Below are 57671 nucleotides of genomic sequence, written 5' to 3'. Positions count from 1 at the left end.
CCTTACCATCTTCCGCAGTTTTCCCAAAATTGAAATATTGAATACTGGAGGAGTCTATTATTGCTATAACTATACTTGGATTAACACCCTCCTCTATACGTTTTTCAATAGTCTTTACTACTTCAGTAGGAAGACCTTTCTGATTTGTGTTTCTATGACTATTCTGACATTGAATGGTGATAAAAGATATCAGAAGAAATATAAGGGTGATTCTATACTGTTTCATCTGTTTATGGTTTTTTTATGGCTATTTCATCTGTGCTTTGGCTTTATGTTTATTCTTCTACTATTTTGCATATAACATCGTCTCCTCCATCCGGATGCATAGTCATACTTTCTACTTCTTCAGCCTCATTTATATTAAATGTAAATTCAATCACCGATCCATTTATAAAAAAATCAATTTGGGATCTTGGGAATATGAGATGTTCTCCTTGTTCAGGTACTTGCAATATCAACTGATTTTCTTTTTTGATAATAGTCAGTGCAAAACCAGGACTTAGTTCATATTTACCTACATAAGTTTCCAGTATAGCATCAGCAACAGTCACATCTTTGTACAATTCTTCCTTCGTCGGTTTTGGAATAGCGTTTAGCAACAATCGCCCTACCATTGCATAAGACGGCGGCTCAGTGGCATCTTTAGTTACCGGAAAGCCTGTTATTCCTGCTTCTGATTTCTTTCCTGCTTCACCAACAAAACTGATGTTTCCGTATTGATCAGGGTAAAATCTAAATAAATGACTGGAACCAAAGTAGCTTGAGTAAAGGAGTTTGCTGTTTTTAATATCGATAACAGAAACGAATGATTTTTTGAGGCCAAGAAATGAGGAGTTAAAGGCCTTCTCACAAGTTGGATATTCTGAATACAAGGCATTTTCAGTAAGTGGCAAATCAGCAGAATTTGTTAATCCGCCAACAACAATGGTATCTTTATTAATAAAATTTGCTGACATAATGCGATCTTCATCACTTCCTCCAAACAGGCTGGCATATTCTAAGCTCATGGTTTCAGAATTAAATACAGATACAAAGCAATCCAGCTTACCTTTCCCTATTTTACTTATTGCATTTTCCGTTACCGGGAAGCTTTCTCCAGTAGTGCTGCCACAAACTATCAGTCTATTTGGCTTAGTCCATTGTACAGATGACATAGTATATGCATTGGTTGCGAAATAGCTTAAATAGGAAGTTTTGTGATTCCTGGCATTTATTTTGGCTATAAAATGATCCATTAAATATCCGGATTCAGGTATCATGATCTCTTTTCGAAAAGCATTACCCGTTACAGGTAAGCCTGCTGTATGGGTAGCACCTACCAAATAAATATTGTCTTTGTCATCGATAGTAAATCCTGCTATGCCTTCTCTTTGGCTGCTCCCAAAAAAAGTAGAAAACAGCAATTTGTGACCATCGGGACTCAATTTAGAGAGGAAACCATGTAAGTTATCATTATCATCAATGACACCTTGTGTTAAAGGAAAGTCATGAGAGGCGGTAACTCCCACAATAATAACATTACCTTTAGAATCAACCTTAATACCTCCTGACCCTATTGTTTCTTGAGCCGCTCCTCCAATAAATGTAGAAAAAACAATTTCAGTTCCCATTGGGTTTAATTTAGTTACGAACACATCCCCGCCCCACGATTTTGCTCCGTTAAAACTGGTGTCATAGGCTCCCTCAGTTGTAGGGAAATCTGGAGATTCTGTTCCTCCGGCTATATAAATGTAACCTGCATCATCTACCGTTATTCCTGAATGATGTTCTCTTTTTGTACCACCAATCAGTGTGGCAAATACGAGTTCTCCTTCGGGTGAATATTTTGCTACAAAGACATCTGCCAAACCATCGCCTTTTAATTGTGTTTGATAAGCTCCTTCTGTGGCGGGGAAATTTCTGTCTTTGGTGTTACCTGAAATATACGAATAACCTTCGTTATCGGTATAAACATCTACTCCTGATGCATATTTATCTATTTGTGAAAGATAGGTGGAGAAACCAAGAGTATATACCGTGGTATCTGTCAGTTGGTTTGTCTGTGACTTTAGAATTCCCTGGCTAAAAATAATTGCCAATAATATGAATGTGATTCTTTTGAACATCATTTTTGTTTTTATATTAATCTTCTACAAATCAAGTAAATACTCAGCAGACTTAGGCCTGCAAATGGAGACAGTATGAGTAGCAAATCTGGACATCACAAAAAAAACAGAAGAAATAAGGGAAAAAGACTCTAAAATCCTTGTTGAAAGTTGGAAGGTGAGACACCATGAAATTGTTTAAATGCCTGACTAAATCGCTTGGTATCTTCATAACCCACCATCAAGGCCACTTCGTTTACACGGTATTTTTCTTTGAGTAATTTGGCAGCTTGAGTCATTCTGCTATGTCTGATCAGATCTATTGGTGATTTACCCGTTAAGGCATTAAATTTACGTAATAGGGTCCTTCTATGCATACTCAAGTTTTCCGCAAAAAATTCAACTGTAAAATGAGTATTGTCGAGGTTAGTCTTAATAATAGATTTGCAATCTTCAAGAAATTTCTTGTCGAAATCGGAGTAAATATTTTTCGAGTGCTCCATATCAGTGAAGCTGAATTTCTTTCTGGCATTTTCTCCTGTTGAAATGATGTTAAGTACTTTTTTAAGCAATACATCTGTATCAAAGGGCTTGACGATATAATCATCAGCTCCACAATCGTAGCCATCAATGATACTGTCAGCTCCACCTATAGCGGTAAATAGGATAATGGTGATGTGGCTGGTATTGATATCATTTTTAAGCAATTTACACAATTCATTGCCTTGCATCTTGGGCATCATCACATCACTGATTATTAAATCGGGAAGGTGTTTTAAAGCCAAGTCCTTTCCTTCTTCACCATCCTTGGCACAAATAACCTGATAGGAAGGAGAAAACAGGTCTCGTAAAAACAAGCGCAATTCATCATTATCTTCAACGATTAAAATCTGCGGATTTTCATTGGGCTCCAAGTTCAGGTTTTCAAATTGATTTACATTTTGATCTCGGTTTATCATTTCGAGCTTAATAGGAGTTCCTTCCTGAATTTCAACGCTCTCAAGAGGCAAGGAGATGGTAATATCTGTACCCTTTCCCGGTTCACTGGAAACGCTAAATTTTCCTTTTGCCAGGGCTACAATTTCTTTGACATAAGCCAAACCAATACCACTGCCCTCAACATTTGTATTGGAATCCTCTATTTGATAATATCTCTCTCCCAGTTTTTTAATATGTTCGCCATTCATCCCTTTTCCAGTATCACTAATTTCTAAACCTAGTTGCTGTTGGTTTAAATGAAGTTTGAAGTCAACCTCACCATTCTCTTTATTAAACTTGAAAGCATTGGATAATAAGTTTGTGATGATGGATTGCAAACGTCCTTGGTCGAATTTGATTTGAGCTTTAGCAATATTTGCTTCAAAGATAAGCTTGCAATGGTTTTGAGAGGAATAGCCTTCGAAGGAAGCCACTATTTCTTTGCAAAAGGAGATGATTTCAAATTCAGATAGATCCAAACATAATAAATCCTCATCGAGCTTTTGTAAATCAAGGATTTGATTCACTAGTGATTTCAATTTGTTTGTATTCTTGATGGCCAGTTGAAGTTGATTTCCAATTTCCTCTTCTTGTGTTTCTGATTTAAGAATTCTTTCCAAAGGTGATTTTATCAATGTTAAGGGCGTCCGAATTTCATGAGAGATATTGGTAAAGAAGTCGAGTTTGCGCTTGGTGGATTGTTGAAGTATATTTGAAATTTCCTGAATCTCGGCTTTTTGTTCTGCCAGTAGCTGGTTGTCCTTTTTTTTGTTTCGGTAAGCTCTCCAAAGCATTAATCCGAAAATAACGAGTAAAAATGCGCCCCCAATAAAAGAATTTCTGAGGAGCTTTTGTTTTGAGATTTCTGCTTCTTTTTTTTCAATTTCAAACCTCATTTCAAGTTTTGCCACCTCATTATACTTTTCAATACTTGCTAAACTATCGTTCATTTGAATGGCCATCTTCAAATAATTGGATGCAGTTTTATATTTCCCATTTAAATAGTATTTCTCACTCAGTAATTCAGCAGTTGTTTTTATCCTCTTGGGTAATCCTAAATCTATAGCGAGATGATGTGAAAGTTCTAAATAGTAAATGGAGCTATCGTTATTATTAATCAATTGGTAGTAAATTCCCAATTCTTTATAAGATATGGCCATTTCTAAACGTGACTCAGATTCGCTTGCAATATTTTTTGATCGATTTAAATATATAAAAGCTTGTGCTGAATCGCCTGTAATTATAGAAGTGCGGGCAGCTTCTATCAGTGTTTGATGTATTTGAATTTCGGGGCATACCTTACACATTCCATCAATACTTTTTTGCAAGTATTCCAATGCTTTCTCATACTCACCTCCTTCTTTAAATACCATCCCTATTTTATGGTTTGCAGCAGAGAGCATGGCATAATTGCTTTGCCGAGTGCTTGCAATTGCTTCATTATAATACTTCATTGCTAGAGTATCATTTCCAGTTTTGAAATAAACATCACCAATCTGAAGCTTCGTCAAGTTGATGTATATCTTATTCTTTTGGTCTTCAAAAAGGCCTTGTGCTTCAAGTAAATACTCCAGTGCTATATCTTTGTTTACATGATTATTCAGGAATAATAAACCTGCTGTTAAATACATCTCACCTAATGATTGATTATCTCCCAATTCTTCGGCGTATTCTATGGCTTCCTGCAAATATTGGTAAGATAATTTGTAATTATAAAGTCTTGCATAAGTTCCTGCTATAACTTTATAAGAATTTAGCACTGCATAATTGGCTTCAATTAATTTTCTGTTTTTAATATTACTTTGACAATAAACCAGAGTACTGTCATACTCACCCAAAGAGGTAAAACCAAATGAAATTTTATTGTTTGAGATAGCTACATATTCCGAATTTTTTAATTCAAGAAACAATTTGTGAGCCTTTTTATGATAATATATGGATTGTGAAAAATTGGATTTCCAGCTTTCGATATTACCTAAAAAATGAAAAGAATAGGAAAGTATTTTTTTATCTTGTGGTTTTTCAGCCGTGTTTATGACTTTTAAAAAGGCTTGCTCGGCATAAATATATTCAGCATTATTATAATAGTAAATGCCTCCGTCATAAAAGGATTGCATTTCTTCAGATTTAATATTTCTGGGCTTTAGCTGAGGTTTTAACTTAATAATATCGATAAAGGTGTTAGGAAACACGATATTGAAACCTGCTAAAAATGCAAGTACAAAAAATATTTTAAAGGTTATTGTTTTCAAATCATCAACACTTATAAATTACATTATAACAAGCTTTCATTTATAGAAGAACTAATAAGTTACTACTTATCCATCTCTACAATATTAATTATTGTTGCAACAGCTGATTTCGTAATTAGTTCGGCTTCTATTTTACTATTAGCTGATAAACCAAGTATATCATTATTTGAATGTATATGATTATTGAAATTATCGCTAAAAAGATCAATTTCATCAATTAGCATGACAGCAGGAACATTTTTATCCCAAAATGACGAATGGTCTCCTGCTGAAACAATCATTGATGTTGAATCAACTGCATATTTCAAGTTTGGGGCATAAACACTTACAGCATTTGTATATATATTCATTAAATCTAAAGATAGTTTATTTACACAAATACTTACGCTTATATGATCACCATCATTTACATACGATATCATATCAAGATTGATCATGCCTAATATTATAATATTATTATTTACGATACTGTCAGTAAAAGCTTTACTACCCCAGCGTCCGGTTTCTTCACCAGAAAAGAGAACCATCATTATTGTTTTTTTAAACTTATATTTAGACAAGATACGAGTAGCTTCAAGAACACCTGAAGTGCCAGAAGCATTATCATCGGCAGCAGGTGCTCCACTTTTATAGCTATCGTAATGAGCACCCAATACGTAAACAGAATCAGGGGACAATGTGCCATATTTAACAGCTATTATATTGGGTAACCAGCCTTGGGTATACTTCTGCAAATAAATGGTGTCCATTCCGATGTTATCCAAACTTGAAATTAAATGATTGACACATTCAAGATTATTGTCTGGCGTATATCGTTCCATTTGTTCGAGCAAGGCAATATTGTTAAAGATAGAATCTCCGGAAACCAGATTTACAACGTTACTTATCAAAGGATTTTGTCCAAATAATTGAAAGCTCATTGATACTATTAATATAAAAATATATGCCGTTTTTTTCATTCTAATGCTCTTTATTACATACTGTATTTTTAAATTTTCTTTGTTTTGATGGAATACATCTATTTCTTCTCCTATTAATCATAACTCAGTTTAGTTGCGAATCCTTTTTTATCCAGTACAACATTCAAATATTTCTCTATATCCTCAACAAAAAAGCGATTTGGCGAAATAGGGAATAGTTTTAGTTTCATGAAATAATCCTTAAGAATCAAATCGCCATTCAGTTCAATAATCAAAGCTTTTCTGCCATCAATCGTAAAATCACCAATATATTTTGAATGGTTTATTTTTTGCTGATATAATTTTTCAGGTATCCGTGAACTTGTTTTTAATGTGATTAAGGCTGGATTATCTATCGGTTTGTTCATCTTTGATGCTAAAATCAAGTCAAATAATTTAACGATTTCTTTATCATATAATTTGTCCCTCTGATATCTATTGCAAAGGTTTACCAAAATCAAGTCTTCTGTCGGAAAAATAGCAAGGAATTGTCCTCCAGCACCTGCAGCATAATACATTTTGTAATCCTGATAATATTCAGAAACGTTCCATAACCAGCCATACCATCTTCCAATTTTTCCTCCGCCGCCGTGTTTTGAAACCGGATAAGTACTGCTATCTACCCAATTTTTTGATAATATCTGTTTATCATTCCATAAACCTTCTTGTAAAAAAAGTTGACCATATCTTGCCAAATCTCTTGCCGACATCTTTAAATGGTAGGCAGGATGATTCGAATATTCGAGTTCGTAGTAATATTCTCCATCAATAATTCTATAATCCTGCATTTGCAATGGTGTGGCAATATCATTGTATAAAGCTTCATAAATTGAAGTTTGTGTTGATTGCTCAAAAATCGTCCCCAATACATTAAAATCCCAGTTATTATAAAACCACAGTGAATCTGGCTTGACACTATTTCTTTCAGGTCTGTAATCATCCACCCAGGGTGGTTCTGCCGCTGCTTTATGATAAATTCCTGAGCGAGCCTTTAACAGATGAATTATTTTGGCAGATTTTTCAAGATCAGATAATGAATCCTTATCTGTAATTCCAATTTCTCCAATTGTATAATTTAGCTCGATGGTTCCATTCTCAGAATAAATTCCATATAAGGAATTAAGAATACTTTTTCTAACTGAATGAAGTATAAATCTTCTGTTAATATCTCCCCAATCAGCAACTACCTTCCCATTTTGAATGATCAGAAATGCGGAGGAATTTAAGGAGTCATAATATGCTTTTGCTATGGCTAAGTTTTCTATAGAAAATCCTGATTGCTCAATCTGTTTATACTTTTCCCAATTTTCTTTTGGGTTTTGTGAATAAACATTGGTACTCAAAATGAGTATCAAAAGAATGGGTATAATATGTAAGTGTTTTAGATTCATTTCTCTAATGCTTACTAATCGTTTCGTTATTCTGATATTCAGGATGGCCTGTTTGCCAGAAATCAAATGAAAAATTATTTGCTAATTTTTCATTTGATTTTGTTTTGGTACTATTGAAATAATGTCCTTCATTAAAATCAACCATCATTTAAGTTGTATTCTCACTCGGATTATTTATTTCTACTAAACAAAGGGAACTCTATGTTTTTTTTTGTTTTTTTGCTTCCCTATTATAAATAACCGGAGTTTTATATTTCCATTTTTCCCAAAGGTCCTCATCTTTTAGCAGACTTACCATAAAATTGGCAACATTAATTCTACTTGTTTTGCCAGCATCAAATATTGGACTTCTAACAGGTGAAGGGTGGATGGTATATTCTGATACTTCAGCTTCATTTATTAAGGTATCAGGTCTTACTGCTATCCATTCAATAAGTTGGTTGCTTATACCAACTGTTTCGATCAAATGTCTTAATGCTAAATCATTGTCACGTTGTGGTGGTAATAAAAACCTCATCATCTTCATTACAATATTCTCAGTTATTTTGAACTTCTCATTCTGCGATTTGTTTATACATGCCGTAGTATTCATCAATACTATTTTCACGGTTTTGTTTTTATTAATTTCCTTAATAGAATTAATCGTTTTTATTAATGCATCAACTACGAGTGTATATGGCTTTTCAAATATTCCCTTAAGTGTAATATTATGCCCCAGACAAGATACCACAGCATCTACATCACTTAAATAGTGTTTCAATATTTGATGATCGAGTTCTAATATGCTACCTTTTATTACTTCTATATGCTCGGTACTTTTTATCAAATCAAATTTTCCTACATTTCTTGTTAAGGCTTTCACACCAATCCCTTGCTTTAATAATTGAGTAACAACATTAAAACCAGTAGCTCCATTTGCACCTAATACTAAGACTTTCATATCATTCCTCTCTTTTTTATGTTTTCTTATTTACAACGATTGTTAAGTTGCTGATTTTCACAGAAAATGTTTTTTATTCAATTAATTCTTTAACCGCATTAATTTTTTCTTTTAATTTTTCGTTTTCTGGTATAAGTTTGGAACATTCTTGATAATTCAGTAGTGCTTTATTATAAAGCTTCAAATTAAAATTAGCTTCACCAAGTTTGTAATATATTTGATAATCATCAGGAAAAAACATCGCCATAACTTCATAAACTTTAATCGCACTTTTAAAATCTTCCGTTTCTTCCCATTTGTCAGCTGCCTTGTCAAAATATTCCCTGTAAATAGTTATTTTCTGAACATTGTTAAAGAATTTCTCCAATTCAGAAATATTCTCTGAACATGAAATTGTTTTGGCATATCCTAATTCTTCAATTTTTGAAATGGTCTCATTATAATTCTTATAAAATTCTTGGCCTTTTTTGTTATCCGGAAATAATTTTGGAATTTCAATTATATGATTCTCTTTTTGTAATTCTTCTTTGATATTGATCGTAATAACATTGTTGAAATTATGATTATAATATAAGTAAATAATTCCTTCATTTAAATCGTAAAGAGTAGAATAAAGTGTGCCGCCTCCCCAACTTGATTCCTGATGTAAGCTATCTAATAATGAGGTGCAAAAGCTAACACTTGTTTCTTGTTTTGTTTCTATTAATTTTCTTCCTTTCTGATAAAATTCTATGGTGACATCATTTAAATTGTCACATTGCGAAGGGTAAAAATTTGATATGATATCATATGATTGATTTCTAATTTCTATAAAATCTCCTTCTACAATTAATTGCTTTCCGGATTTATCCACAAAATAAAACATCGAAGTTTCCATGCCTCGTAAATCCCATTTTAAGAAAATATCTTTTACTTCTTCAACTTTAGAACAAGTTCGCATTATGAATTGTAAGAAATCTTCATGCTCAGGTGAATCTTTACCTTCAAAATCTTTGATTTCTAAATTTGGCATTGCAAATCCGTCAAAAACAAGCCCCTTATCATTAATTGCTCCTTGAGGCCATAAGTCATCAAATCCAACATATACAACTCCGAATTCATTTTTATTGCCTTTTTCAAACCACATCCGAGAATTTTGATTATAAAAATCCTCGTTATTACCAACCATCACCTTCCCATCTTTTTTAATAACAAACATGCTACATGCATGAGATTGAAAGCTAATGGTTAGCAAGGCAATTATTAATATTATGACATTTTTATTCTTCATTCTCAATCAATTTTTTAGTTTCTAAGGCAAACTCATTATCTGGATTTAAAGATAATGATTGCTCATTATGTTTCCTTGCTTTCTTCAAATCACCCACCGAATAATAGGTCCTTGCTAAATAGGCATCAGCACTTTGCGCGTTTGGGTAAAGTTTTTTACATGTTTCCAATAACTTTATTTTTTCTTCAAGTTGATTTCTCTCATTAAGAACGTATGCTAATAAATAAAAATCAAACTCTGGTGGGCTTATGTCTATACCTATCTTCTCTGATAAAAGTTTATAATGCTCTAGGAATAACTCTGTCATATTAGAAGAGTCTTTTTCAGGAATAGTAAATTTCCAATCTTTAAAAATAAAGAACAATGCATCTGTTATGGTGACAGGAAAAATAGTATGATGATTATCGGAAGTTTTTAAAATTGGTTTGAATAAAAAGGTCCCACTACCTATTTCATTAAATGCATCAATAAGTTTTAAATTCCATTCGTAAAAATAGTCTTGCTTACTGGCAGCTAAGAATAAACGTTTTTTAGATTCTTTGAGAAATGACATTTTTTCTTCAATGCTCAACACTTCAATAAAATAATCTGAGTTTACAGGTGCTGAGCTATAAAAAGCTTGAAAAGGACTATTCTCATCTAACATAGAATGTAAAACCAATTCTCCACCAATAGAATGTCCAATGATTGTTTTGAAATGACACTTTCTATACTTTTTGTTAATTAAAGGAATTACTTCCTGAATTATAAACTTATCATACTCATTCATATTCTTTGAATTCGGGTTGCCAATACCAACAACAATTGACTCAGGGATTGTGTGCAATTGATTCAATTCTATCATATGATAGGGTCTGCTTAAATATTCCGAGATAGAATAATACATGCGAGTTCTCGAATAATAGCCTAATACTATTTGTAAAGGATAAGAATCATTTGAACTGTAATAATCAGGAGGCAAGTAAATATGGATCAGCTTACTTTCATTTAAGAATCTTGACTGAATAGTATCGGTAAAAACAAACTGTTTATCAATGTCTTGACAAAACACACTTGTCTGTAATATTACAAATAACACGAGTACTATCTTTTTCATATAATCAAAGTTTAATCATTTTTATAATCACAATAAATACCCCAATATGTTATCTAAAACATTTATTATACTGTGTGCAATCATAGAAGGGAATATAGAACCTGTCTTTATTCTTAGCCAACTTAATCCAAGTCCAGCAGAAAATGTGAAAAGAAATATTCTTAATCCTTCACCGAAACTTTCCACATGCAATAGATGAGCAATTGCAAAAGGTAATACTTGTATGATCACAATTATCCAGATTTTAAAGTTTGATAAACCTGATTGCTTAACATAGTACAATACAAAACCAAAAACTGCTCCTCTCAAACAAATTTCTTCTGAAAAGCTTGGCATTGTCAACTCAAACAGGTAATATTCAAGGCCTAATTTTACACTTGGATCATCTGATAACACTGAAGTAATAAGATTCCATATGGAAAATATCACGCCAATAAAAACCGTGTATTTCAACCAATTTTTATCTTTTGGTTTTACCAGTGCCAATAGTTGCCTTGGTGCTTTAAAAAAGAACGCGAAAAGAAGTATTATTATGGCACTTACAATTTGCTGCACCCATCCCATCTTCATATCCAAGTTCAATATTTTCTGTATTTCTGAGCCAAAAATAGAAGCACATATGTAAAGAATGAAGAATATAAATGCGTAAATCAAAGGTTTCTTTCTTTCTTCAGTTAATGATGTAATGCCAATGTAATTTCTAATGTCCATTTTTTTAGTTTTTAACTCTTAATCTTATTGCAGCTAAATTCATATATTAAAACTCGATTTCTTCATGATCTTTATTTGACTTTATTTTATAACTTCATTTTTTAGATCGTCAATAATTCTTGAACTCACCCACATAATATCTTCGTTACCTCTGGCAATCCAGCGAGTAAAAAAAAGATATTTACCGTCTGGAGATACATAAGGAAAACGCTCTTGTCGATCAGAATTAATGTTCTTTCCTAAATTAATAGCCTCTGTCCAATTACCGTTATTACTCCGGAAACAGATATAAATATCGCCAAAATCTTTATCTGGGCTTAAGCGGTTGGATGAGAATAGAATGTAGCTTTCGTCGGGGGTGATAAAGGGCGTCCAATTAAATGTTCCGCCGGCCATATTAATGGATGAAGGGAGTAATTGGGGTTTTTCATAAACACCATCATTTAATTCTGAGCGATAAATGCCAAAATTATTCAAGGTTTCGAGACCTTCAGCATGTGCAAAGAAATAAAGTGTTCCTTTGTTTGTAACAGAGGGGCCATATAAATACTTAAGCTCAGGGAATCGTGCAAGCAAGTTCAGGCTTTTTGGCTCACTCCATTTCTCATTTTGTTTAGTGGACATATATAGTCCTTTATCATTTTCGGTATCCAAGGCGATAAAGTAGATTTGCTGACCATCGGGGGAAAATGCAGGCATGCCTCCAAAAGGTGACATTTCAGATTCTGTCCATTGACCCTCAATACAACGCATGGTTTTTAGGAAAACTTCTGTTTCCTTGCCTGTATGGCGTAGGTTAGATTGCCAGAAAAGTTGTTTTCCATCGGGAGAAAATGTTGGCGATCCATGTTCAATTGTGGTATCTATTGAAACTATTCTGGGAGCAAAGACTTCTGGGATTAATCCCGGAGGTGTTAAACCGAAATATGCATCTTTTGATTCATTTAAATTATTACTTTCGAAAGCATTGTTAAACCATATTTCCACAGGACAAGGAACAGAGGCATAGCTATTCTTAGGGTCTAATTTTACATTTACAATAACAGCATCTATTTTACCATCTTTATTCATATCACCCAGCGCTACTGCTGCACTATTTGAATTTCCCAAACTAAGCTTACTATCTCTAAAGTGTCCTTTACCGTCATTGTGCCAAACTTTGTTGGGGGCTCCATCGCCAAAAGGAACTTTGCCATGGCAGATAAATAAATCAGAATCACCATCGCTGTCAAAATCAGCGGTTTTTGCAGAACCGGAATTATCACCAAGTTTTTGTCCGCTATCTGTAAAGTTTCCTTTTCCATCATTAAAAAATATCATATTTCCGGCTTCACTATTACTGGCAAGAAATAAATCCATGTAGCCATCATTATCAAAATCACATAGAAGTGCATTTCGACTTACTGCACCAGAAATATCATGGCTCCTTTCAGTAAACTTCTTTTCGGCACTACCCAACCAAATTTTGTTTGCAGAATGCTTCATTGCAGGAGGAGGGGTGTGAGGAATAGCCACATAGATATCGGTAAAACCATCACTATTGATATCGCCGAAAGTATAGCTTGCCTGTCCCCAACCTCCAAGGCTTTTCCCTGTATTCGTAAAATTGCCTTTGCCATCGTTAATTAGAATTCTGTCGGTAGTTTGAGAACAACTGATAATGTCCATATCTCCATCCTTATCCACATCTACTAGTACAGACGAGTACATTAAAATATCGGAGGAAAGCTTGATTTTGAATTCGTAATGATTGTCCCCATCATTAAGATAAATGCTATCCTGGCTGACAACATCTATAAATCCATCACCGTTGAGGTCTCCAAAACTTGCAAAAATACCAGAGCCAAAGCTGAGATCTGTTTCAGAAATTTTTCCATTCCCATTGTTTAGCCATGTTTTGCCACCCAAATATGCATCCAAATGGCCATCCCCGTTAATATCTACCAGTTTGATATCCCAGGAATTAGTAGTTTGTATGTTTTGCCCATTTGTTATTAATGATACCTGAGCCTTGACAATATTAACTTGCAATGCAATTATCACAAGACCAATAGTTATTACTTTGAAAAATTTTGCGGTTAATATGTCATGTTTTTTATTCATAATTGTGTCATTATTTATTTTCTTATTCGATCAATTATTTTTGCACTCACCCAAAAAATATCCCAGGTTTTTGTATGCCGCATAAAAAACAGATACTTTCCATCAGGAGATACGACAGGAAAACGTTCAGTTAGATTAGAGTTAATCTCAGCTCCCATATTTATTGGATGTCCCCAATTATCATTTTTGTCTTTAAAACTGATATACAAATCAAGACCACCAAAACCACTTTCATGATTTGAAGGAAAAATAATATAGCTTTCATCCGGTGAAATAAACAATGGCCACCAAGATGAAAAATCCTTATAAATACTCACTGTTTTTGGATCAGAAAATTTACCGTCAGCATAATTGAATTTGAGAAATTCTTCTTTATTATTAATGAAATCCCTTCCCATATTATATGCATTACCCAATTTAGTAATTATTGGTGGACGGTCATCTTTTTCTGAATTATATGGTTTTCCTGCATTGATGGGTTTGCTCCATCCAGTTTCCGTTCTTTCAACATACCAGGCATCTATATAGCCAAAACCGCCAGGGCGATTTCTGGAATAGAAGAACAATTTGTTTCCGTCGGGAGAGAAAGTAGGCTGGCCATTCACAAGCGTTAAATCGTCCTTTATAAAATCTGCTAGTTTCGCTTTTGTCCATTTATTATTTATAAATTTAGAGAAATAGATCTGCTCAGTAACATCATTTGCAAATTTCGACCAGTAAATTTCATCACCATTAGGCGAAATTGCCAACTGACAATGCTCACGCCAACTAGTATCGGAAACGATACCAGGGGCAAAGACTTCAGGAGTTAAGCCAGGAGGGGTAAGTCCAAAATAGGCATCTTTTGATTCAAGAAAGTTTTCTTCTGTTTGAGTACAACTAACCCATATAAAGGTTACTAGTATTAGTAATGGAATATTTTTCATCTGTTTTTTTTTTGTTTTTATTGGTCAGATGGAACCGCATGATATAAAATAATCATTGTCGTGTGAGATTAATAACTATTTTAATCATGCTTGTTTCATTTTGATGAATTATTTAGTTTGGATTTTCAATACTACTTTTTTTTGGCCGTCAATTATTTTTGATAATAATGTTTTGCATTGACTCTTCAAGAATTGTGACACCTGGCAAACTATCTTTTAATTTCTCTATAGTTTGAATAACCTCGTCTTCACCATCTTTGTTGCCTATTGAAAAGTGACCAAGAATAATGTGTTTCGGTTTTATATATTTCTCAATAATTTCGATCCCGGGAGCATCAATGCCCCATAAGGATCCTCTGTTTAAAATGGCCACATCAATTTGCATATTTTTAAGACCTACTGCATCATATTCTTCAATTCCATTAACAACAGCTCCTTTCCAAACTCCTCCCGTAGCATCTCCAACATGCAATACTTTCATCCCATCCAAATCAAATAAAAATCCAATATTTTCAGTTCGTCCATCTCCTTCACTATGTCTTAACCTCAAAACTTTTATTTCAATACCATTAACCTTAGTGTCAACAGACTTATACATTTCAGGAGTAATTCCAACAATTCGCGAGCTATCAACTTTACTATTTTTATTTTCCTTCAATTTCGACGAAACGCTTTTATTACATATTATTTTTGCTTTTTTGTTTTTCGTTAAATACTCAGCCACCATGTTAGTCGAGAAGTGATCTCCATTATCATGTGTAACAAGCATAAGATCAACAGAGTTAAAAGGTTTCTCTAATTGATTGATCTTTTCTACAATTTGTTTTGATGGCAATGAATAAGAACCAAAATCTTCGTCAAAAAGGGCATCAATTAATACTGTTTTTGATGCAGATGAAACCATAAATCCCATATTAGCTATATAGGTAACTTTAATCTCAGATTTTTTCATTACCTGCTCCTTCTAATTCAATAATATCAGAATTAAAAACACTTGCTCCATTATCCATCAAAAATTTAGATACTTTAGTGCTCCCCCAATCATTTGCCAATGCCAAAGCTGTTCTATTTGTATAATCCAATTTATGTATATCTGCTCCATTTTTCACCAATAATTTGGCTATATCAATATTATTTTGCTCGGCCGAATAGTGCAAAGCTGTTCTATTCAAACTATCGACAACATTCACATCAAATTCTTTATCAAGGAGTTTATTTACCCATTCAAGATTTCCTCCTATTGCAGCAAGATGCAATAAATTTCTCCCCTTACTGTCGATACCCGATAATTCTGCCCCATTTTCAAGAAGCTCTGCTGCAATGGCTTGAAATTTATTTTTAACGGCAAATTGAAGAAGCTCATTCTTCTTCTGTTTGTCTTGCGGTAATTTTGATCCTTTCTGTTGTAGTAAATCAACTAAATCACGATTATTATTTTCAATGGCAATAAATAACGCTGATTCTTTATTGTTATTCAGAAGTTTCAAATCAGCACCTGCATCAATTAAACATTTGCTAATACTATCTAAATTGTTTTCAATTGAATAATGCAAGGCTGTATTTCCATTTGAATACTGAGCATTCATATCACAATTTGCAGCCATAAGTGCGTCATATACTTTGTATGATCTCCTGTTCAAAGCCAAGTGAAGAGCCGTCTGCTGGTTATTATCAGAATTATTTACATCGATACCCTTATCTATTAACAATTGAATGGTAGATAATTTATTAGTAAATAATGCATATTGCAATGAATTATAGCCATTACTCGACACTCGGAAATTTATATCAGCATTGTTATCTAATAACAGCCTTACTATACTATCATGCCCATAATAGGATGCTATTATCAAAAGCGTAGCCGTTCCGCTAATAGTTGAATCAACCCAAGTAACATTTTCTGCAAGTATCTTTTCAACAGTTTCATAATCACCATCTGTACAAGCATTAAATATTGATTCTTGTGGCTTGTATCCTAATTCTTTAAATGTATAAGCTATGCCATTATACACATCAATAAATGGTACATGCCCTTCATCTTCTAAAACATCTATTTTCCATTTTAAACCCTCAGGTGCTTTATTTGAAAATAGTTTTTTATAGGCAGGCATTGGATTAAGCACATGATCGTAATCATTTTCTCCATAAATAACATAAACGGTTTTATTAAAATGATATATACTATTAAAAAACTCTGTTGTTTGTCGAAGCACAAAATTATCTCCCCAACCAATCATTGGGCTACTAAATATGTAGGAAGTAAACAAATCTGGTTCCTTTACCATGATATAATTAGCAAACATTGCACTATTTGAAAATCCTGCCAAAATTCGCAATGAATCGGTCAAATATTTATTTTCCACAAAAGGAATTACCTCATTCTTAATGGAATTTAAGAACTCGTCTCCTTTAAACCCTTGCCCTCGATAACGTCTATTTTCAAAAGGAAAAACTTCAGCCCCATCTTTTTCACAAATACCAATTAAGATCATTCCTGGTATCCCATTACTCCCTTCTAAATATCTTGCTGCTGCTTTAGCACGATAAAAACTATATTTTGGAAATAATATGTATAGAACGGGGTAAGAATTCAATGAGTCATAATCTGCCGGCATACTAACAAACAGTTCTCTCGTTTCTTCAAATATTTCAGATTCGTAAGAAAGTTTTTCGCCTACGTAAAAATCTTCATCTACTTGAGAAAAAATTATAGTTTGACTACATATAAGTGCTGCTAATAAAATAAATATTTGTTTTTTCATTTCGATTTGATTTTTTTTGTTAAATCTATTTTTTCACTAATAGTAATTTTTTTATTTCCTTATATTTTGATAGCTGAGAATTGTTGACATACTCAAAATCGCTTATTTATCCAGAATACTTATTCTAGATTATTTCATTTTTAAGTAATCAAATCTTATTTATTAAGAATCTCTGCATTCCCCCCAATAAATTTCCGTTTTTCCATAGCTATATTCTGTTATTCCAGTTCCGACAATACTTTTTTAGCATTTTCATGTTTGGGGTTTAATTCTAAAGATTTTTTATAGGCTTTAATGGCGTTTTCTTTGTCACCTAGCTGTAAAAGGCAATCTCCATAACTGTCAATAGTATTGTATTCGTTAGGGTATAATTCTGTGTTTAATTTGAAGATTTTTAAAGCGTCATTCTTTTTTTCTTCGTTCATCAGATTATATCCAAAGTGATTAAACCAGGTTTCACGTAGATCATACTGAGTTGTCAGCACATCCTCATTCTTGACAAAAAGTACTATTTCATCAATGGTTTTCCCTTCATCCAGCAATTCTGTTAGTTTTTCTCATTGTTTAATGTTTTTTAGTGTTTTAATTTCATCAATTTATTCGATAATTATCTATGATCTTAGCATCCACCCAATAAATATCATTTCTACCCATACCCGGATGTTTGTATGAGTTGATAAAATCATCCATCACTTTTTGATAAGTCAGTTTCTTGTCTGATTCATTCTTTGCTATAATATGGCTTGATGTAAAGAAAAAATACTTCCCGTCCGGATCAACCATTGGGCAAAATTCACCACCGGTCTTATTAATTTCTTCCCCCATATTTTGAGGAATACTCCATTCGCCCTCGCTATTGAATGTGATGTACAAGCCATTACCGGTAGGTCTGCCATAGGTTCTGAAAATCATATAATCTTCATTTGGTGAAATATAAATATCTCCTTCCCAATATTTATTAATCGTATCATTTAATTTTACGCTTGGTTCAAAACCACTACCATTACTCCTGGCGTAATAAATATCCCGGTTATTTCCGCCTCCTCTTCCCGATGAAAAGTATAAAGTTCCTTCCTTTGTTAAGCTGGGATAAATGTCATCCTTATCTGAATTTATATCTGATTCCAAATGTTCAGGCTTAGCCCATTCTCCATTGATATTTTCAACACGCCAAATATCCCAGTCTGTTTTGGGGATTTGTAAGCTGTCGGTGGGGCGTTTGGATACATAGTACAACCATTTCCCATCGGCTGTAATAAAAGGGTCTGCTTCGGAGTATTCACCCGAAAAATTGGCTACTTCTGGTGCTGACCATTGCTGACCATCGTATTTCATGGACATAATCACAAAATTGTTGCCTGGCATAACGACAGAGAAGAAAAACGCTGTATAGTCTGGGGAAAAACAAGCATTTAATTCTGACATTCCGGTAGATACAATATTGGGAGCAAATATTTCAGGAGAAAGCTCCGGCTCTTTTTGCCCCATATATTTACCCGTTAATTTAGGAAATTCAGCTTCTTCGTTTTCATTATCCTTTTGCTCAACATTACATCCCATTGCAATAAATAGTATTAAAATAAAAAAATGGTTTTTCATGACTTTATCTTTATTAATTTTCGTTTTTACTTATTCACCAATTGAACAGATTTTCTCATATTCTCAATTAATTATTTTCATCTTCTTTTAAAATAAAATCAACAGAAGTGTCTAAATAGTAGGGCCAGTTTTCGGGGAATCCATGACCAATTTCCGGGAAGACCACAAACCGATTCCTTATTCCGTATTGATCTAATAAATATCCTAGTTTCTTTTGTTGTTGAATGGCCCAATCATTCTCCCCGCAAAGCAGTGCTACCTTAAGTCCTCTCTCTGCCGCATTTAAAAATAATGTACTGTCTAACTCGATTGGGTATACGGCAAAAGACAAGAGCAATCCTTTGGCAGGAACGCTATTGTTGAGTCCGAGTATTAAAGAGCGATAGCCACCGGCAGAAGGCCCAGCTATGATGACTTGAGTGGTGTCGACCGCATATTTTGAAATGATCTCCTGATAAATATTTACTAATGGGGCTTCCCAATTTTCATGGTCATAAGCTTTGGAAAATGAACCCAAAAAAACATCTCCCTGGCTATAGGCTACAATAAAATCTTTTTCCAGCTTTTCTGAGATATACTTGAACTGTGAATTGGGAATGTTTCCAATCCCACCATGCATTATAAACATCAAAGGATAGGTTTCATTTTTATTATAGTCTGTTGGAAGCTGAACCATAAATTCATAAGCTTTATGCCGATTAGCCGCATCCATAAGCTCCTTATTTTTCGCCATCAATGCCTCATATCCATGAAGTTTCTCTAATTCTTTGAGATAAGGAGGAAAAGCACGATCGCCTGTTCTTGTATAATAGAACAAGCCTTCATCCTGCCCGAGTTTTAGTATTTCCAGGCATTTATCGTATTGTTTCAAACTCGCATAATGGAAGGATAATTCCCAAAATATCAGATTATTTCTAATATTCATATCCTTAAATTGATCAAGGGCCTTCGTACATAAATCTATGGATTTCAGATAGTCAGTTTCATCTACTTCTTTAAGCATTTTTGTGAAACTAAGAAATTCTTTGTCCAAAGGTTTATAAGGTCTTTCCAGAATGTTTTGTGCATGCGAATTTTGAATGCATACCAGGAGGAGTGCTGCTGTTATTAGTAAATGTATTTTCTTCATGTTGATTTAGTTCTATTTATTAATATGATCAATTCATTCTTTAGTATTTCAATATTTTATGGTTTTATTTTGAGAAACTCTAAAAACCAATAACAAGCCATATTGCAACTCAACACGGTCAAATTTGCAATGAGATTTATTGGATCTTAAGCAATTTCGACGTATATACTTCATTGTCTGTTGTATGGATTTTTACATAATAAAATCCATCGTTTAATTCGGAAACATTAATTCTCGGATGAAGCATAATTAATTTCTTAGTGTAAACGACGGTTCCTTGAGCATTCATTATTAAAACCGACTCAATTTTAGCCCCATCGTACTTTATCTCACAATAGTCTTTCGTAGGATTTGGATACAGTTTAAAATGATTTTCCATATTTGCTATTTGGTCAGTTCCAGTTGATTCATCAAAAGCTCCTTCATAAACCGAATTATATCCAATCCAAGCTCCCGGTCCATTCGAGCCTCCTATAATGTAGATTTTGTTATTTAAAGTTGTAGAGCCCATGGCAACGATTTGCATAGGTAGAGAAGTACCTTCGCTCCAGGTGTTCGATACAGGATCAAAAACATCAACATCACTTAAAGTTTCATTACCTGAAATACCGCCAGTAATGATGATCTTATTGTTGAGGAAGCCTATTCCGGGATTAAACCTGACAGAAGGTAGCGAGACAGAAGTATCCCAAGTGTTAGTAGACGGATCATACACTTCTACAGTGGATGTTTGAACCCAAACATTTCCGCCATTCTGTGTGCTTCCTCCAAAAATATAGATTTTATCATTGTAAACCATGCTTGCATAGTTGTGTTTTGGTGTAGGAATAGGAGCCATCTCTTCCCATGTATCTGTTTGTGGGTCATATACTTCATTCTTGGATGAAACTTGCGAATAGTTGACCAATAATCCACCGATAATATATATTTTACCATTTACAACGGCGGCTTTTATATGTTGCCGGGCTGTGGGCATAGGAGTGAGTGTTTGCCAGGTTTCTGTCGTAGGGTCATACATTTCATTTTTATCAAGAAAACTATCACCGCCTATGGCATAAATTTTACCATCAACTGCGGCAACGCCAAGATTATAGCGTGCTGTCGGCATATTGGGTTTTTCAATCCACTCATCCGTTGCCAAATCATATTCGAAAATCATATTTGACACAATATAATCAGTGGATCCTATATCTATTTGTCCACCGATAAAGTAAACTTTACCCTGACAACTAACAGCTGATCCACTATATATTTGGGCCGGAAGTTCAGCTTTGGGGTTCCATACAATTGCCTGAGAAAATGAACTTGTTGTTATTAATCCCCAAAATAGTGCAGCAAAAATTAATTTTGTTTTCATATAAATCGTTTTATTGATTTTTAAATTTATATCAGCTTATCAATGGCCTCACGAATTTCATTATCGGTGCTTCCTTTTCCATATCCGTAAATGACATTTCTTATGATTCGATTCTCATCAAGGATAAAGAACACAGGGAAAGAACCAATGGAATAGCTTTTCAATACTTCTTTGGTCGATAACAAAAACTTGTAGTCGAAGTGATTTCTATTCATATAGGTTTTTAATACATTCGAATTTCTGCTGGTGCACTCAATGGATACAAAATCAAAATCTTCTTTTTTATAAATGGAAGGCAGTTCTTTAAGGAATGGAATGGAAGCTTTACAAGGTCCGCAGCTCACACTGGTAAATTGGATCATCGTAATTTTACTTTTTAGATCTGTTAAAGAGAAGGGTAATTGATCTCCGGTTTGCAAAGTCCAGTCGGGGGCTTCTTTGCCAATTAGCTCACTTTTCGTCTTTCTTTTTCCTCCCAATCTATAGGGTTGGATTCGATAATCCTCAGGGAAATAGTCCGAAGCTTTAAAGTCTTTTATATCAATATTATTCAGTTTATAGTCTTTTCGAACTCTAACAGAAATATTGTGATACATTTCTCTCCTCGTTTTAAAAGGAAGGTCGTTCGTTTTGTCTATCCACATTTCATAAATAGATGTATTTTCTCCAAAAGTATAGGGTGTTATTGGCATGTGGAAAGCTTTTCCAAAGAACTCCACTTGATTTTCCTCATAAATCGTAAGTTTCAAATAAACAATATCTCCCAGATCTTTTATATCCAACGATATACTATCTTCTGTTTCAAGCGCGTATTTAAGAATGCTTTCTGTATAATTAAAAAATGGTGGTGTCAAAGTCCTGATTGGCTTGGGATTTACATTAAAACTGTCAAGCACCACTCTTTTTTCGTCCTTATACACGAGCGCTCTCATTTCACCATCATAGCAGAATTCAAGAATTGAAGTATCGGAACCATTGAGTCTTACAAACTTTGAACCTATTGTTGTATCTGATGGGTAATCATACTCTTTCACAAAGGAATAATAAGTCTCTGAAGCTACAGTATCTCCCGGTGGCCAGTTCTCAGAAACGATATTGTATGTTGCAGATTCTATTGTTTCCAGATTATTTAATACTTTTTCCAAGTAATCGTTAGAAGTGTAATTTGTAGTACAAGCATTAAAAAGTAACATCGATACTGCTAAAGCTATAATGGATCGTTTTTTCATAATCTTAATATTTACTTTCTCTAATCAATTGCAATGTATATTCAAGGGTGTACTCCCTGTCGTTTAACAAATCATCCAATGTAGGTGCACAGTAATAATCAGGGAGCACACCTTGTATAGTATCATCATTATTACAGGGCATATAAACTATTGAAAGCGCCGTTACAACGGACATATTCGTTTCAGGTAACACAAACTGGTTCTGATCGCCATTACTCAAAAGGGGTTGTCCTGATTCTTCGCCAACGATTGTGGCACTCTGATAGCATTTAGCTGCAGCGGAAAAACAGGTGCCTGCCGAATAAGACCGTGGGCCTGTCAGAATATAGGTTTTCCCGGAAAAGCGATTTTCACAATCAGAACTATGTTTAGCGTATTTCTCAATAAAATAATCATCCTGAATACTACCTTTTGGTTTTTTATCTTCAATAAATTCTTTTGTCAAGTCACTTACTTTGGTTTTTTTCATTTCCATCATATTGAATGGCTTATCTGTAAAATAAGTTATCAGGGAGTCAGCAAGATCAGTAAGCCCTCCACCAATAAGATTGTCAATGATCAAATGATTAATTTTTTTCTCAGAGATTATGGTGAAAGCAGAATCCATGAAATGCATGAAATCTTGCGGTGGAAAAAACATTCTTTTATAAATATAGGCGATGTCATCATCATAAAAGCGTAACTCAAATTTTGGTTTTGAAGCCTCCTGAAAAGCATTCCAATTAGTACCTTTTAGATGATATTTAGATTTATTTACAGTAATACTAAAATCAGAAAAAGAGCCATAAACCAAAGCCATAAAAACATGAAAACTTTCTTCGAGCTTTTTTGCTTGATAAGCCTCTTTTTCGCCAGGAATATACTTGTACAGCTTATGGATGATCGTTTCTGAAGAAATTCCATTGATCTTGTCAATAAGTGAGCCTTTAACGAGCGTTTCATTTTCAGAGAGATTTTCTTTGATGTAAAGTGCGTTGTTGTAAATAATCACTTTAAAAGGAAACAATGGACTATCTTCTTTATCGTATAATGGTCCATTATATAAAAGTGTTGTATGACCATCAATAGAAACAATGGGTTGCATTATCCTAAAAAAATCCAACTTAGACATGGGTTTGGTGATACTCTTCTTAATGCTGTCTATACTGCTTTCTAGGTTAGTTGCCTTGTAATGGACTTGAAATGTGGGATGAATATCCTTCATTTTGGAAATCAGGGTGTCAATATCTGCTTTGACTTGCCTTGGTTCAAAAAGTTGTTCAGTGTTATTTTGTCCAAAGAAAACTACCGGAATAATTAAAATCCAAAGAATAAGTGTTTTTCTCCTGTTTGTTTTAAATTTCATTTTTTTCATATTCTTATTTTTTATTATTCTTTACTTTGAGTTCATCAATTATTTCTGCGCTCACCCACATAACATCCTCATTGTATTTGGAAACAAATCGTGAAAAGAATAAATATTTGCCATCTGGTGTGACAGAAGGAAAACGTTCAGGGCGTTCAGAATTTACTTCTTCGCCCAATGAAACGGGGCTTGTCCAGTCTCCATCTACATTTCGGAAACTAATGTATATGTCGCCAGTATCATTTTTGTCTTTAGCTCGGCTGGAAGAAAATAAGAGGTAGGACTCATCGGGAGCAATAAAAGGAGTCCAATTACGTATCTCTCCCGGAATGTTTATACTACCTGGAAGCAATTCAGGCTGAGCATACTCACCATCAATTAATTCAGAACGATAAATGGCGAAATTATTCCAGTATCCTTCTGCATGGCCCAAAAAATAGAGCGTACCACTGTTTGTAAATGAATGATTATATACTGCTTTTATTTCGGGAAAACGCTTGATAAGATCCATGCATACTGGCGAACTCCAGGACTCACCTTCTTTTTCTACAAAATGGGGGCCGTCTTTTTCACCATTTTCTTCACCAAAAGGAAGGTAATAAAGCCGATAGCCATCAGGTGAAAAAACCGGACTACTGTCATATGGTGATATCTTTGGAGCTGTCCACACATTTTTTTCACGTCTCATGGTCAAGCAAAGTATTGTTTTCTGATTTGCACTATTAACTTGCCAGAATACTTCATTGCCATCAGGAGAAAATGTTGGCGATCCATGTTCAATTGTTGAGGCTATTGATACGATCCCAGGGGCAAATACCTCTGGTATGTTTCCAGGAGGAGTTTGACCGAGGTAGTCACCTTTTAGATGGGTTAATTTTTGTGAGGAATATTCCTGCAAAGCTTTCTCTTTAAGCGGCTTAAGTATTTCTGCACTTACCCAATACACATCCATAACAGTATCTGCTTCGTGACGTCTAAAAAACAGATATTTTCCATCGGGCGAAAGGGAGGGGTTGCTATGGTGAGCCGTTGCATTATTGACTTTAGCACCACAGCGATTCATATTGATAGGTATAGTCCAATTATCATCTCCTTCATTAAAACTTATATAGAGAAGCCCATCTCTAAGCGCGCGATAGGAACCAAATATAAGATAGGAACCATCAGGGGCAATAAAGGGGCTGTAGTCAAAATAGAGGGAGTTCATCAACAGTCCAAGATTCTCTGCTTGCAAAGATTGATCGGGTAGGCGGTTTATCCTCCAATTATCAATTCCGCCAAATCCTTCCGGACGCCTGGAAGAAATATAAATAACTCCATCGGCGGATTCAGTAATATTGCCCTCATAAGCATCAGAATTGATGGGGGCTGGAAGTTTTTCAGCTGCGCTCCATCCATCAGAAATACGGTTAATCATCCAAATATCACCCTCTTTATTGAAGTAGAGTTTTTGTCCATCCGCCGACAGAAGAGGATCACTAATATTCTGGTTTAATGAAAACGGAGCTTCTGTCTGTTCTGTCCATTTGTTGTTATCAAATATGCTTTGATAAATTTTGCAGGAAACTTGTCTGTCTTTTATTTCAAGTACTCCAAAGTAACACTCTTTGCCATCGGGATTGAAAACAATGTTGGATTCCAAACGATTGGACAAAGAAATAATACCAGGAGCAAAAACAACAGCTGAATCGCCAGGAGGAGGCTGATTGAAATAGTATTCCCCTAAGGTTGATTTTTCATCATTCTTAGTTGGCATATGCCAAGTTTGCAATTCTTCATTGAAAAGGATCGCTTCAGGATAATTTTGTTTTATTAATATGCTGTCGAAAATAGGTGTTGTAAAATGATAATGAATGGGAATAATGTATTTACCTCCGATACCTTTGGTCACAAACTGTCTGGAAATGGAATCACTAGTAAGGTAGAAATGTTGAATAAATGAAAGATCAATTTTTCTTTCTTGTAGCTGAAGTGATTGAAACTCTTCAAAAGTAAATTGATCAAAGTCAACATCGCCGGTATGAAAAAATGAGATTCCGTTTACAGTAATCAGGAAACCGTTGTTTATTATTCTTGAATCTGGACCATGAGGAAGGTAAAAGGCTTCTATCTTGATGTCTCCAATTACCTTACTCTCAGGTTTTTCTTTTGTTGGGTTAAATCCAATCCAACGATTGGTTGAATCAGTGAGAACATTAATCAATTGTTGAGTTGATGCAAAAACTGTTTTCGGATTGTTTTGCATATATTGCTTTACCATATCCAAATCAACATGGTCACCATGAGCATGGGTCACCAAAATTAAATCCACATCATCGAAAGGAACCTTAGCATTTATTAGCTTATCCTGAATTTTCTGAGGCAATATATAATCGCCTTCAAAACCTTTGAAAAGGGCATCGATAAGTATTTTTTTATCACCAATATTTATTAAAAACCCAGAATTTCCAACATAGCTAACATCAACCTTGTTTTGTTGAGCATAGGTTGAAACCGTAAAATAGCTCAGTATTAGAAATACTATTATTGCTGTTCTTTTCATATTTATTTTTTATTATTCAGGAGTAATTTTTAAGTTTTTAAAATATCCTTCAGAATTATTTCCCACCCAAAACCCTATCCAACCTTCTCTTCGTGAAATCAGTTGTTCGATAGTTAAAGATGGTTTCTTTGAATGGTTCACGAATACATTCACATTAGGGTATTCAATGATTATGGTCACGTGAAACCAATCTACGGGTTCTGGAACTGGAGATATGGTGTTTTCATATATTTCAGGATGCTCTCGTCTTAGTTTATACCAAGGATATTCAGGATGAGATATGTATTGGACAGCATGTGTATTTCTATCTGGGTTATTAAAATTAAATGGACGAAAATATATGGCTTCATAGGTGCTATCGTTTAAACCATGAAAAGCCAATCCCACAAAACTTTTCCCGCGCTCATCTTTTCCTTTAATATCAAGCTCAATTCTTCCATTTGTAAATAGGGGTTCTTTAATCCAATATAATCCATTTCCAGGTTTTCCATCTAAATGAACTTCATTACCAATATGAACCTCTCTATTATGCAAAACCCATAAATTGGAGTCATTAGCTTTTGATAAATGAGGGATTATCTCATTTTGTTGTGCAAATAACGATGAACCAAAGCACAATTGAATAATGACTAAAAAGAGCTTAAATGTTTTCATTTTATATTATTTTTTCAAAAGGATATTTATTTCATGTCCATTGTGTCATTAACCATATTACTTATCAATAATCTCCCCTTCATAAACCTCAGCGTAGTTATCCCAATTGGGGTTGCCACCTACTGTTCCACCTATTACATATAATTTATTCTCGATTGTGGTACATGCAAAAAACACATTTTTTATGGGTAGTGGAGTTGTTTCTATCCATTGGTCAGATTTAACTTTATAAATAAAAACCTTTTTTGAGGTGTCTTCCTTACCATCTATCAAGGTCTGCCCACCTAGAACAATGATTTCTTTGTTCACCACAACAGCAGCTGTTCCAAATAGCAGTTTTGGTAAATCATTGATATGTTTCCATTTATTTGTTTTGGTATTGTAAGTCTCAACAGTCCATACATCTCCCCAAATATCTTCTTTTGCACCTGCACCCCCTATTACATAAATGAGAGAATCAATAGTAACAACAGAAGCATTTTGCACTAAATAGGGAATTTCTGTTTTTTCTGACCATGAATCAGTTGGTACATCGTATACTTCATGTTTTTGTGTGATGTTTTTCCAAGAAGTGAGTCCTCCGGAAATGTAAATTTTATTTTCATAAACGCCACAGTTGATATGCTGACGTGCAGTGGGCATTGGGTTGAGTAGTTTCCAGCTATTGGTTTTTGGATTGTATTCTCGATTAGCATCTTGAAATTGATCCCCTCCAATGGCATAAATTTTTCCATTTACAGCTGCTAGTGCAAAATTTGTTGCGGGGGCTGGAATATCTGCCAGTTTTGTCCACTGATTCTTTTGAGGATTGAATTTGTAAAAAGACGCACTGCTTCTAGTAGTTTTGGTACATCCTGCCACAAAATAGACTTCATTGTTCAGGCTTACGGCTTCTCCGCCACTATAAGCTTCCGGTAGAGATGCTACTTCTTTCCATACAATTGTTTGAGCGAAGCATGAGCAAATAAAAAAACAAAACAATGTGATTATAGCTACTTTTTTCATCGTTTTAGTGTTAATCTATAACTAAGTAATTAGCTGATTACAGAAAGAGAACAATGGCCTTGCCATTAACTAAATACTTAGTTAATACTTTTATACTGTGTTCATATTGTTGATATAATTAAATCAATTGCTATGCCAATGACCGTAAAATACAGGATAAGAACAACATAGACCTATTCTGGAAGAGGTATACAGAAATTAGTGTAAAGATATCTTACACTGAGTGTATGTATATTTTACAGTTATCGTCCCTTAGTTAATTAATCTAACGAAGTAAGTTTAGATGAAAAGCTTTGAGTGGCAATGAGGAAGGTTACGAAACCGATTTAATAAGATTGTTCTTGAATAGATTTGGTGATGGGAGACTTAACATCTCCTGTATGTTTAGTGGTTTTGGTTTCGATGAGCATAATGGAACATTCGTCTTTAGCAATAGGCCACTACAAAGCTAAACATCAAGTGGCAGTCTATTCTTCTTGTTTCGTAAAATATAAATACTTTAAATATTGTATATAAAGCCTGTAATTATTTCTGTTAACTGGCTTTGTTATATATGAAATTTTGAATAGAAAGGTAATAATACAAGGTAATATAACTATACAAGCATATAAAGGAGTAGGATAAGCATACATTTTCATATATTCTGATATGATGATATATGCCCCAGAACTAGCGAAAACGAAGGCTATCAATACCTGGATGGTAAATTCTTTAAATAATGCATTTTATCAAAAAGCTATGAGAAACTTGAATACTCAAAGTATTTAGTTACTTAAACTCCTTCCATCTGCTACTTTTTATATGCTTTTGTGTTGAGTGCTAGGATTTAATATTATCATTCCATAAAAATTTTTTCATGAATACTTTTTCCATCTATGCTAATACTTATAAGATAAATACCTTTCGGATTGCCAGTAATATCAATTGTTGCATCTGTAATATTTTGGAAAGTATTTGATAATATTTGTTTACCTTCAATATTGGTTATTTCAACAATTGCATTTTTATATGGTTGTTCACCAAACGAAATGCTCAATATACCTTTTGTTGGATTGGGAAAAATCTGGATGTTTTGCTCAATAACATGAATGACTGAATTTGTTGGATTTAATAGCTCATCAATAAAAGCAGTGCTCACCCAATATATGTCGCTTTTATCTCCAAAATCGTTGTACCGACTGAAAAACATATACTTTCCATCAGGCGACAGCGACGGACAAGTCTCTAAATATGTAGTATTTATACTACTATCTAATTTGATTGCAGAATCCCATGTTATTCCATCGATATTTTTAAACCTAATGTAAATATCGCCGCTTGCATTATAGAGGAAAAAAGATTCGTCAGAGGATACGTAAGGATGAGTGCCGCTTGTAATTTTTTCGCCAGCCTGATAAATTCCATTAACTTTTTTTGAACAGTAGGAACTAAAATCACTTATTTTGGTGTAAAACATATTCCCTTTTTCAGAGAAACTAGACCACATAACATCATCGTCATTTACAACTGAATTTAATTTGCTTGCTTCTCCCCACTCTAATTCAGTTTTTGTCACATAAAATAATTGCTGTTTGTTCGCATCTTCTGAAGTAAAAAACAAACTATCGCCTGTCTGTGCATAAAATGCTTCATACTCCCAAATATTACTATTTCTTAGGTTTGCAACTTGTGGCGAAGACCATGTATCACCATCCTTAACAATTCTCATTAAGCCATCACCGGGCGATGAACAAGTAAAGAAAATTTCTTCTCCATCCGGTGAAACAGCTAATCCATATTCATACCTATCACTTAATGAAACAATACCAGGGGCAAAAATCTCTGGAACATCTGTTGGTGGAGTTTGGCCTAAATAATCAATCGTTATTTCTTGTGAAATCAAATTCATGGAAATTAATCCCAATGCCAGTAAACTAAAAATATTTTTTGTTCTCATTTTTTACAAGTTTGAAATTAGTACTTTGGTATAATTGATAATGAACTCAACTTTGCGCCCAAGGGCAGCTCGTCTAAAAACCCAACGAAATGCCAATATTCCGAATAAATACAAGCTCTTTTAATGGATGGTAATGAAATATTATATTTTAAGAAAAATAGGAATGTATTAGATCGTTTTTCATAGAGTAGTATTTGATGATCATTAGATCGAATAAAATAGATATGATTTCTGAGGTAGGTTTTCACTACTTCGGAACCTAATTGGTTGATAAAGTTTATGATGGCAATGATTAGAATAAAAGCAGCCAAACCGATTGCCAAACCTGGGACATTAATAAACAGCAACATGGGACTGTGCTTGAAATTCCTAATGCATATCTTTATTTGATTCATGCAGTATAATTCTTTCTATTCTTCTTTTAATATTTGAATGATATTGGTTCTGGCAGCTTTGTTTACATAATAAATCACAGCCATGGAAACCACCAAATAGGTGATGATGCCAGGCAAAATAAAAATCCAAATATTTAATGGTGTCTTATAAGCATACTGCTCTAGATATTTACTTACCACAAAATAGGAAGGTATAATGGCTATAAGAAATGCCCATAACACTTGATAAGAAAACTCTCTAAACAATGAATATTGAATAGACCGAATGGAAGCTCCATAAAGTTTTTTCAAGCCAAGCTCACGTTGTTTGCTACGAATCATAAATAGGCTCAAACCAAACAAACCTGATAAAGCAATTAAACAAATGATCAAGGTGATGATGGCAATCACATGGGTATAAAGTTTCTCCTGCTCATAAAGCTGAGATAATGTTTCATCGAAAGTTCGAACCGATAAATTTCCAACTTTTCCAGTTTCCTCACATTGCTTCTTTGCATCATCTATGATATCAGCTTGTGAATTGGGCTCATGCTTTATAGCAATTTCAGAAAGATATTTTTTTGTTCCTAGTTTAATGACTAATGCTGGAATCTCTCTATGCATAGAATGAAAATGAAAATCTTTAATAATCCCAATTACTTCCTTTCCTATTACTTTCTTTCCAAGGGGATCTGTCAAACCCAAACTTTCAACAGCGGTTTCGTTCAAGAGAACAGCATTCTTATCTGAAGTGAATTGTTTTGAAAAGTATCTGCCTTCTATGAGTTTAAAATCAAAAACCTCTAAAAAACCATGATCCACTCCCATTGCTTCAAGCAAAATTTCTTCCTCAGGTTGATCAAATCGTGGCACCATAAAACTCATAGACGAATTTGTAGGAGGACCATCCATAGCTAAAGCAGCTTTTCTTACATTTGGATTTGCAAGTATTCCATCTAGAAAAGCTTGTGTATTTCCCGATCCACGGGGAAGGTTTAATATGATAATATCATCTTTATCAAAACCCATGTCTTTCTCTTGACTATAGTTCAATTGCAGCCTAATCGCAAAAAGAATAATGAGAAGTGAAATCACAATACATAACTGAAAAATTATTAATGATTTTCGAAAAACGCTCTTCGTCGAAAGCTTTTTATACTTGACTTTCAGCACATCAACAACAAGGAGATTGGAAAGCTTATAGGAAACATATATACCCGACAAAAGCCCAATCACAATACTTAATAGTAAGAAATAAGGAAAATAACTAAAGAAATTCAGATTGACAAAATCAAGTGGAATCTTTAAAAGGGAGGTAATATCTGGAAGAAATATCTTAAACAATAAGATACTTAATGGTAAAGCCAATAGGGAAAGAATAATGGACTCCCCAAGGAATTGTTTCTTTATATCTTTGGGTTTTGCGCCCATTACCTTTCTTATTCCAATTTCCTTATTTCTGTTGATGGATAAAGCCGAATTAAGTATGATATAATTTGCTGAAGCTACAAAGATGACCAATAGTGCAAGTATTAAAAGAACATATAACACTTCAAAATCCATATAATAATCAATATAGAGTTCTTTATAAGAATGGATTTTCAATTCTATTTTTAAACCTTTTCCAGCCACTCTAGAAAGGAATCCCTCTAATTTTGAATTTAAATTATCAATATCTGCATTTGGTGATAACAGGATATAGGTAAACCAATCTCTCCTGGTCCAATTATCCATAATATCCTGCTTATCCTTTTCATCGCTATAGCGTTCGAAAAAATTAAAAGCATTTTCTTGATTCACCATATAGCTCGGACGAAAAGTAGAATTTAAAGGAGTATCCTTAAAAACAGCCTGAACGATGAAAACTAATTGGCCATTCCTAGTATTTATTTTTAATGATTCACCAACAGGATTTTTATCCCCAAAATACTTCTTCGCCATTTCTTCAGAAATAAGAATAGAGCTTTTATCTGATAATAAAACTTCCTGCCCATTTTGTGAAAGCAATGGAATTGAAAAAACATCCAATATATTTTCATCAACAGCATAGAATTCCTTTGCATTGAAAACCTCATTATTATGTTCAACTTTTACGCTCTTCAAATAACTATATTTAGTAGCAGTCTCAATCTCTGGAAATTCATCACATAAAGTTTGAGCCACTTTATAGGCAACTCGAGAACGAGACATTTGGAAGTCCGTCAAGTATGATTCCACCAGATAAATGTCGTCAATTTTTTCGTGATGCTTATTAAAGCTGAATTGAAATAGTATATAAACAAGGGCATTATATGCAATAAATAGAGCAATAGATAAACCAATCAAGTTTATAAGGGTGAAAAAACGGTTCTTCCACAAATGCTTAAATGCTGATATTATATAGTTTAGTATCATGTTTTATATTATAAGCTATTCATATCTCAATGCTTCAATTGGATTTTTTCTGGCTGCTTTGATGGTTTGCCAACTCACTGTTATCAATGCGATAACAAAAGCTATTGCAGCTGACAAAAGAAATATCCACCAGGAGATATCTGTTTTATAGGCAAAATTTTCTAACCATTTTCTCATGGCAAAATAGGAAAGTGGAGTGGCCAAAATAAAGGATACCGAAATCCAAATCACCACATCTTTAAGCAATAATAATAGTACTTCGCTAATGGAAGCTCCATTCACTTTTCTAATGCCAATTTCTTTTGTTCTTTGTTCTGATATAAAAACAGAAAGCCCAATTAATCCGAAACAGGCTATTAAGATGCTGAGGATGGAAAAAGTATTGATGAGCTTTAGTAAAACGCTTTCCGATTCATATTGTTCTTGCACTTCTTCTTGCATGAAATGATAGCGTACAGGTTGACCAGGAAAAACCTCAGCTAGCTTCTGTTTAACTAATTTGATCAAACGATGGGCTTCATTATGGAAGAATTTGACCAAAACAAAACGAAATCCCATTCTTTCATCATCAGGAATATGGAAAGCAAAACTTTCAATATTGTGATGTAAGGATTCATAATGAAAATCTCCGATGACGCCCAATATTAAGAACTCTTGCTCCCCCCTATCTTCCGCATTCTCGTCAACAGGAAATTGACTACTGCTGATTTGTTCTTCACTATACTTTTGCTGCAATTGATGATAGAAAGTCTCATTGATATACCATCCTCCTTTTGCCCTTTCTTTATCGGGATGAAAATATTGAATAACAGGGATATCTAATGTTTCTAAGGCATCAGCCTCAATAAATCCAAACTTAAAAGGAAAGGAATCCTCGGCATTAGAGAAAGTCATATCTTGTAGTCTATAGCCCGGATAGTGACGAACAGCTGCAGCACTGATTACGGCTTTATCATTTTTCAGTTCTTGTTTTAATATGTTTATTTTTTCATTATTTTGAGGAACTTTAATCACCAAAGTTTGCTCACTATTATAACCCAAGTCTTTATTTTGGATAAAATCTATTTGTTTATTGATCAGCAGGGTAAAACCAATCAGGCCTATTACAGCAGTAAACTGAAATATCAATAAAATGACAGCAAACTTCCTTTTGCTTTTCAATTTAATCTCAGATAATAATGATTCTTTCTTCACTAAATCGGAGGAGGCTATCAATGAAATAATCAAGCTTAGCAATAAAAGACTCAGCAGACATAAGGAGATGAAGTTAAAGGAGAAGAACGAGATTTTAAAGTCGCCAAAATAGTCTGCTCCAAATAATCCTTGAAAGGAAGCCAAAAGATATATCGCCAGAATCAAACTGAAGAATACAGAAATAAATATTTCCGAAAAGGTTTGAAATAGTATCTGATTCTTAAAAGCACCCATCGATCGCATCATAAAGTTGGCTTTGCGATAGAAAGAGGCTTTAGCAATGTGCATAATCACGAAATTTAAGATGGCTAAAGCCAGTATCAAATACCCAATGATGATTAAAACCTGATGAGAAGATTCACGAACGGTTGGCTTCATTTCTCCTGTTAATCCTGCAGTAAAGTGTATATCGAAAATAGGCTGTAAATGAAAATTAAAAGCCTCCATTGGAGGGCCAGGAGCGTTTTCAAGTCGAACTTCAGCTCGTTCCCTCAGACCCGACTCAAAAACCTCTATATCTGCACCTTCGCGAAGTTTTAAATAGATAGCTGCAGCAAAAACCTTACGGGATTTCACAGCCTCTACTGTTGGTGAAAAATGACCAGATTGCGAAAACAAAACCTCATACGATAGATGAGAATTCATGGGCATCTCTTCTACTATTCCTCCCACCGTAAAAGCAATTAAGCTATCCTGATGCGCACTAAAAGACCTCACAAATACTTGCTTTCCAATAGCGCTCTCTTGTGGGAATACTCTATCAGCCATTTTTTGTGTAAGAAAGACCATATTGGGCTCATCAATACTTCTATAATCTCCCAAAATTAAGGAAATGGAATAAAAATCAAGAAAGGAGGAGTTTATAAAAATAGCATGATCTATTTTATACTTCTCTCCCTCCACATCCAATTCTTCAATGGAATGATAAGTATGACAAGTGGTGGAAGAAATCACATTTACATCCTCCTCAATAACATCTTGAAGGGCAGCAAAAGTGCTGGTATTATAGTTGCCATCTCCAAGTCTAGAGACCAATCTATAGGCGTTTTCTCCATTTTCGATAAACCTATCATAACTGGCATGATGCGAAGTATAGGAGAAAATAGCCAAGGCCACAGCCATAGCCAAACTCAATCCCATAATACTGATGATAGAATAGAGTTTGAAGGACCACAAACGCTTTATCGACAAGCTAATACTTTTTATGAGCATCATATTTCTAGTTAATTTTTTTGATTATCAATCATTATTTCTATTTGATTATTCGTAACGTAAAGCCTCAATTGGATTTCTTCTTGCTGCTAAAAAGGTTTGCCAACTTATGGTTATTATTCCTATCAGAAAAGCCATCATTCCTGCAAATGCAAAAACCCACCAATTAATTTCTGCTTTATAAGCAAAGTTCTGTAACCATGTGTTCATAGCATACCAAGCAATGGGAACAGCAATAACAAAGGCAATGAGCACCCATTTTATGAAATTATAATTTAACATTTTCACCATTTCAAAAACAGTGGCTCCATTTACTTTTCTAATACCTATTTCTTTCACTTTACTATTCATGAGCAAAAATGTAACTCCAAATAAACCTAGCATAGATATGAGTATAGATATGCAAGTAAATAGAAACAAAATAGTGGCCGTTCGCTTTATCTCAGCATACAAACTTTCAAATTTTGTATTCATAAACGAGTAATGGAAAGGAACATCGGGTAACACGCTATACCACAAAGTTTCTATCTCGTTTATCGTTTTCTGAGTTTCACCCGGCATTAATGCTATGGATAGGGAGTAAAAGCTATCAGCCCATTCTTTTGAGATGATTAATGGAGGTATTTTACTGTATATCAATCCTACATGGAAATCTTTTACCACCCCAATAATTTCATAATTGCTATTTCTAAACATTGATTTTCCGACAGCATTCTCCCAATTCATCTGTTTGGCTAATGTTTCGTTTATGATAAACTTTTTGGTGTCGCTGTTAAGCCCTTCTCTAAAATTTCGGCCTTCCAATAATTCCAATTTGAAAGTATTAAAGAAGTTATCATCTACATAGAGCGCGTTAAACATTTGATACTGCTCTGAACCCTCAGGTTGATAGCCATTAGCGGTAGTCTCTAATCCAGGAATACCAAAACTTGCTGATGCATTTACCACACCTGGTATTTTTTTTATTTCGTCTATGAGCATTCCTTGTTTCGCACCAATAGAACCATGAGAAATATTAATAACATGCTCCGCTTTAAATCCCAAATCCTTATGTAATGCATAGTTTAATTGCTTATTAACAATCAGTATGGAGGAGATAAGAACAATAGAAATACAAAATTGAAATGCAGAAATATAATTCAGTCTTCTACTTCGAAAGGGCGTTGAGAAAGAACTAATTTCGTCAATGCTAATGATTTTCTTTTTGTAATTTACAAATTGGATAAAAGCAGTAATACTGCTGATGACGATAATCGCCATTATCAACATGAAAATATTTTCCTTCAACTGGAAGGATATAAAATCAGTTTGGAATAACTGAAAAATGGGATTCCTCAACACATAGATGATCATCGCCGAAAGCACTGCTGCAATCATAAATAGCAGAAACGATTCTATAAAAAATTGTTTGGCAATGCCAGATTCTTCATATCCAAAATAGTGTTTAATACGAAACTCCTTTAAGCGGAGGCTTAATACTCCACTTGAAATAAAAAGATAATTAATGATGGCTATCAGAAGGATGAGAACTCCAATAAACAGAAGCAGTAAAACTTGTTTTCCATCTTTGCCATTACTATCCCAATCCACATCAGAGAACAAGTGTATTTGTGCTAAAGGCTCCAGATAAAATTCACTGAAAAAACCTGAATCTTCATCCTTTTTATTTATCTTTTCCCATAAAAAATCGGGTAATCTTGCTTCTACTTTTGATTGTAAATGTCCTGAATAAAGCTTGACAAAAGTATGAGCAGATATTCCACCATCCCAGCCAACATATACATCGGGTGAATGGATTAATATTTCCATGGGAAAAACAGCATTGAACTGAATGTGAGAATTTAAAGGAATATCGGCTACAATTCCGGTAATGATATAGGAATTATTGTCATACTCCACAAGATTCCCTAATGCATTCTCCTTTCCAAATAATCGCTCTGAAACTTTTTGTGTAAGCACAATACTATTCTTACCTGCTAGGACTTGCTTTGGCTGCCCTTGGATGATATCGAAAGAAAAAAACTCGAATAAATTGCTATCAGCAAAAATCACATTCTCAAGAGTAAGCTCTTTATCGCCATACTTAAGCGTATTTTCATGCCAATTGTTCCGTATCCTGACCACCTCTTCAATTTCTGAAATTTCATTTTTTAAAGCAGGGCCATAGGGCATTCTAATCGAAGGGCTAATATTTCTTGCTTTTGGGCTTGTAGCTATTTCATTCACCCTAAAAATTCGATCCTTATCTTTATGAAAACTATCGAAAGAGTATTCAAAACTAACATATAAGATAATAACCATGGAGCAGCTTAAACCTAACACCAATCCAAATAGATTGATAAAGGAATAAATTTTAAAGTTTTTAAAACTATAAAAAGCAGACTTAATCATATTTATCATCATTGTGTTCTTTCATTAAGGTTCCTTTATTCGTATCTCAAGGCATCAACAGGATTTCTGCGAGCAGCTTTAAAACTTAATCCACTTATGGTCAATAAAACCAAGGCCAAAGAAATAATCCCTGCTAAAGCAAATATCCACCAGCTAAGCGCAGATTTATAGGCGAAATTTTCGAGCCACCTGTTCATTCCATAAAATGCAATTGGAGTTGCTATGACAAAGGATACCGCCATCCACTTGATAAAACTCATGTTTAGTAATTTGATCACTTCAGGAATGGTGGCACCATTTACTTTGCGAATACCAATTTCCTTTGTCCGATTAGCCATCATAAAAGAAGCCATTCCAAATAATCCTATGCTGGCTAGAAAAATAGCAATGAATGCAAAATAAGACATCAATTTAAAAGTCCTTTCATCTTTCTGATAAAGTTGCTCCACTCTTTCATCTAAGAAGTGAAAATCAAACATTTCATCGGGATAGATTTTTTGACTCGTTTCTTTAAGGATATTGATGGCATCGCCAGCATTGGACGAATTGAGTTTTACAATAAGTCGGGAACACCAATCTTGATTAATAATGAAAAACACAGGCTTAATTTTATCATGAAGAGATTCAAAATGAAAATCGCTAATAACTCCTACAATTTCCCTATTAGCATATGGCCAATGACTGAAAATCTTTTGTCCTATTGGGTTTCCTTGAATGCCTAAAAAATTGACAGCTGCCTCATTTAAAATCAATGATTCGGTAGCATCTGTTTTTAGTTGATCAGAAAAAAGTCTTCCTTGAGTTGCTTCTATCCCGAGCGTTTTAAAATAATCAAATTGCACATGTACAATAGGAAGCCTAGTCCACTCTGCTTCTTCTGTTAATTTAGCTGCTCCCCAATTATTTAGGCTACCAGAAGGAACACGACTTGCTGTTGAAACACTCTTCACCAAACTTTGTTCGAGAAGCATTTGTTTGAGCGAAAGATATTTTGCTTCATCACCATAATCATTCACATTGGCAACAAGAACATATTCTTTATCAAATCCTAAGCTTTTATTTTGAAGGAAACTTATTTGTTTCAGCATAACCAAAGAACTGGCGATTAAAACAATGACAATGGTAAACTGAGCTCCCACTAGAATCCTCTTGATTTGAAATCCAGAACCCATACTTCTATCATTTGATTTCATCACTTTAGTAGGGCTATAGGAAGACAAAACAATTGCAGGATACCAACCTGCTAATATGCCAAGGATGAACACCATACTTACAAGGCTTAATATCATATTTGGACTGATTAGCATAGAAAATACAATGGATTTTCCTGCCAATATATTAAATAGCGGCAAGCTCATCCAAACCAATATTAAGGCAATACAAAATGAGATAAAAAACACAATCATCGACTCTGAGATAAATTGCTTAGCCAACTGAATACGTGAGGCTCCAAAGGTCTTTCGAACACTAATCTCTAGAACTCGTTTTGTTGCATTTGCCGTCAAAAGATTCACATAATTAAAACTAGCAATCAGCAAAATTAGCAAACCAATGGCTGAAAAAATCAACACATAAACAATGCTATTCTGAGGTTGAATGTCGTTTGACATATGAGAAGAGTAGAGATGGATATCTTTTAGATTTTGTAGCTCAAAAAATGGTAAAGTCTCATCGCCTCTTTTATCTTTTATTAACTCAGAAATTATTGCTTCAGTTTCCGGTTTTGAAAACTGATCTTGCATCTCAAAATAAACCAGGAAATTTTGCCAACCCCAATCATTCATACTTTCTTCGCCAAACAAATTATTGGCACCTGCTAATGAGATTAGAAAATCATATCTAAAATGTGAATTTTGTGGCATATTTTCAAAAACTCCTGTAATGGTGCCTTTATATTCATTATTGAGTATTAATAGTTTGCCCATTGGGTTTTCATTTCCAAAATACTTTTGTGCCACTTTTTCTGAGATTACAATAGTTTCGGGATCATTCAAAGCCGTTTTGGCATTGCCAAATTTAAATTTGAAGGAGAACATTTGCAATAAATCAGCATCCACAAAAACAGCTAAGGGTTCGCTAAATTTTAGCTCTTCATGTTGAACAGCCATATCTCCCCTAATCAAAATTCGAGCGGATTCCCTTATTTGTGGCAGTTTATCGGCTAAATAATTAGCAGCTTGAGGTGCCTGATAAGGGTCCTCTTTATTGCATAATCGATAAATGTTATCTGCTTTCTGATTATAACGATCATAGCTAAATTCATGCGAAACATATAAGAACAGCAGAATGACTACTGCCAAACCAATAGAAAGGCTCGAAATACTAATAATAGAGTATATCCTGTTTTTAGTAAGATTTGCAAATGCAATCTTTATGTAGTTTTTAATCATGACATTGTTTTTAAATGATTAACTATTTTTTTTCCTTGGTTTTACTGTTTTTGATGCCTCTATGCTGAAACATCAAATCTGTCATATCTCTCTTTATTCTTTTAATATTTTTATTTTTTAATGATTTAATAGCTTGTCTATTCTTTCATTTCCTCCTTCTCTCATTCTATCTTTTTCTCAAAGGAGTGAATGATTCAATGTTTGAATGATTTAATAGTTTGTCTATTCTTTCATTTCCTCATTCTCCATTCTCTCATTCTCTCATTCTCTCATTCTTCCTTCTTCTCTACTCATACCTCAAAGCCTCCACTGGATTTCTACGTGCTGCTTTAAACGATTGCCAGCTCACGGTAAGAAGTGCAACGATGATGGCGAAAATTCCGGCAAAAACAAATACCCACCAGTCGAGTGTTATTTTATAGGGGAATTTTTGAAGCCATTTATTCATTGCATAATAAGCGATAGGACAAGCTATAACAAAGGAAATAGCCACCCATTTTATGAAGTCAAGATTCAGTAATTTAATAATCTGGAATACTGTGGCTCCATTTACTTTCCGGATACCAATTTCTTTTATTTTTTGAAGATTGTAAAATACCGACATGGCGAAAATGCCCATCACGGAAATGAGAATGGAAAGCATCGCAAAATAACTTACAATGGTAGCCGTTTTTTTTTCGCTGTCGTACCAGCTTTGAGTGGTTTCGTCTACAAAACCATAGTCAAAGGGTTGTCCATTGGCATATTCGTCATAGGATCTTTTCACCTTTTCGAGCACAGAAATAGGGCTATTCCCTTCTAGCTGAATGAATATTTTTCGAGGATAATCAGTTTCACTCATTTGTTCAATGATGGCCATCCCTATTTCTCTGTGCAAAGATTCGAAATGAAAATTATCAATAATGCCCAAAACGGGTTTTTCGCCATTATAGGCTTTAAAGCTTTTTGGCAAGGGATCGAGCCCGAGTTTATCTACTGTCACTCTATTTATCCAAATCCCTTCCTTTGTATACCCCACCCCGGTGGAAGTGATATTCATCTCCATCATCGATAGAAAAGAAGAATCAACGATAAACAGCTGAAAGCTCACCGGCTTATCTTCATAGGTATAACCGCGATTATCTCCACGATCAAGAGGACTTCCTTTAACAAAAGATACTTTTTTAACACCGGGAATTTTATTCATTTCGTTTTTAAAACCTGCCATTTCGCTGTTTGATAGGTTATTGTCTAGCCAAACAATATTACTCGTTTTAAAGCCTAGACTATAATTTTGCATAAAGGCAGTTTGCCGAGCAATAACTACTGTTGATATTATTAAAACAATAACCACGATATATTGAAAACCAATAAGTAATTTTGAATAAACACTTTTACTTTTCTGCCTAAATTCTCCCTTGAATACCTGAACAGCACTTAACCTGGTAATGATAAAAGCAGGAATTATTCCGGAGACAAAACCAATCAGTACAACAAGAACCAGTGTGATTAAAATCGTGTTTATAGTGAATTCGCCCACTAGATTTAGTTGGGTACCAAGCAAACTATTGAATATTGGTTCGGCAAGAAAACTAAGAAACATGGCCAATAAAAAAGCTACAAAACAAAGTATTATCGACTCATTTACATGTTGAAAAACTAATTTTCTCCGACTACTGCCAAAAAGTTTTTTAAGGGCCGTTTCTTTTACCCTGGCTCCTGATTGTGCAATGGTAAGATTCATGTAATTGATAATTGCCAAAACCAAAATTAGTATTACAATAGCAAATAAAACAGCAATAAATGTTTTTGTGTTTTGGTGAGTTGCTCTTGCAGGAATATGACTAAAATAATTGTCTGCCAATGGCTCGAAATCCACTGTTTTTACTCTTTCATTTTGATACAACCAATAATCTTTCTTGAACATCTCCAATACTTGCGATGCTTTGGAGGGCAAATCAGAATTCGGTTTAGCCAGGAAATACAATCCAAAAGAACTATTCCCCATACTTGTTAACAAGTGTGGAGCTTTCCAGAGATCAGCAAGGCATCTAAAATTAATAATGGCATCACATTTATCAAAGTTCGATGTTTTCGAAATATCATCAACTATGCCCTTTACAATGCAGTCAATCCCGTCAACCGTAATTTTTTGATTCAAGGAAGATTTATTGCCAAAAATTTTATTTGCGAATTCCCTGCTTAAAACAACAGCGTTTTTTGTCTTAAGTGCGGTTTCCGGATTGCCTTCGATAAGATTAAATGAAAAAATGGTGAAGAAGGTAGAGTCGGCAGCTAAAAAGTCGAATTTTACTTTAACATTATCCTGGGTAACTAATTTGCCAGAATTCTCCAAAATGCGCGTATAACTCTCTATCTCAGGAAATTTATTTTGTAGATAAAGGCCAATAGGAGGAGCAAACTCCGCAGCATTTTCATTTATTAAGCGATAGATTCTCGAAGCATTTTTCTGCGAACTATTTATAGTAAGTTCTTTCTTAATATATGCGCTTAAAAGAATTACAAAAGTTAAAGAAATAGTAAATCCCACAAGAGTTACAACTGTGTATAACTTGCTATTGACAAGGCTATTTACAAATGATTTTAAATTATTTAAATACATGATTTTCCTTTTTTATATTCCTTTATTCTTGAAGGGTTGAAAGCTAGTTTCAACATCTTCATTACTTATTGCTATCTTTTTTTCTCCATTTTTTAATCGTTAAATATTTTAATGATTCTATGTGTAAACGATATAATTTTAGTCCAACTTTTCCCATTCTCCCATTCTCCCATTCTCCCATTCTCCCATTCTCCCATTCTCTCATTCTCTCATTCTCTCATTCTCTCATTCTCTTCCTTACTCATCCCTCAAGGCATCAACGGGATTTCTTGTGGCTGCATGCCAACTTTGTAGACTCACAGTAAGCAAGACAACCACTAAAGCTATAGTTCCGGCCAAGGCAAAAATCCACCAACTTAAATCTGTTTTGTAAGCAAAATTTTCAAGCCAATTATTCAAGGCATAGTACGAAATTGGAACAGCAATAATAAATGCTAATACTACCCATTTAATAAATTCCTTATTGAGCATGGCTAGTATTTCACTTACTTTGGCACCGTTTACTTTGCGCACACCAATTTCTTTAGTTTTTCTTGAAACTGTATTCATCACCATTCCAAGTAAACCCATTATAGACAGTATTATAGCTAGCAAAGAGAAAGCACTGATTAATTTTACCTGATCTTGTTCTCTATGATAAAAATTGGAGATTTGCTCCTGAAGTGTAATGACAGACACCATTTTATCGGGTGCTATTTCTTTAAATAATTTGGAAATATCAGCCTTAAGTTGCACATCGTTTTCACCCCTTGTTTTAACTGCAAAAAGTCTCATTTTATCAAGGTGTTGTTGAATAATAAGCATTGGCTTAATACTTTGATACATACTATGTGCTGTAAAATCTTTCGCAATTCCTTGAATATAAAAACCACTGAAATATTCTCCAGCTTTCAAATTGTACATGGAAGCAGCCGATTCATTAAAGATTACTTTTGTCTCATCCCCATTGTATTCTACAAAATGAGCCCCATCAATAATCTCTATTCCCAATAATTCCGTCATGCCTTTTCCCATAATTAAACCATCTAAGCTTATGGACTCGTTACTTTCAGGATTTAATAAGCGAATGGGTAGCGTCCAGTTAAAAGGAGGAATAAAAGAGGAGCCTGCAGCACTAATTACTCCGGGCATCTGTTCAACCTGATCAGTTATTACATTAAATTTTTTAGAAAGCTCTGGTGTATTCAATTCGAATATCATCACATTCTCTGGATCGATACCAGTGAAATTATTTAAGGAATAATTTATTTGTTTCTTAAACACCAGAACACCAACCATTAAAATAATAAAAATTGCGAAATGAAGACTTAGAAATGAGTTGCTCCATGGATTTCTTTTTGATTGAACCGAAATTTTTCTATTTAAAAGAATTATTGGTGAAATTTTGGAAATTTTGCTTCCCACAAGAAGACCTGATATGGACCCCGTAAGTAATGGAATTATTGCCAACAAAGGTATGGCATTCCAGTCCGAAAGAATTTGATTGTCAAGTGTTCTTCCTAAGGTATTGTTTACAAAAGGTGTTCCATAAATTACAACTATAATTGCAGGGATTAAACTCAGTAAGGATACCATATTTGCTTCGAAGAGCAACTGCATTCGAATGATTGATGCACTGGCACCAAATGCTCTTTTTACTCCTAATTCTTTATAGCGTTTATCCATTTTTGCTTTGGTTAGAAAAATGTAATTAACCACAGCTATAATCAAAATAAAAAGCGCAATCGCGATAAAATACGTTAGCTCATTCGCATTTCCTCTTCTTGAATAATTATCAATTATTTCACTTGATTGTAAATACACATCGGTGACCGCTTGTAAGCTAAAATCCTTTTTTTGATCTTTTTCCTGTTCAAATCGTTCGCTATATTTTTGAAGTTTCTCACTTACACTATTGGAATTTGCTTGCTTATTTATTTTAATATAGGTAGCACAAACCCCTACTTCCCAATTTATTTTAAATTCATCATTTTCTGGGGAATATTCGCCAAACATCTTTTTACGATTACCCAAAAATTCACCAATCAAATCGGTATGAGAAATAAACTGCGGACTTAAAGTTGAATTAGATGGGAGGTCTTTGAAGATTCCACAAACGGTAAGGTTAATAAATTCGTTATTCAAACGTGCTTCAAAAGTCTTATTCAAGGCATCACCCTCTGCGAAGTATTTCTCAGCCATTTTTTCTGAAATAAGCACTTCGTTTATTGATTCAGCAGGTTTTCCTATTAGGATGTCAATGCCTAAACAATTAAAAATGGAAGGATCGGTACAAGCAAAATGTGTCTCAGGAATAATCTCTTTTCCATCTTGTCTTATCTCAAATTCTCCACTTTGGTGATATCTAAAAAAGTCCTCAATAGCAGGAATGTCATTTTTAGCTATTTCGCCAACAGGAAATGGTATATTACTGTCAGAACCATGTAATACCCTATACAGCTGATTATTATCAGGAATAAATTTATCAAATGAATTTTCATGCATGTAAAGCATGGAAATCAAAATAATAGAGCCCAAGCCAATACCAAGGCCAACTATACTAACAAGTGATTGAACTTTGTTTTTCAATATACTTCTAAGTGCAATTCTCAAATTTATTGATGGATTCATATTTTATTTATTTATCGTTTATTCATATCTTAGAACTTCAATTGGATTTCTTCGCGCAGCCTTAAACGATTGCCAGCTTATTGTGATAAGGGCAATAAAAAGAGCCATTAAACCTGCAAGTATAAAAATCCACCAACTCAGTTCCGTTTTATAAGCAAAACCCTTTAGCCATTCATTCGTAGCATACCAAGCAACAGGAACAGCAATTACATAAGCGATGGAAACCCATTTCACAAAGTCTTTATTCAGTAATTCAATAATTTCAAGAACGCTTGCACCGTTTACTTTACGAATACCAATTTCCTTAGTCAGTTTTATTGATTTATCCACCGAAATTGCAAACAAACCCATCATCGATAAAAAAATAGAGATGATGCTGCAGGAGCCAATTAAGCGAATGAAATTTTTGTTCTCATCGTGAAGACTTTTGTAACGTAGATCAAGGCTTTCTAAATTTACTGGATAATCGGGAATGAGCTTGGACCAAATGGCGGCTATCGAAGCTTCAACTTCATTTTCGTGACCTGCTATTGCTTTAACTAAAACATTGGGGCCTTCGTCTCTATATTCTATAAAACCAGGTTCTATTTTTCTTTTTAAATTTGAGAAATGAAAATCGTCAACAATACCAATAATAGTTTTGTCAGAATTTCCTGGCATACTTTTACCAATAAGTTGCTGATTGGGAAAAAGACTAGCCAATGATTTATTTACAAGACACTTATGCTTATCGACTTCCGGATTCCCAGAAAAACCTTCACCCTCCAGTATCCTTATCCCCAGAGTCTTTACAAAGCTTGCATCTCCAGAAAAAAAACAAGGATAGTATTCCTTTTTCACACCATTATCATCATAATTAAAAAGCAGTTTAAAATGCCCGAGGAAAGGTGCAGAGGGAGTTAGTGCCACCTCCTTAATATTTGGATTGGCACGCAATTCTTCTTTAAAAGCCTTGCTGAGATTTTTATAAGCTTGAGGAATTTTTATTGCCATTACATTTTTGTCCAAGCCAATTTCTTTATTGTTAACAAACTGAATTTGTTTGATTATAACGGAAAAAGAGATTATCAAAACTATCATTACTGCAAGCTGAAAAATATTCATTACGTTTATTTTTCTTCTAATGGGTTGGAAACTGCATTTCATATTTGTTGTTGAGAGCTTTGTTCTTATATGGATTTGCGCAAAGAAATAGGATATTACAGCCACCAATCCTAAAAGCAATATACTTAAGGCTAAACTATTAAATTGAATAAAAGTAGAGGCAGTAATTGTAGTTTTTAGCAGCTCATTAAAATAGGGTATTAATAGTTTTAATAGAAGGATACCGAGTCCGATAGAGACCAAAATTAGCACAAAAACTTCCCTCATAAAAAGGAGTGTCAAATCTTTATTTGAAGCACCATGTATTCTGTTTATTATATAGTTTATTGAATTATCGTTTAATCTGTTCTTAATGAGTATGAGATAGTTAAACAATCCAACCCCTAAAATCAATAACGCAACTAGAATGGCTATCCAAAGGTCAGCTTTATCGCGTGTGAGGTCGAATATTGATCTTCTCATAGAACTATAATAGGCCTCATTCATTGGCAGTAGATCATATTGGTTTGGGCTGTCGCCTTTGATAACGGGAATTTCATCTTTTAAACGCTCAAACTCTTGTTCCATTTTTTGTCTGCTCAAAGGAGAATCCAATTTCACATAGCAACGGCTGTTTCTTTCTCCATGGAATAGACTTACCATATCAAAATTAAATTGCGTTACGGTATTGGGTTTTTCAAAAACTCCGCTAACTAAAAACTCTTTCTCCTCACTTTTGAAACTTATTATAATAGGCTTACCAATAGGCATTTCATTACCAAAGTATTTCATGGCAAGTTCTTTTGAAATGGCAATATCATTTTTTGATTTGAGCACAGTTTGCTCATTTCGACTTAAAAGGGTATAATTAAAAAAGTTAAAGAAATTAGATGATGCATTTAAAACAACAGGCTGATTATAGAAAGAGTTATTATTTACCTTTACTTGCGTTACACTATTGTGTATGATTCTGCAAAAACTTTCTACTTCAGTAAAATTTTCTTTCATATATTCTGCTGAACCATATCGAACGAATAGCATTTTGGGGCTGTCACCTCCCACTGCCCCAAAAGGATTATTTGTTTGTAAAGCGAATATTCTATGCTTATCCGGATTAAAACTTTCAGGATTTAGCTCACGCTGAATAAATACGGATATTAATAGGAAGAAAGCCATTCCTACAGCCAGACTAATGATGATCACCGAACTGTTTAGTTTATTCATTTTAAATATCTGTATTATCTTGAGAATTTGCTTCATCTATGTATTTAGTTTGTACCGTGACCTTTAATGTTTTTTTCATTTTCACTCTAGCTTACAAAAAATCAAAGTTTAATATCTATTCATATCTCAAAGCATCAATAGGGTTTTGTCGTGCAGCTTTAAAAGTCTGTCCGCTTACAGTTAGCAATACAATAATAAATGACAAACCACCTGCTAACAGGAAGATCCACCAACTTAGAGCCGTTTTAAAAGCAAAATGTGTAAGCCAAATATTCAAACCATAATATGCAATTGGAATTCCGATAACAAAAGAAACCAGAACCCACTTTAGGAAACCTAGATTTAATAATTTCAATACTTGGAAAACGGTGGCTCCATTTACCTTACGAATTCCTATTTCTTTAGTCCTACTGGCCATCATAAAAGAAACAATTCCAAATAGGCCCATACTGGCAAGTAGGATAGCTAGAATAGCAAAGAATCCCATCAATTGGAAAGTTTTGTTATCTCTCATATATCTTTGCTCTAGTATCTCATCAAGAAAACTAAATTCTATGATTTCGTTGGGATAGATTTGATGACAAACACCTGATAAGGATGACTTTATGGCTGAAACATCATGAGTAGGCTTCACTTTTACGATTAAATGATAAGCCCATGGGTAATGAATAACAAATACGGCAGGCTTGATATTATTATATAAAGACTCAAAATGAAAATCATCTATAACACCGATTACTCTACGACTAGCATTTGGCCAGACACATTCTAAGGATTGTCCGAGGGGATTTTCAGTGATTCCCAATTTTTCTACTGCGGCCTGATTTAACACAATCGCCTCCATTTGATCTGTCTTGGTCTCCTCTGAGAATAATCTTCCTTGAGCAGCTTCTATACCTAAGGTTTTGAAATAATCAAAAGTTACATGAACATATGGAATAGTAATAGGGTCGGTTTGTCCTTCCGGTAAAACAGTACCATCATTATTAAGAGATCCAGAGGGAATTCGACTGGCAACAGCAACACTTATTACATCATTATTTTTGAGGAGAGCCTGTTTGAGGGTATTGTATTTCGTTTCATCTCCAAAGTCAAAAATGGCAGTCAATACCCCATCTTTTTCGAAACCTAAATCTTTATTTTGTAAGAAACTGATTTGTCGAAACATCACAATAGCGCTTACAATTAAGATGATTACTATGGTAAATTGTGTGCCAATAAGAACTCTTTTAATTTGAAATCCAGAACGTCCACCACTATTATTAGACTTCATCACTCTTTGTGGCTGATAAGAAGACAAAACAAAAGCTGGATACCAGCCTGCAAGTATTCCTAAGGTAAACATCATTATAGTCATTCCAAGAATAACAGTACCATTGGTGAGTATAGAAAAGGTGAGCTGTTTATCCGCTAGATTATTGAAAAGTGGAAGACTCAGTTTAACTAATAATAGAGCTAAGCCAAACGAAATGAGAAATACCAAAATGGATTCCATAATAAATTGAGTGGCTAATTGTTTTCTTGAAGCTCCAAAGGATTTTCTCACCCCTATTTCTGTCAATCGTTTGGTAGCATTGGCCGTTAGTAAATTCACATAATTAAAACTAGCAATCAGCAAGATAAGTAAGGCTATAGCCAGAAATATAATAACATAAGTAACACTGTTCTGTGGCTGAATATCTCCTAAGAAGTGGGAAGAAAATAAGTGTATATCTTTAAGATTCTGCAAAGTAAATATAGGTAATGCATCAGCCTCTTGGTAGTAATCCTTCATCAACTTGCTGATTTCTGCTTCCACATCCGCTTTATTAAAGCCCTGTTGAGTATCAAAATAGACTAGGAAATTCCACCATCCCCAGTTTTCCTCCCAACCATCATCGAACATAGCATTACCATCGTTCAAAGTCATAAAAATATCGAAAGTAAAATGGGAATTTTCAGGAATATCTTGAATGACCCCAGTGATGGTATAATCATATTCGCTACTAACTTTTAAAGTTTTACCTATAGGATCAGCATCACCAAAATATTTAAGGGCGGTTTCTTCAGTAATCACCATGGACCAGGGCTGGGTTAAAGCTGTGGCAGCATCTCCTCTTACAAATTGGAAAGAGAATATATTAAACAGATCGGGATCTACCCAAGCCACCAAATTTTCCTTAAACCTCAGCTCGCTCTTTTGAATGAGTATATTATCACGGGGCAAAATTCTTGCGAAACTTTTTATAGCAGGGAGTTTCTCAGTCAACAAAGCTGCAGTACCAGGAGCTTGATAAGGATGCTGTTCCTGACAAAGCCTATGAATACTATCAGCTTTTGTATGATAACGATCAAAACTCCACTCGTGCAACACATAGAAAAGCAGTAAAATACTAACCGCCAAACCAATGGTCAGGCTTAAGATACTTATTGAAGAATACACTTTATTCTTCCACAAATTCGCAAAAGCTATCTTTATGTAATTTTTAATCATGACATTTTTTTTAGATGATTAATTTCTTTTTCTTGGTTTTACGCGATTGATATCTCTTATTTGAAGTATCAATTTATTCTTCTAAATACTTTTCATTTTTTACTATAATCACTATCAAAAAACCTCCCCATTTTTAAGATTATTTTGACTCCTCCGTAATCACTTGTCCATCGAGTAAATTAATGGTACGATGGGCAAATCCAGCATCTCTGTCGGAGTGCGTTACCATAATAATAGTGGCACCTTCTTGGTTGAGCTCGGTGAGCAAGTTCATGACTTCTAAACCATTTTTGGTATCTAAGTTACCCGTTGGCTCATCGGCTAAAACTAAATCGGGATTGGCTACCACTGCTCTTGCTATCGCTACTCTTTGTTGCTGCCCACCAGATAATTGTTGAGGATAATGCTTAATACGATGTCCGATTTTCATTCTTTGTAAAACCTCCTCCACTCTTCTCTTTCTTTCTGAAGCACTCATCTTTAAATAAATAAGAGGAAGCTCCACATTCTCGTATACAGAAAATTCATCAATCAGATTAAAGCTTTGAAAAACGAAACCAATATTTCCTTTACGGAAAACGGTTCTGTCTTTTTCTTTAAGTTTGGCTACTTCCGTACCGCCAAATTGATAGGAACCATCGGTAGGATTATCAAGTAAACCCACAATATTCAACAAAGTGGATTTCCCACAACCCGAAGGCCCCATAATGGCTACAAATTCTCCTTTTTTTACATTGATGTCTACACCATTAAGCGCATAAGTCTCAATATCTTCTGTTCTAAATACTTTGGTTAATTTTTCAATTTTTATCATGTCTATTGTTTTTATTGTTTCTATATTTTATGCTTTATCCTCACGCAAAGCCGCAAAGTCGTAAAGAAATTATACTTTTTATTGCTTCATTCTAATGATATAATGCTTGAATGATTTAATATTTAGCTTGTTCTTATACTCTATCATTTCCCCATTCCCTCATTCCTTCATTTGCATCTGTCAATTTCTACTTTTGTACATTCTTCATCGATATTCATTTCTATTTGACTCCATTAAATCAAGCTTTGTGCCGCAAAGCCTAACACATTGTATTTATGGTTTTTACAGAATATTCGATCAATTAAAAAAAGAACTAAGTGTAAATATTTTTTACAGCGATTGTATATATAATTTACAAATATTTGAACGAGAAGAATGGTGCTTTGAAATAAAAAAGAGTAGTGTTGAAATTATAATTGTTTTCATTTAAATACTGTCCAAAAGAAGTTCCATATTAAAAAAGATTCTTCACATCATTACATTACGTTCAGAAAGACGGGTGTTTAAGATTTAATTGGAAGGAAGAAGGGTTTTGCTTTTGGTATTGAAAAAAGCAAAGCCCTTCTTCCTTATGAGTTGTCAAAACACCTGTCATTCCGATGCGAAGCGAGGAATCTTTAATAATTATTAGGACGCTATTGTATTCATTTAAATGTTATTTGTGCTTTTAAATGATTATTCCATTTTAATTTCACATTATACTATGAAATCCCGGCCCTTATCTATTCCTAGGATACTTTCCTTTAACAAGTTCGCCTTATTTTTATTCATACCTCAAAGCCTCCACTGGATTTCTTCTGGCTAGCTTAAAAACCTGAAAACTAACTGTGATTAAAACTATTAACAAAGCAACAAACCCAGCTAAGGCAAATATCCACCAACTTAATCCGATTCTATAAGCAAAATTCTGAAGCCACTGGTTCATAACATACCAAGCAATAGGAACAGCAATTGCAAAGGCAATGGCCACCCACTTTATAAAGTCTTTATTGAGCATGATTAGAATCTCAGAGATTGAGGCCCCATTTACCCTTCGAATACCCATTTCTTTGGTGCGTTGCTGCGAGATAAATAATGCTAGTGCAGTAATTCCTACAATGCTAATTAATATGCCGATAATTGAGAAGGTAAAAAGTATTCTGCCTAGAATTTCTTCGGCTTTGTATTGCTGAGCTATCTTTTCGTCGATAAAAAAGTAGCTGAATTCTTGATTGGGATAATGTTTATTCCACACTTCCCTTGTGATATCTAAACCTTCTCTGGTATTTCCTGCTCGTATTCTAATATGAGTAAATCTTGCACGAGATGGCGATTCTCCTAATAAAAAAGCAAAATCACCCACGGCTTCATGCGCTGAGTTATAATTAAAATCCTTTGCTACACCAAGTATTTTTACTGGATTATCATTCTGATCTAAATTGTGAGTCATAGCATAGGTTTCAAGCGCTTCTATTGTTCCGTGTTTTTCCAATAATCTATTAAACAAATGTTCATTAATAAGCATACCTTCAACAGTATCTGCAGAGGGAGAAATCCAATTATGGAGTAATTGAATATTCATTGTTTTTATATAGTCGTAATTAGCCAGAACGAAATCGGCAGATCCATCAATTCCAAAACCTTCGAGCTGGAAATCTTGTGTGGGATAACCAAAATATTGTCGAGTGAAACCAACAGATTTAATGAGAGTATTCTTCTTCAACTCATTGGCAAAAACGGTAGGATCTTTCGAGAAGTCTTCAAAATGAATAACAACTACATTTTCTTTTTCGAAACCTAATGATTTTGTGCTCATAAAATCAATTTGCTTATTTACAATAATTGTACATGACATCAGGACGATAACAATGCAAATTTGCAGCACAATCAAAGCTTTTAAACTAAAATTTCCTGAGGAACTATCTTTTTTTGTAAGGAGCTGAACTGTTGTGGTTTTTCTTAATAAAAAGAACCCCACAAAAAGAGTACTTAGGGCTCCACAAATAGCCAGGACACCAATTATGGTAAGGTATATAATAGGCTCGGAATAATAAATATTAAAATCTATTTCGAAAAACTGATTTATTTGTGAGCCAATAAATTTTAATAAAAACAGCGAAACAAGAATGGCAGCAGAACAATGCACTAATACATCAACCAAAACCTGTTCTATGATCTGTTTTTTATGCGCCCCAACAGCACGATACAAACCAAGTTCCTTTGATTTTTTTATCAATTTGGTAAGGTTCAAATTGATAAAATTAAAAAGGCTTACAAATAGTATTACAAACGAAATGGTAATGAACAAGCCAATATTGATTTTGCTGGTACTTTCTTTTAATTCAAAGCGATAATCAGACTTTAAATGAATGTCTGCCAATGCTATAAGATTGAATTTATAATCCTCAGGCCCTCTCACGTTCCGTAAGCTGCTTTCATTATATATAGAAAGGAATTTATCGGCCACTAGTGCTGGAGAGACCTCATTTTTTAATTTTATATAGTTGTAAACCCAATGGGTCTTCCGATTTGGCAAAACGTTGAATCGTTCCTGCAATGATCCTTTTTGCGAAAGTAAGATATGATATTCAAAATGAGTTTTGGGATGTGTATTTTTCACTATACCTCTAATCTGATATTCACCCACATCTTGAAAATATTGCAAGGATTCTATCTTAATGGTTTTACCGATAGGGTTTTCATTCTCAAAATGTATTTTTGCAAAGTCTTCAGAGATAAATGCGGTATTTGGTTTTGAAATATCGTTTAAATCTCCCACCAAGCTTTCTACTTCAAACATTTTTATAAAACTTTCGTCAACCGACATCATGTTCTTTTGCTGAAAAGAGTTTTCATTTAGCCTAATTGTTCCGATGGGACAATGGGTGAATTGCGTTGCCTCCACTATTTCAGGAATATGTTTAGACGCTCCATTAATAAAACCGAGACTTCTGGCCCATTGCATATTCGAACCTGTAGGACTAGAGATGACCCTGTATATATTCTTATAATCCTTAATATGCTTATCAAAACTTCTTCATTTGTAACATAGATAAACAAGATGAAAAATGAAATAATCCCAATAGCTAAGGCTAGAATATTTACACCTGAAAATATTAAATTCTTAGAAATTCTCTTGATTGAAATTTTTAAATAGTGTAGAATCATTTTATAAAATTTAATGTGCTATTTATTTTTGCAATCGCATTACTCTATTCGTATCGCAAAGCCTCCACTGGATTTCTTCTTGCAAGCTTAAAAACCTGAAAACTAACTGTGATTAAAACTATTAACAAAGCAACAAACCCAGCTAAGGCAAATATCCACCAACTTAATCCGATTCTATAAGCAAAATTCTGAAGCCACTGGTTCATAACATACCAGGCAATGGGAACTGCAATTACAAAGGCAATGGCCACCCACTTTATAAAGTCTTTATTGAGCAAGACTAATATTTCAGATACCATTGCACCATTTACTTTTCGGATTCCTATTTCTTTTATCCTTTTCTGCAATCCATAAAGGCTTAGTCCAAACAAGCCTAAACATGAAATTAGAATGGCAATAAGGGAACTATATCCTATTAGTTTCTCTGTTGTTTGTTCTTTGGCATACAATTCATTCAAATCATCTTCCAAAAAGCTCAACTCCACTAAATCATTTGGGGCTATTTTTTCAATTTTATTTTTAATAGTTTGTACAAGTTTAGAATTAGATGAGGAATTCATTTTAATAAACATAAAAGAACCAATTGGAGCATACCTAAATGCAAAAGGTTTAATTTCGGAATGCAAAGATTCGGTATGCATGTTTTTAATGACTCCGATGATCTCCCCTTTTTGCTCAGAAGATGTTCCATCGAAAATTGACATTTTTGTCCCCACTGGATTTTCCAAATCCATTGCTTTTACAGCGGCTTCATTAATTACAAAGCCATCGCTTGCATCTTTGGAGAATTCCTTGGACAAGAATCTGCCTTCAATAACTTCAACACCTATGGTTTCATCAAAATCATAATCCACGAAATTTAAGCCCATATCAAAAACATCATCTGTTTCCCTTCCATCCCATACTGGCATATCTGACATCCACCAAACGGTTAAAGGACTTCGAGAAGTACTGATGCTTGAAATTTCCGGCATCATTAATAATTCGTTTTTTGCTGCCTCATAATTATGCTTAAGCTCATCTTGCATTTGTACGATAAGGATATCATTCTTATTAAACCCAAGATCCTTTTGCTTCATGAAACGAACTTGCTGAGTAATAACAATAATTCCGGCTATCAGAATTATGGTTAATGCAAACTGAAAAATCACCAATCCACTTCTAAGATTCAGTTTCTGATGATTCGATGAAGAATTATTCTTATTTAAAGAACCAAAGGGCTGAATCGTTTTTTTAATCAAATCAATAGGCCTCAAAGATGAAAGAAAGGATGCAGGATAGATTCCAGAGATTAATCCAGTAAGAGCTGCAAACCCCAATAGAGTAAGAATGGTGTAAAGATTAAAACTAAGTTCCAGATTTACGTGAAGTAGATTATTGACAGATGGTAAAAGCAGTTCAACAAAAATGAGTGCAATGCCCAGAGCCAACATGGCAAGAATTTGAGCTTCAAAAAGAAACTGAATAATGAGTAATTTCTTACCAGAACCTAAGATTTTCCTTAAACCAATCTCTTTGATTCTTTTATCTGAGGTGGCCATTGTTAAATTAACAATATTGAAGGTTGCAATTATTAAAATAAGGATGGCAACAATGGAAAGAATATAGACGTATTGTATGCGCCCTCCACCTTTTAGATTGTGTAAATGACAATCCGTCAATGGTGTTATATACAATTTATTATTCCAATCAGGCTTAAATTGACTGATCACATCAGCTATTTTAATATTAACAGCTGAATAGTCAGTTCCTTTATTAAGTTGTACATACACTTCCATGGATTTGCTATTCCAAGTATCAAAATATTTAGAAATCAATTGATAAGGAAGTAAAAATTCAAATTGAATATCCGAATTTGCTGGAATATCCTCAAATACAGCTGTTACAATATACTCATCGTCACCATCCACTTTTACGGTATGGCCTATTGGATTTTCATCCCCAAAAAGTTTTTCAGCTAATGATTGGGTGAGAACAATAGAGTTGGGATGTATGAAAGCATCAGAAAGGGTTCCAATTGCTAAAGGGAAATTAAACATGGAGAAAAAAGAGGGATCCACAAAGCTACCATTAACCAAAATTTTATTTTCACCTTGTATTATCTTTTTGTTTCCCCAGTTCCAAAAAACAGTTGAGTTTTTAATATCCGGATATTCTTCCTTTAAATGCAGGGCAACAGGAGCTGGTAAAACGTAAGCATGAAAATCTGAGGGTTCATGAGTAAAAGCCGCCTTATATAGGTCTTGTGAGTTTTCATGAAACCTATCGTAACTCATCTCATATTTTACCCACAAACCAATAATGATGGTGCAGGTTAAGCCAAGGCTTAAACCAAATAGAGTTATTAATGTATTTATTTTATTTTTCTGAATGCTACGCAAGGTGATTTTTGCAAAGTGCTTAAACATAGTTTTTTCCTTTCTAATGATTAATTAATACCGCTGATTAATCAAATTGCGCCTTAAATCCCTAATAGTCTTAAAGCCGCTTTGATTATGTATCAGCATTTACCAATGTAAAAGCAAAATGGCTTAAGATGCATTTTGGCGTACATTGGTATAATTCAATTTTCCTTGGTTTTACGCGATAGATATTTCTCACATAAATATCAAAACTGTTATATATACTAATGCCTCTATACTCTACCCCTGATTTTTATGGGTTACTACCCTTGTTATAACAACTCATATGTTTTAACAAGGCCTAATTTTTCTCTTCAGTAATCACCTCACCATCTAGTAAATTTATAGTACGATGAGCAAAACCAGCATCTCTATCAGAGTGCGTTACCATGATGATGGTGGCACCTTCTTGGTTGAGTTCTGTTAATAAGTTCATCACTTCTAAACCATTCTTAGTATCCAAGTTACCCGTAGGCTCATCAGCTAATACCAAATCTGGATTAGCAACTACTGCTCTTGCTATCGCGACTCTTTGCTGCTGTCCACCAGATAATTGCTGAGGATAATGCTTAATACGATGTCCAATTTTCATTCTTTGTAAAACCTCCTCCACTCTTTTCCTTCTTTCTGAGGCACTCATCTTTAAATAAATTAGAGGAAGCTCTACATTCTCATATACAGAAAATTCATCAATCAGATTAAAGCTTTGGAAAACGAATCCAATATTTCCCTTACGAAAAACGGTTCTGTCTTTTTCTTTAAGTTTGGCTACTTCTGTGCCACCAAACTGGTATGAACCATCTGTAGGATTATCAAGCAAGCCTACAATGTTCAACAAAGTGGATTTTCCACAGCCTGAAGGCCCCATGATGGCTACAAATTCTCCTTTTTTCACATTGATATCTACACCATTAAGCGCATAAGTTTCAATATCTTCTGTTCTAAAAACTTTGCTTAATTTTTCAATTTTTATCATGTTTATTGTCTTTATTGTTTTCTATATTTTATTCTCACGCAAAGGCGCAAAAAAAACTTCTCACTTCTCACTTCTCACTTCTCACTTCTCACTTCTCACTTCTCACTTCTCACTTCT

At 34.2% G+C, this 57671-nt stretch carries 36 protein-coding genes (1 of these 36 running past the window's edge); all 36 read right to left on the bottom strand.

Annotated features, from left to right (window positions below; genetic code table 11):
* Positions 1 to 226: the 5' end (the start) of a serine hydrolase gene (locus HNS38_RS08390; protein ID WP_172281785.1), read on the bottom strand. Its footprint begins 1022 nt before the window's first position; only the first 226 of its 1248 coding nucleotides appear in the window; it begins with the start codon at positions 224 to 226; its stop codon lies off the left edge, out of view.
* Positions 227 to 275: 49 nt separating this feature from the next.
* Positions 276 to 2105 carry a DUF3471 domain-containing protein gene (locus tag HNS38_RS08385; RefSeq protein WP_172281783.1) on the bottom strand — a complete coding sequence of 610 codons (1830 nt, stop codon included), beginning with the start codon at positions 2103 to 2105 and terminating at the stop codon, positions 276 to 278.
* Positions 2106 to 2236: 131 nt separating this feature from the next.
* On the bottom strand, positions 2237 to 5314 hold the full coding sequence (locus tag HNS38_RS08380) for an ATP-binding protein (RefSeq protein WP_172346288.1): 3078 nt from the start codon (positions 5312 to 5314) through the stop codon (positions 2237 to 2239).
* A 62-nt stretch (positions 5315 to 5376) separates the two neighbouring features.
* Positions 5377 to 6273, bottom strand: coding sequence for a M28 family metallopeptidase (locus HNS38_RS08375; protein WP_172281778.1), 897 nt, complete (start codon positions 6271 to 6273; stop codon positions 5377 to 5379).
* A 74-nt stretch (positions 6274 to 6347) separates the two neighbouring features.
* Positions 6348 to 7730 carry a serine hydrolase gene (locus tag HNS38_RS08370; RefSeq protein WP_216663669.1) on the bottom strand — a complete coding sequence of 461 codons (1383 nt, stop codon included), beginning with the start codon at positions 7728 to 7730 and terminating at the stop codon, positions 6348 to 6350.
* Between the two features lie 133 nt (positions 7731 to 7863).
* A complete protein-coding gene (locus HNS38_RS08365) occupies positions 7864 to 8604 on the bottom strand; it encodes an NAD(P)-binding oxidoreductase (protein ID WP_172281774.1) in 741 nt (246 codons plus the stop codon).
* Between the two features lie 73 nt (positions 8605 to 8677).
* The gene (locus tag HNS38_RS08360; protein WP_216663668.1) at positions 8678 to 9874 is read right to left on the bottom strand and encodes a hypothetical protein; all 1197 of its coding nucleotides are present in this window, start codon (positions 9872 to 9874) and stop codon (positions 8678 to 8680) included.
* Positions 9864 to 10970: an alpha/beta hydrolase-fold protein gene (locus HNS38_RS08355; RefSeq protein ID WP_172281772.1), complete on the bottom strand. Its 1107-nt coding sequence runs from the start codon at positions 10968 to 10970 to the stop codon at positions 9864 to 9866. The genes HNS38_RS08360 and HNS38_RS08355 overlap by 11 nt, the downstream gene beginning before the upstream one ends.
* 27 nt (positions 10971 to 10997) lie before the next feature.
* Positions 10998 to 11681: a CPBP family intramembrane glutamic endopeptidase gene (locus HNS38_RS08350; protein WP_172281770.1), complete on the bottom strand. Its 684-nt coding sequence runs from the start codon at positions 11679 to 11681 to the stop codon at positions 10998 to 11000.
* 81 nt (positions 11682 to 11762) lie between these two features.
* Positions 11763 to 13784, bottom strand: a complete 2022-nt coding sequence (locus HNS38_RS08345; protein WP_172281768.1) for an FG-GAP-like repeat-containing protein — start codon at positions 13782 to 13784, stop codon at positions 11763 to 11765.
* Positions 13785 to 13798: 14 nt separating this feature from the next.
* A complete protein-coding gene (locus HNS38_RS08340) occupies positions 13799 to 14710 on the bottom strand; it encodes a PD40 domain-containing protein (protein WP_172346286.1) in 912 nt (303 codons plus the stop codon).
* A gap of 148 nt (positions 14711 to 14858) precedes the next feature.
* On the bottom strand, positions 14859 to 15662 hold the full coding sequence (locus HNS38_RS08335; protein WP_172346285.1) for an MBL fold metallo-hydrolase: 804 nt from the start codon (positions 15660 to 15662) through the stop codon (positions 14859 to 14861).
* Positions 15649 to 17472, bottom strand: coding sequence for an ankyrin repeat domain-containing protein (locus tag HNS38_RS08330; protein WP_172346284.1), 1824 nt, complete (start codon positions 17470 to 17472; stop codon positions 15649 to 15651). Before HNS38_RS08330 ends, HNS38_RS08335 begins: the two co-directional genes overlap by 14 nt.
* A gap of 218 nt (positions 17473 to 17690) precedes the next feature.
* The gene (locus tag HNS38_RS08325) at positions 17691 to 18014 is read right to left on the bottom strand and encodes a M48 family metallopeptidase (RefSeq protein WP_172281762.1); all 324 of its coding nucleotides are present in this window, start codon (positions 18012 to 18014) and stop codon (positions 17691 to 17693) included.
* Positions 18015 to 18063: 49 nt separating this feature from the next.
* Positions 18064 to 19071, bottom strand: a complete 1008-nt coding sequence (locus HNS38_RS08320) for a PD40 domain-containing protein (protein ID WP_172281760.1) — start codon at positions 19069 to 19071, stop codon at positions 18064 to 18066.
* 67 nt (positions 19072 to 19138) lie between these two features.
* A complete protein-coding gene (locus HNS38_RS08315) occupies positions 19139 to 20200 on the bottom strand; it encodes an alpha/beta hydrolase-fold protein (protein WP_172281758.1) in 1062 nt (353 codons plus the stop codon).
* 136 nt (positions 20201 to 20336) lie between these two features.
* On the bottom strand, positions 20337 to 21557 hold the full coding sequence (locus HNS38_RS08310; RefSeq protein ID WP_172281756.1) for a T9SS C-terminal target domain-containing protein: 1221 nt from the start codon (positions 21555 to 21557) through the stop codon (positions 20337 to 20339).
* 26 nt (positions 21558 to 21583) lie between these two features.
* A complete protein-coding gene (locus HNS38_RS08305) occupies positions 21584 to 22786 on the bottom strand; it encodes a redoxin family protein (protein ID WP_172281754.1) in 1203 nt (400 codons plus the stop codon).
* Positions 22787 to 22790: 4 nt separating this feature from the next.
* Positions 22791 to 24140, bottom strand: a complete 1350-nt coding sequence (locus tag HNS38_RS08300; RefSeq protein ID WP_172346283.1) for a S41 family peptidase — start codon at positions 24138 to 24140, stop codon at positions 22791 to 22793.
* Positions 24141 to 24144: 4 nt separating this feature from the next.
* Positions 24145 to 26673 carry an MBL fold metallo-hydrolase gene (locus HNS38_RS08295; protein ID WP_172346282.1) on the bottom strand — a complete coding sequence of 843 codons (2529 nt, stop codon included), beginning with the start codon at positions 26671 to 26673 and terminating at the stop codon, positions 24145 to 24147.
* A gap of 12 nt (positions 26674 to 26685) precedes the next feature.
* Positions 26686 to 27327 (bottom strand): hypothetical protein, encoded by a 642-nt coding sequence (locus HNS38_RS08290; RefSeq protein ID WP_172281748.1) that lies wholly within the window; start codon positions 27325 to 27327, stop codon positions 26686 to 26688.
* Positions 27328 to 27384: 57 nt separating this feature from the next.
* Positions 27385 to 28332 (bottom strand): kelch repeat-containing protein, encoded by a 948-nt coding sequence (locus tag HNS38_RS08285; RefSeq protein ID WP_172281746.1) that lies wholly within the window; start codon positions 28330 to 28332, stop codon positions 27385 to 27387.
* Between the two features lie 835 nt (positions 28333 to 29167).
* Complete coding sequence (locus HNS38_RS08280) at positions 29168 to 30268, bottom strand: T9SS type A sorting domain-containing protein (RefSeq protein WP_172346281.1); 1101 nt, start codon at positions 30266 to 30268, stop codon at positions 29168 to 29170.
* A gap of 17 nt (positions 30269 to 30285) precedes the next feature.
* Positions 30286 to 30618 (bottom strand): hypothetical protein, encoded by a 333-nt coding sequence (locus HNS38_RS08275; RefSeq protein WP_172281742.1) that lies wholly within the window; start codon positions 30616 to 30618, stop codon positions 30286 to 30288.
* A 60-nt stretch (positions 30619 to 30678) separates the two neighbouring features.
* Positions 30679 to 33036, bottom strand: a complete 2358-nt coding sequence (locus HNS38_RS08270; RefSeq protein ID WP_172346280.1) for an ABC transporter permease — start codon at positions 33034 to 33036, stop codon at positions 30679 to 30681.
* Positions 33037 to 33051: 15 nt separating this feature from the next.
* Positions 33052 to 35445 (bottom strand): ABC transporter permease, encoded by a 2394-nt coding sequence (locus tag HNS38_RS08265; protein WP_172346279.1) that lies wholly within the window; start codon positions 35443 to 35445, stop codon positions 33052 to 33054.
* A 45-nt stretch (positions 35446 to 35490) separates the two neighbouring features.
* Positions 35491 to 37833, bottom strand: a complete 2343-nt coding sequence (locus HNS38_RS08260) for an ABC transporter permease (protein ID WP_172346278.1) — start codon at positions 37831 to 37833, stop codon at positions 35491 to 35493.
* Between the two features lie 35 nt (positions 37834 to 37868).
* Entirely contained in the window at positions 37869 to 40223 is a 2355-nt protein-coding gene (locus HNS38_RS08255; protein WP_172346277.1) for an ABC transporter permease, read from the bottom strand.
* Between the two features lie 286 nt (positions 40224 to 40509).
* A complete protein-coding gene (locus tag HNS38_RS08250; RefSeq protein ID WP_172346276.1) occupies positions 40510 to 42825 on the bottom strand; it encodes an ABC transporter permease in 2316 nt (771 codons plus the stop codon).
* Positions 42826 to 43062: 237 nt separating this feature from the next.
* Positions 43063 to 45435, bottom strand: a complete 2373-nt coding sequence (locus HNS38_RS08245; protein WP_172346275.1) for an ABC transporter permease — start codon at positions 45433 to 45435, stop codon at positions 43063 to 43065.
* Between the two features lie 18 nt (positions 45436 to 45453).
* A complete protein-coding gene (locus tag HNS38_RS08240) occupies positions 45454 to 47742 on the bottom strand; it encodes an ABC transporter permease (RefSeq protein ID WP_172346274.1) in 2289 nt (762 codons plus the stop codon).
* Positions 47743 to 47857: 115 nt separating this feature from the next.
* Positions 47858 to 50215, bottom strand: a complete 2358-nt coding sequence (locus HNS38_RS08235; RefSeq protein ID WP_172281732.1) for an FtsX-like permease family protein — start codon at positions 50213 to 50215, stop codon at positions 47858 to 47860.
* A gap of 139 nt (positions 50216 to 50354) precedes the next feature.
* Positions 50355 to 51029, bottom strand: coding sequence for an ABC transporter ATP-binding protein (locus tag HNS38_RS08230; RefSeq protein WP_172281730.1), 675 nt, complete (start codon positions 51027 to 51029; stop codon positions 50355 to 50357).
* A 763-nt stretch (positions 51030 to 51792) separates the two neighbouring features.
* Positions 51793 to 54027 carry an ABC transporter permease gene (locus HNS38_RS21080; protein WP_371742944.1) on the bottom strand — a complete coding sequence of 745 codons (2235 nt, stop codon included), beginning with the start codon at positions 54025 to 54027 and terminating at the stop codon, positions 51793 to 51795.
* Between the two features lie 193 nt (positions 54028 to 54220).
* On the bottom strand, positions 54221 to 56584 hold the full coding sequence (locus HNS38_RS08220; protein WP_172346273.1) for an ABC transporter permease: 2364 nt from the start codon (positions 56582 to 56584) through the stop codon (positions 54221 to 54223).
* 295 nt (positions 56585 to 56879) lie between these two features.
* Entirely contained in the window at positions 56880 to 57554 is a 675-nt protein-coding gene (locus HNS38_RS08215) for an ABC transporter ATP-binding protein (protein WP_172284113.1), read from the bottom strand.
* Positions 57555 to 57671 lie beyond the last annotated feature (117 nt).

The organism is Lentimicrobium sp. L6 (assembly GCF_013166655.1).
Lineage (GTDB): Bacteria > Bacteroidota > Bacteroidia > Bacteroidales > UBA12170 > UBA12170.
Note: the sequence above shows the minus strand (reverse complement) of the source record. Positions and strands in the feature narration are given on the sequence as shown.

Excerpts from the sequence above, each read along its gene's own strand:
- HNS38_RS08320 (WP_172281760.1), bottom strand. The coding sequence starts at position 19,071 with ATGAAAAACCATTTTTTTATTTTAATACTATTTATTGCAATGGGATGT.
- HNS38_RS08365 (WP_172281774.1), bottom strand. The coding sequence starts at position 8,604 with ATGAAAGTCTTAGTATTAGGTGCAAATGGAGCTACTGGTTTTAATGTT.
- HNS38_RS08285 (WP_172281746.1), bottom strand. The coding sequence starts at position 28,332 with ATGAAAAAAGTAGCTATAATCACATTGTTTTGTTTTTTTATTTGCTCA.
- HNS38_RS08215 (WP_172284113.1), bottom strand. The coding sequence starts at position 57,554 with ATGATAAAAATTGAAAAATTAAGCAAAGTTTTTAGAACAGAAGATATT.
- HNS38_RS08345 (WP_172281768.1), bottom strand. The coding sequence starts at position 13,784 with ATGAATAAAAAACATGACATATTAACCGCAAAATTTTTCAAAGTAATA.
- HNS38_RS08330 (WP_172346284.1), bottom strand. The coding sequence starts at position 17,472 with ATGAAAAAACAAATATTTATTTTATTAGCAGCACTTATATGTAGTCAA.
- HNS38_RS08260 (WP_172346278.1), bottom strand. The coding sequence starts at position 37,833 with ATGATTAAGTCTGCTTTTTATAGTTTTAAAAACTTTAAAATTTATTCC.
- HNS38_RS08300 (WP_172346283.1), bottom strand. The coding sequence starts at position 24,140 with ATGAAAAAAATGAAATTTAAAACAAACAGGAGAAAAACACTTATTCTT.
- HNS38_RS08220 (WP_172346273.1), bottom strand. The coding sequence starts at position 56,584 with ATGTTTAAGCACTTTGCAAAAATCACCTTGCGTAGCATTCAGAAAAAT.
- HNS38_RS08310 (WP_172281756.1), bottom strand. The coding sequence starts at position 21,557 with ATGAAAACAAAATTAATTTTTGCTGCACTATTTTGGGGATTAATAACA.
- HNS38_RS08245 (WP_172346275.1), bottom strand. The coding sequence starts at position 45,435 with ATGAATCCATCAATAAATTTGAGAATTGCACTTAGAAGTATATTGAAA.
- HNS38_RS08270 (WP_172346280.1), bottom strand. The coding sequence starts at position 33,036 with ATGATACTAAACTATATAATATCAGCATTTAAGCATTTGTGGAAGAAC.
- HNS38_RS08295 (WP_172346282.1), bottom strand. The coding sequence starts at position 26,673 with ATGAAAAGAACAGCAATAATAGTATTTCTAATACTGAGCTATTTTACG.
- HNS38_RS08355 (WP_172281772.1), bottom strand. The coding sequence starts at position 10,970 with ATGAAAAAGATAGTACTCGTGTTATTTGTAATATTACAGACAAGTGTG.
- HNS38_RS08275 (WP_172281742.1), bottom strand. The coding sequence starts at position 30,618 with ATGTTGCTGTTTATTAATGTCCCAGGTTTGGCAATCGGTTTGGCTGCT.
- HNS38_RS08255 (WP_172346277.1), bottom strand. The coding sequence starts at position 40,223 with ATGATTAAAAACTACATAAAGATTGCATTTGCAAATCTTACTAAAAAC.
- HNS38_RS08290 (WP_172281748.1), bottom strand. The coding sequence starts at position 27,327 with ATGAAAACATTTAAGCTCTTTTTAGTCATTATTCAATTGTGCTTTGGT.
- HNS38_RS08250 (WP_172346276.1), bottom strand. The coding sequence starts at position 42,825 with ATGTATTTAAATAATTTAAAATCATTTGTAAATAGCCTTGTCAATAGC.
- HNS38_RS08340 (WP_172346286.1), bottom strand. The coding sequence starts at position 14,710 with ATGAAAAATATTCCATTACTAATACTAGTAACCTTTATATGGGTTAGT.
- HNS38_RS08305 (WP_172281754.1), bottom strand. The coding sequence starts at position 22,786 with ATGAAAAAACGATCCATTATAGCTTTAGCAGTATCGATGTTACTTTTT.
- HNS38_RS08280 (WP_172346281.1), bottom strand. The coding sequence starts at position 30,268 with ATGAGAACAAAAAATATTTTTAGTTTACTGGCATTGGGATTAATTTCC.
- HNS38_RS08335 (WP_172346285.1), bottom strand. The coding sequence starts at position 15,662 with ATGAAAAAATCTGAGATTAAAGTTACCTATATAGCTAATATGGGATTT.
- HNS38_RS08350 (WP_172281770.1), bottom strand. The coding sequence starts at position 11,681 with ATGGACATTAGAAATTACATTGGCATTACATCATTAACTGAAGAAAGA.
- HNS38_RS08375 (WP_172281778.1), bottom strand. The coding sequence starts at position 6,273 with ATGAAAAAAACGGCATATATTTTTATATTAATAGTATCAATGAGCTTT.
- HNS38_RS08385 (WP_172281783.1), bottom strand. The coding sequence starts at position 2,105 with ATGTTCAAAAGAATCACATTCATATTATTGGCAATTATTTTTAGCCAG.
- HNS38_RS08240 (WP_172346274.1), bottom strand. The coding sequence starts at position 47,742 with ATGAATAAACTAAACAGTTCGGTGATCATCATTAGTCTGGCTGTAGGA.
- HNS38_RS08235 (WP_172281732.1), bottom strand. The coding sequence starts at position 50,215 with ATGATTAAAAATTACATAAAGATAGCTTTTGCGAATTTGTGGAAGAAT.
- HNS38_RS08315 (WP_172281758.1), bottom strand. The coding sequence starts at position 20,200 with ATGAAGAAAATACATTTACTAATAACAGCAGCACTCCTCCTGGTATGC.
- HNS38_RS08265 (WP_172346279.1), bottom strand. The coding sequence starts at position 35,445 with ATGATGCTCATAAAAAGTATTAGCTTGTCGATAAAGCGTTTGTGGTCC.
- HNS38_RS08360 (WP_216663668.1), bottom strand. The coding sequence starts at position 9,874 with ATGAAGAATAAAAATGTCATAATATTAATAATTGCCTTGCTAACCATT.
- HNS38_RS08230 (WP_172281730.1), bottom strand. The coding sequence starts at position 51,029 with ATGATAAAAATTGAAAAATTAACCAAAGTATTTAGAACAGAAGATATT.